Genomic DNA, 56767 nt, shown 5'->3' with positions numbered 1-56767 from the left:
AGCGAAATATAGGCCAGCAGCAGCGCCCAGATCGTGCCGTAGATCGGAATCGCGTGAGGCAGCAGAGCAAACCCCCAGAGAAACCCGACACCAAGGACGATGCCGGGCATCATCCACGGCAGCCAAGCCATCGAATCGATCAGCAACCGGCCTCGCCACTTCGTTCGGACCGAGACATAGGCGACGGTTGCGCCGAGCAACATCGTCAGCGTGGCGCCGACGAGGCCCAGGAACATCGTGTTGCTGAACCCGCGCCAGAACTCGCTGCTGCCGAACACCGCCTGATAGTGCTCGAGTGTCAGCATGTCCCACTGGTAGAACCCGAAGAACTTGAAGAACGAGCCGATGATGAGTTGCCCGACCGGGAGGACCACCGTCACCACAAAGAACAGAACGCAAAAGGCAAAGGTTGCCCATCGCCATGCACCGAGTTTCATCACCGAAGGTGAATAGCCCTTGCCGGTGATGGTCTGAAAACTCCGGCCGCGCAGCATCCGCCGCTGCAGAAGAACGATCAGGAACAATAGCGCCATGATGACGAAGCTGATCGCGGTTGCATACTGATATTGCGGCGGCGACCGCTGGTTGATCGAGTCGTAGATGTCCGTCGTGATGACCCGAATTCCCGCCGGTGAGCCGAAGAAGAGCGGCGACTCGAAATTCTCGATGCCGCGAATGAAGCTCAGGATGGCCGCACCGGTCAGCGCGGGCAGCATAAGCTGCAGCGTGACAGAGCGAAAAGTTCGCAGGCGTGATGCGCCGCACATGGTCGCCGCCTCCTCGAGACTCGGATCCATCGCTCGGAAGGCGTCCACGATAAGAAGAAACAGGAACGGCACGGAATACTGCATCATGTGCCAGACTACGCCGCCATATGAATAGACGTTGATCGGCGCTGTCTCTGATCCCGTGACCCACTGATAGAGCTGATTGAGCAATCCGACCTGCGGATTGCCGAGCATGCCCCACGCCATTGCGGTCAGGATCGGGGGAATGAAGAATGGCAGCGTGATCAGGACTTCCAGAGCCCCCCGGAATGGCGTGTCGGTTCGCGCCAGTATCCAGGCGAGCAAGACGGCCAGGATTACCGAAGGGATGGTCTTGGCCAGGGATATGCCGACGGTGTTGAGGAGTGTCACCGCGCTTTGCAGCGTGATGACGTCGCGATATCCGTCCAGATTGAAAGTGCCGGCCATTCCCGGCGGCGTCGAATGCAGGCTTCCATAGAGCAGCATCGACAGCGGATAGACGGAAAGGAAGGCGAGAACGACGACGAGCAGAGCGAGCGCCGCAAGGCGGCCTGCCGCAGTCGCCTGCAGCCACCGCCCGATCCCGCTCAGGCCGGTCGTACGCCTCTCGACGAGGTTGTTCACTCCCTCTCCGGCTGAAACGCTCATGGGTCTCTCAGGGGTAAAGCTTCTTGGCGAGATCCATCATCGAGGAGCGCTCAGCCAGCTTGGCGGGACCAATGATCTTGGCGTTCACGAACTGCTGCGCGTCCGGATTGGCGCGCTCGGCGGCCGCGGCGTTCACCGGAAGCATCCATGCGTTCGCGTAGAGCAATTGCGACTCGACGCTGAGGAAGTGGTCGATGAACAAACGCGCAGCGTTGGGATGCGGCGCGTTCTTGAGCACCGCGAGATCCATCTCCGCGAAAGGTGCACCCTCCTTCGGAATCACGACTTTCACCGGCAGCCCCTTCAGATCGGACGTAAAGGCAAAGATCTGCGGGATATAGATGGCGTACTCGCCGCGAGCGACGCGCCGCGCGTCGTTTCGCATATCGCGGCTGAACACGGGCTTTTGCTCGGCGAGCTTCTGGTTGAAGTCGGTGCCCATGGTCTTTTCCAGGATGGCGAACATGGTATTCCCGCTGCCGAGCGGCCGCATGTCGTCCGAGAGGATCTTGCCCTTCCATTTGGGATCGTTGAGATCGTTCCAGCTCGTCGGGATGTCCTGCTCCTTGACCAGCCGCGTGTTGATGAGGATGCCCATCGGCTGCATGAAGGCCGGCACGCTGTATTCATTGGCTTTGAACGGCGGTCGCAAATGGGCGGCATTCGGGATCGGCGGCAGTTTCTGCACGAAATCGCCGTTCTTGAGTTGCTCCTCGATCATGGTCGTCGTGACCATTTCCGCGTCGCCCAGAAAGCGGCCGGCCGCCTGCTCGGTGCGGATGCGCTCGGAGAGCTCACTGGCACGGAGGTCGAGACTCTCGACCGGAATTCCGTACTTCGCTTCGAACGACTTGAGGACAGCCGTGAAGTAGGGAGCGCCCAAGGCCATGTTGTAGACCACGACTTTGCCTTCCTTCTTGGCGGCCTCGACGACCTTGTCCCAAGAACCGTCCTCGGCTTGCGCGGAGCTCAACAGACCCACGAAACAGGCGACAGCCGCCGACATCCCTAGCTTGAACACCACTTACTCCTCCCAATGCGCTTTTATTTGCTTAATTGATTCACTGGTCTTCAGACTTCCAAGACAACATATTGCTTGTCGATCGTGACCTGAAACGTTTCGGCGCGCAGCTCGCCTTCGATCAGCGCGCCTCCGGGCTCGACTTTCAGCTCATAGCTTCGGACCTTGGTGCGATCCGGCTCGCACCATGACCGACCGGTTCGCAGATCGAATTCCCAGCCATGCCACGGGCAGCGCAACAACTCACCACGACGGCTGTATTGATAGTCACCGGGCCCCGTCGCCTCGACGAGCCCGACGATGCGTCCCTTGCACAGGGACGCCCCCTCATGCGGGCAACGATTGCCGACGGCGAAATACTCGCCCTCGACATTGAAGATGCCGATCTCGCGTCCATTGACCTGGACCAGCAGGCGCTGGCCCGGCGGGATCTGATCCACGGTCGCAACCACATGCCGCGCCATCAGTCCAGCCTGTAGAACTTGCGCGCATTCTCGTAGAGAAGCTGCTCGCGCTGGGCCTGTGTGAGGTTGGCACGAAACGCGTAGCGCGGATCGTCGAAATCCCAATGCGGGTAGTCGGTGGAGAACAGCAGCCGATCCCATCCGATCCTGTCGAACAGATCGATCAATTCGGCCGACGTCGCCGGCTCTTCCATCGGCTGCGTGCTGAACCACACCTGCTCGCGCACATATTCCGACGGCGGCTTCTTCACATGAGGAACCTCGCTCCGAAGGCGTGCCCAGTGCTTGTCCATGCGCGCATTGAGCGACGGTACCCAGCCCAAGCCGCCTTCCATGATCACGACGCGCAACTCGGGAAAGCGCGCCAGGACCCCTTCGAAGACAAGGCTCGCCACGACCGCCTGCATGGTCTGGGCGACCGAGTGATGTTCCTCCATGTAATAGGATGTCCATCCGCCGCCGGTCGATGGATGGCCATTGGTGCCACCGACATGAATCGTGATCGGCAGGTTGTTGCGCACGGCCGCCTCATAGATCGGCCAGTAGCGCCGGCGTCCGAGCGGCTCGTCCGTCTTGGGCAGGATCAAGATCTGGGTAAAGTTGGGATCCCCTCCCCTGGAATCGATCTCGGCGACGGAGGCAACCGTGTCTTCCTGGGCGATCAGCACCGAGGCCCTCAAACGCGGCTCCTGCTTCACCCAGCGTTCGACCTGCCAGGTGTTCATCGCGCGGGTCAATGCGACGCCAAGGTCGAGATTTCTCTGACTGCCCGGATTCCAGCGCAGGGGTATCAACATGCCCACCTCGATCCCGTTCGGATCGAGGTGCTGCTTCTTCATCAGGTCAAGGCTCGATCCCGGCGGCCCACCCTCCTCCGGATAGGCATCGATCCGCGCAGCGTCGGGCGACATGCGCGGATGCGACAGCGCCTCGGAGAAGGCGTGGCGCAGGTGGCTGCCATAGACCGTAAGATGCTCGATCCATTGCCTTTCCAGATAAGGATGCACCTCGGTCCAGGACGTCATCGCCGGATGGATGTCGCAATCGATGACTTTCAGCTTGTAGTTCGAGGCCCGTGGCCGTTCCAGTTCAACGGTGCTCATGGCACAACCTCCATGATCTGATCGGCCGTGGCCAATCGCGAGTAAGTGGCGAGCGCATTTTCACTGGCGATCTTGCGGAAAAGCGCATCAGGGAGCCGGCCGGAGAGAACCGCATCCCCGTCGAAATGCCAATGCGGATAGTCCGTCGAGAACAGGAACAGTTCGTCCGACTTGATGTGATCGGCGAGCCGCATGATGGCCTCGCCGTCGTCCGCCGCATCGACCGGCTGGACGGTGAAGCGCACATTGTTACGGATGATCTCCGACGGCGTGCGCGTGACCCACGGAACCTCGGCTCGCACGCCTTTCCATGTCTTGTCGGCGCGCCAGATGAACCCGCTCAGCCACGTCAACCCGGATTCGATTGCAACGACCTTGAGCCCGGGAAACTTCGCGAACACGCCCTCCGATATCAGGCTTTGAAGCTGGCTCTCGAATGCGGCGGATTGCGCCACATAGTCCTCGACATAGTATGACGGCCACCCGACGGCGGTAGGCGCATATCGATAGGCGCTTCCTGCGTGAATTCCGATCGTCAGGCCGAGGCGCTCGGCGCGTTCGTAGATGGGCCAGAGATGTCGCCGGCCCAGCGTAGTTTCACCGGACACCAGCATGAGGACCTGCACGAACCGGAAGTCGTCGGTGCGGCGGTCGATTTCCGCCACGGCGAGTTCCGCGTTGTGCGACGGGATCACGATCGAGGCGCGGAGGCGCGGATCCCGATTGAGCCAGTGATCCCTGATCCAGTCGTTGGTCGCCCGGCAGAACGCTGCCGCCATATCCTCACTGTGAAGGACCTGCGCGCCGTAGAGGCAGTTCAGAATTCCATAGCGTGGTCGAAACCGATCGAGCACATGGTCTTGCATCGCTTCGAGCGAGGAGCCCGCCTTCGCACCACCCGGGAGAAGCCAGTCCGGACGACAGGATAGTGGCGAGTTCTGCGGGTAGCTGGTCAGGCTCAGATTGAGACGGTCGAGCGCGCGGACGGAGACCATCTCGCGCCAATAATCGTCCAGATAGGGCAGGAGGACGCCCATCCCGGGCACAGCCGGATGAAGGTCGCAATCGATTGCGCCGGCATACGTCCTCGCCTGATCAAGACCGGCGACCAAGCCGTTTCCTTCCATGTCACTCTCGCCACTTTTTTCTTGGAATTGGGAGATTGGACGCTATGTTGATACATCAATAAATGTTTTGTCAAGAAATTTGATCTGGATCAATGCGCTGCAAAATGCGGGACTTGGAACGAAGTCCATTGGAGATCTTCGAAAATGCCGGCGACCAAGAAATTCGAGAGGGAGAAAGCTTCGGACGAACGTTCCCGGAATGCCGGAATGCTGGCCCGTGAACATGTGGCCGTGCTGGTGTCGACCCTCGGCATGCGCCTCAACAGAGGCGCGACTGCGTATTACCGCGCGGCCTGGAACATCGGCATCGTGGAATGGCGTCTTCTCATGACGCTCAAGAGCATCGAATCCCTCAATGTCAGTGAACTTTCCGACGCTGCCGACGTCGACAAGGCTGCAGCAAGTCGCAGTCTCGCCATCCTGGCGGATCGAGGGCTGATCTCGATCGAGCAGACTCGCTCCCGTGGCAGAGCCGCTATCGCCAAGCTTACCCGCGAAGGTAGAGATTTCGCCACTAGAATGGCCGAAGCCTCGCGTAAGCGCGAGGCTCGGCTATTCAAAGATTTCCCAATCGCCGACAAAAAACAATTGTCGCAACTTTTACTTCAGCTTTCTAATGCCTTGGATCATGCTGATTGGGAGCACTAACGGATCAGACAGCAGCGGAAGGATCAAGTGAGCTACGACGCTCAAGTCCACCCCGCAGAACGTTTCTCGATAGGATGTCCCCGTCTCACTCACGGCACGCGCGACGCTCTTGCCCTCCTTAGGGAGACGACCGGCGGTTTCGGATCGCCCCCAAGGTCCTGCTAGATGGCGCATTGTTCTGAAAGTTGTAGCCGTCTCTCGCTTTTCAACCCGGATCGGCCGCAACAATTCGTAGACGTGGCTAGGCTTGATCTCTGGGATCGTGAGTTTCCAATTGTCGGGCCAGCGTACCGTTTGAGCGACGACGGCCATTGACTGCGATGCTTCGTGCTCCAGATCGACCAGTGCTTGCGCATGTAGATTTCGGCGCACAGCTCGAAAGTAGGCAGGGTGACCTTGGTCTCTCCGGCTTTCGCTTCCTCAGGCGCCGCTCGCTTCTCCACACGATGTCGACGCCGGGTGCGCTGCGATCGCCTTTGACACGAAGACGCGCTGCGTCGCGGGCAAGCCGCGCGTCCTTTAGCGACACGTCTTTGAGCGATCCTAGACCGAGCCAGCGCGGCTTACCTTCTTTCCAGTATCGGTAGCACCAGTTCTGGCACTCGCGACGACGAGGTAGAGACCGTCGCCGTTGTTGTTGCTGGCTGAGAAGATGATGACGGCACTGCGAAAATGCGAATAACTTCCGTTGGTCACTTTTGAGGGGCTGTGTAATAGGCCAAGCGGTCTCCCATCCTCAAGCAAGTCGATCTGGTCGGACCACTGTCAAAGTCTTGGCACTGGCCTGTTTCCGGCGACAGTGGCCTAGTTTGAAATGACAACGTGGCCCGTTTTGTTCTGGGCCAACCATACGGTGTATTCACGGGCGGAACACGCCGTCATAGATTGCCGAACTTTCCCGATCTTGGCACGATCTGCAATAGACGCCGCATTCTGACGGGCAATATCATTTCCCGTTTCAGGACTATGGAGGGCGGGCGCGCTTCGCGGGCTAGCTCTTAGTCCGTATTCCTGACCGCCTCAGCTAGTATGGCGTAAAGCTGGCGCTTGCTGAGCTCTTTGGGCTGCCGCTTCTCCAGTGGTTTCGACACCTTCTTACCTACAGTGCGGGCACAAGCGGCGGACAATGCCGCTCTCTTCCGGTCTACCCCTGTGAACGGAAATCGTCAGACTGCACCGGCGTGTATCACGCGGGCCAAAACCGGACTCGTGCACCGCAGAAAATGATGCGCATGATCTACTTATCCTATCGGTTCTGGTATGATCCCTAAGGTGGTTGAAGATCTCGGGAAGCGGATGAGCCCGAATTTTTCGAGCAGGAAGGGCATCTGCGGAACCGAACGTAGCATCAGACGTTCTTTCGGCGTATGAGCAGCGCCGTCGCCCCGGCGCAGCCCGCGCAGAGGCGTCGCGCTGTGCTGGTCGGAGAGAATGCTCATGAGACTCACTCTTTCGGTCATCAAGGCTGACGTTGGCTCAGTCGGCGGGCATACGAAGCCATCTTCACGCATGATGGCAGCTGTCGAGGGCGAGGTCGCGAAGGCGATCTGCAATGGTCTGTTGATCGACGGTTTTGTCTGCCACACCGGCGACGACATTGCGATCATCATGACGCACACACGTGGCGAGGGGAGCTCAGAGATCCATCAACTCGCCTGGAAGGCGTTTCTTACGGCCACTTCGGTTGCAAGGACTTCCGGTCTCTACGGCGCCGGCCAGGATCTTCTCGCAGACGCACCTTCCGGAAACATTCGCGGTGCCGGCCCGGGCGTCGCCGAGCTCAGCTTCGACCACAGCCTCTCGGGGCCGAGACCCGCGGAATCATTCATGGTGTTCGCCGCCGACAAATGCGGCCCCGGCGCCTATAACCTGCCGCTCTACCTCGCCTTCGCTGATCCCATGTATTGCGCCGGGCTGATGCTACCCCCGATGATCAAGGGATTCCGTTTCCATGTCATCGACATGGACCACACGGCGGGCGACAGCGTGATCGAACTCGACGCGCCCGAGGACAACTACCACATTGCCGCGCTGCTCCGCGACAACGAGCGCTTTGGCATTGATCGCATCGTTTCTCAAACATATGGCGAGGTTGCCGCCGCCGTGTCGGCGCAACGTCTTCACGCAATCGCAGGCAAGTACACCGGCAAGGACGATCCGGTCGCAATCATCAGGAACCAGGGAATTTTCCCGGCGCCCGAGGAGATTATCTCGCCCTTCGCCAAGGCACACTTCGTGGGTGGCGATGCGCGCGGCTCGCATGTGATGCCGCTGATGCCCGTGCCGCTCAATACACCGGTCACTGGCATGTACTGCCTGCCGATCGTTTCTTGCGCTGGCTTTTCGGTCGACAAGGACGGCCGCTTTTCCGAGTCCTATACCGATTTCTTCGACAACCCGGCGTGGGACGAGGTGCGCCGGCGCGCGCAACGCAAGGCAATCGAGATGCCCAGCCAGGGCTGGTCCGGCGCTGCGATGCTGCCATATTCTGAGCTGGAATATGGCGGCTTCCGCGACACCGTATCCGCACTCGTGAAGCGATTTCGGCTGCGTGAGGAGCGCAAGCCGGAGGCGGCCGAGTAGCGAAGCTGCGCTGTGCATTATTACGACCTGCCAATGCTGGGAGGTTTGGCTTGGCGAAAAGACGCATCGGCATTCTCACGGGCGGCGGCGACGTCGCCGGCCTCAACGCAGTCATCAAGAGCGTGACTTATCGCGGCAGTGAGAACGACATCGAGGTCGTCGGTCTCCGCCGTGGTTGGGAGGCCCTCACGCACTTGAACCTCGAGGACCCGACCAGCAGGTCTCACTATGTCATCCCGCTCAACCGTGAAAACACTCGCACTATCGACCGGCGCGGCGGCACCGTGCTGCACTCGAGCCGCATCAATCCGTCCAGAATACAAAAGCTGCCCGATCATCTCGTCGGCAGGGACGTTCCAGTCTCCCTGAGTACCAAGGACGGCATCGTAACCAAGACCTGGGACCTCACCGGCCAGGTGCTGGCGAACCTTTCGGGGCTCGGAATCGAACACCTGATCGCCATCGGCGGCGACGACACGCTCAGTTATGCGGCCAAGCTCAACGAACTCGGCGTCAAGATCATCGCCATCCCGAAGACGATGGACAACGACGTCCGCAACACCGAGTACTGCATCGGCTTCTCGACCGCGATCACCCGCGCCAGCGATGCCATCCAGCGACAGCGCACCACTGTCGGCTCGCATGAGCGAATTGGCATTTTCCGCGTCTTTGGCCGCGATGCTGGATTCACAGCGCTCTACGCCGCGTATGCGACCTCGATACGATGCGTCATACCGGAGTACAAGGTCAACCTCGACAAACTGATCCAGCTGCTCCTCGAGGAGAAGCGAGCGAACCCAAGCAACTACGCGCTGATCGTGCTCAGCGAGGGTGCCGAGTGGGAGGGCTTCAACCTGCAGGAATACGGCGAGCCTGACGCCTACGGTCACCGCAAGAAGGCCAACGTGGCGGAATCGCTTGCCGACGAGATCAGGCGGCGCGCCGGCGAGGAGACGATCACCTCCGACCTCACCTACGACCTGCGATCGGGCGATCCGGACTTCATCGACAAGCTTGTGGCCCTGACTTTCGGCAACATGGCCTACGATGCCATCCTGGAAGGCAAGACCGGCCTCATGTCGGCGCTGGTAGAGGGCTGCTACGACCTCGTGCCCATCCCTGACGCCAAGCTCGGCCCGCGCAAATTGGACGTCGCCAGCAGCTACAACACGGAGCGCTATCGCCCCATCTACGGCAACAAGCAGGGGTTGCCGATCTTTCTCAACCGCGCGTCATAGATAGATGGTGACCCAAGCGCCGGCATGACTGGTTGCTGCGGGTGCGTCGCAACCGGCCTTGTCGCCGCAGCGCCACCGAGATCGGGGAGACGGCTCATGAGGACCTTGCTGCTGCTCGTGCTTTCTATGGTGACCGTCGTGCGCGAAGTGACCGCACAGGACGCGCAATGCGTCCTCGAACGCGCCGCCATGGTCGAAACCATCCGGTCTTACGCCCGGTCCCACGTCAGTGTTTTGGGACAGCAGGGGCTGTCGGGGAGAGTCCTTGAGGCCATGGGGCAAACACAACGCCATCTGTTCATCCCTGAGCGATCTTGCTCCATCGCATACGCAGACATGCCGCTTCCGATCGGCGCCGGCCAGACCATATCGCAGCCATTCATCGTGGCCTTGATGACTCAGCTGGCTTACGTCGCGCCCGATGATGTTGTGCTCGAAGTCGGTACGGGTTCGGGCTATCAGGCTGCCATCCTTGCGCACCTGGCGCGAAAGGTCTGCACCATCGAGATCATCCCGCAGTTGGCCGCAGCCGCAGCCAAAACGCTCAAAGACCTCGCGTATGACAATGTGAGCGTTCGGCTTGGCGACGGCTATGCTGGCTGGCCCGATTGCGGTCCTTTTGAAGCAATCATCGTCACCGCAGCGCTCGGGCACGTACCGGCGCCGCTGATTGAGCAGCTCAAATTGGGTGGCCGGCTGGTGATGCCGGTGGGACCTGCCTACACCACTCAGCAACTCACGGTGGTGGAAAAAACCGGCCCGGGCAAGACAACAACGCGCGCCGCCAGCCTCGTGCGGTTTGTACCCTTTACGCGCTCACCAGATTAAAAGCCAATCGACGTTTAATTCTTGAGCAGCACTTGCGCAGTCGCCTCGCTGGCTGGAGCCTTGCGGAAAGCGCCAGCTGTTCGAACCTGTCGGCTTCGGGTCAAAAGCTGCACTGACCGCCGCGAAGTCCAACTTCCGCTCTGCCCCTGTTAACGGACATCGTCAGACGGTCAGTCAGGTCCACCACCAGTTGTAACTCAAAAAGACCCGCGCGCGAAGGGGAACCGAATGCGCTAGGTCGCATTTCTAGACGTACAGGCACACTTGCTACGTCAAGCTGACCCTTTCACGACAACTTCCGAAAGGATGGCGACCATGCCACGGGTGAAGCAAGCTGCGAAGCACGCACGCGCAACCAAAGCCGCCGCCGTGACGGCACTCGGTACGGCCGGACTGGGTCTCTCGCTGGCGGGGAGCGCATCCGCGCACACGATACCCACTGCTCATATCCCGCATTCTGACAACATCTCGCCCAATCAGCGCTTCGTTCTTGGCGAAGAGGAAATGGCCGACGTCAGTCTCGCCACGTTCTATCTCTTCGATAAGGAAAATGCTGGAAGCGACGTGCAGCTAGCCGCTGTTGTTGTTCGCCGAGGTTGCGGTGGTTGCCGTGGCTGCCGTGGTTGCCGAGCTGTGCGTGGTTGCGGTGGCTGCGGGGGTTGCGGCGGCTGCTGCGCACGCTGGGGACGGTGCCGCTGGTGCTAAGTTCCGCGACCTAGCGGATGAACGATAAAACTTAACGAACAATCGTGCGGCATCTCCGCCGCAGGTCGGCGATGATATCCCCCCTGTAGCCTGCTTCTCAGTACATCCGTGAAACCGAAGCGTCGACCGATGTTATAGGGTCTTCAGATTTTCAGCGCTCGTCTTTCCGCGCCTCGGATCGGTCTTCTCCTCGAAGGAGACCTTCTGCCCTTCGGCTAGTCCATGAAGGCCCGCACGCTCGACGGCGCTAATGTGAACAAATACATCCGGCCCACCATTGTCCGGCTGAATAAAGCCAAAGCCCTTCTGGCCGTTGAACCACTTCACGACACCCGTTGCCATTATCCGTCTCCAACAATACCCACGAAAGAGTTCGCTACCCACAATCCGTGTGAGCAAATTCGATCCAGCGATGTCTTGGAAAGGCCCCCTCGGGGCGCGGCCATCAAGTCATTCAATAGGTCGAACCCCTTCACCATACCACCGGTGGCATGGGTTGCCACGGGAATGAGATGAGAGGGCGCCGCGGCTGGCCTCGGGTTCCGCGGCCTTCTCGAAGGGACTGTTCACGGCCCGCAAAACCTTGATTGCAATCAGCGGGCCGGCGGGCTTCTCTGTGCGGCGCACGCGCCCCAAATGCTGTAAGGAACACAATGCCCTACATCTTCTCGATCAACGACGACGTTCATCATCAAGCCCAGCGACCGCAGGGCCGCGCCGACAATGGCGGACGGACCGTCTACACAATTGTTGCATGCCTCCCGATTGAGGCGGACGGACGCATTCGATACCGCATCAAAAGCAAAACCGAGAATTTCGAGCGTGTTGTAACTGAAGATGAACTCAGTCAGTGGCCACAGCAGTAGGCGCGACAGTGGGCCTGTCGGTTGGTTCACAGGGGAGATCCGGCTCGACCTGCTTGCGGTCCACCTCGCTTCTCAGTGGCATTCGTACCGCGAGTGCAAACACCGCCTGTATCGCATCAAGCTCAAGGCCTCTCTTCGTTGCGTGTTCAGCCCGAACTATGCAGCCCCTGTGTTCTCCAATGAGCGCCAAAGGAGCCGCGACGCTAGTGGCCCGTGGCGTGCCGGTTCATTTCCTCCAGAAGCTCGCGCATTGCGTCGAACTGCGTGCCAAAGCCTTTCCAGTCGCCGGACTTCAATCGTTCAACGGCATGATTGTAACGGTCGAGCGCCTCCCGTGCCTGACTTGCCGACGGGCGTGCGACAGGAATTTCCTCCTTCGTGTTCGAGACCGGCCGCACCGCGCCAGGCTCGATAAACAGTGCTGACAAGGCCTCGTCGAGCGTCTCCTTCATCACCACATGTTCACCATAGGCTGCGATCACGCGTTTCAACTCCGGCAGGTGTCCGTGCTCCGCTCGCAAATAGAGCGGCGTTACATAGAGGATCGAGTTCTCGATTGGGATCACAAGCAGGTTCGCACCGCGTATCACCCGCGAGCCCATCTGATTCCACAGCGTGATCTGCTGCGATATATCGGTGCTCTGATTGATCCGCGCTTCGATCTGGAACGGCCCGTAGACGAGCTTCTCCTTGGGAAACTCGTAGACAATCAGCTTGCCGTAGTCGGGTGCGTCGCAACGCGCGGCGAGCCACGCGATCATATTGTCGCGGCGGCTTGGCACCATGGGAAGCATGAGGAAAAACTCGGCCTGCGGCTCGCCGGGCAGTCGCATGATGATGTAATATGGGGCCATCGTCGCAATGCCGCCGCCGCCCGGCTGGCGCGGGAACTGCCAGAGATCCTCGCGGTTATAGAAAACGTCAGCGGCCTCCATGTGATAGCTCTGATAGAGCTGCGCCTGAATCAGGAACAGGTCCTCCGGATAGCGAATGTGCCTCTGCATATCCGCCGGCATGGCCGAGAATGGCTTGAACATGCTCGGAAAGATACGCCTATAGGTCGCTGCAATCGGATCGCCGGTGTCCATCAGGTAAAAGTCGACGGTCCCGTTATAGGCATCGACGATGACCTTCACTGAATTGCGAATGTAGTTGATATCCTCGTCTTGCGCCGGCTGCGCGGAGGGGAAGTAGGAACTCACCGTGTAGGCGTCCTGCATCCAGAACATCCGCCCATTGCTGATGACCAGATAAGGATCGTGATCGAGCCTGAGGAACGGGGCGATCGTTCGTACTCTTTCCCCGATATTGCGCCGGATCATGATACGGCTGTCGGTCGTGATGTAGCTTGAGAGCAGTAGGTTCGGGTCGTTGAAGTAGTAAGCGAACAGGCCTCTCCACACCATCGCTCCTATCGGAACGCCGCCCGTACCGTCATAAGCCGCGTAGACATTGTCCTTTCCCTTCGGATAGTCGAACTCCGGCGTGCTCCCCTTGACGATGACGTAGTTGTCGCTCCGTTCGCCGTAGTAGAGGCGCGGCTCGTGGATTTTGGGGCCTCCATCCGCAACCGGAGGGATATCCCGCAAATAGAGCAGCGGTAGCCCCTCGGTGCTTTTGCGCGTGACCGGGCTCATCACCGCGCCATTGCCGTGAGTAAACAGCACGTGGCGGTTGACCCATGTCTGGGCATTGGGCGGCAGCAGGGAGGGCTGCAATTCGCGAGCCGAGAGCATCACGCTTTGGTAGGAGCCATCGAGCCAGTAGCGATCAACATCAAGATCATGGAATTTGTAGTAAGTGCGGATCTCTTGCAGCTGCGCGTAGGTGTCCGACAAGGGCAGCCAGTCCCACAGCCTGATATTGTCGATTGTCGCCTTGTTGGCGTCGAGCGTCTTGAAGCTAAGCTTCTGTTCCGCCGCAAACGGCTTGGCTGCGATCTGATCGAGATTGTAAGCCTGCCGGGTGAGCGCAATGTTGCGTTCGATATAGGGCCTTTCCAGCTCCAATTCGCTTGGTTTGACGAAGAACTCCCGGAACAGCACGGGAATCACGCTGGACAGCACGAAAGACCCGATCACGACAAGCAGGAACGCGGCGGCAAGAAGCCGGTAGGTGCGCACCCGCAAATTTGCCCACGTGGCGAACGCCGCGATGACCGAAAGTCCGATCATCAACCACAAGGCCGGGAGCCTCACGTGGACATCGGTGTAGCTTGCGCCGACGACCACACCGTTGTCGCCGTAGAGCAGCAGATAGCGATCAAGACCATAGGACCAGGCCTTCACCGCAAAGAAAAGACCGAGCAGCACTGAGCCGTGGGCAATCGCCATCGACGACATTGATCGACGATGAAGGTCGTATTCGATATCGCCGTGCACCCAGTAGATCGCCGCGGCGAAAAGCGCGCTGAGAACGAGCGCGAGCATGATCCAGTTTTTGATGAGGATATAGGCGGGCAGCGAGAAGAGATAGAAGCCGATGTCCTTGTTGTAGAGCGGATCGTCTGCGCCATATGGCACCTGATAGACAAACCGCAGGAAGACACCCCAGTTGCCGACTTCTGCGGCGGCGACGAGCAGAGCGATCAAAGCTGCCCCACCTACGATCAACCGGGACCACGGCAGTCGATCGCGTAAAAGCGCAAGCAAATCTGGCGGCGCGTTGACCGCGAAGTTCCACACCGAAGCGGTGACAAGCTGTGTCGACCGCCGTCGGGCAAAGCGCAGTGCGAACCATCCGTTCAGCCAAAGGATGATGGCGGTTCCGGTCCAGACCGCAAGAAAGATGACGGTTTTCGCACCGATTGTCGTCCAAAAAACCTGCGGATAATTGATCGAGGAAAACCACAGCCAGTCGACGAGGAGGTCGCTCGCGAGCCAGAGAAGGATCAGGCAAACCCCAATGACAGCGGCCGCAATAGTGAGCCCGACCACGGCACTCTGCCTTGGTACCTTCCGTTCGGGTCCGGTGATCCCGATCGTCATGGCTTGATCATAGCGGAAATGAGGGACGCCCGCCGCTCGATTTCGCGGTCGGAATAGCGCCTCAAGGCGGGGGCACGGGTGCTCGAACCTGGGTCGCCAGGATCGCGAAACAGCGCAAAGTGGCGAGGTCGGCCGCGAATTCCCATTCGGCCTCGGTCGGAAGTTCCTTGCCTGCCCACTTGGCAAAAGCCTCGGCGTCGTTGAACGCCACATGCACGACCGGGTGCTCGTCCAGCTCGCGGATCGAGCTGCCCGGTCCGTAAGGCCGCCGCCAGCAGAAAATTTGTCATAATTCAAAGGCGCGCGATGTACCGATCATCGGCGCGACCTAAATGATCTGCGGACAGTTTTCTTCCTGACGGCTCAGCGATTGCGCCAACGAGTCGCGATGATTGCCTATGTTGTTTCGTCAAACTACTGCTCGACAGCTGACTATGGTCGCTCCGTTCTTGTGGTAGATTCGGCGGCGCTATCGTGCCAACCGACCAACCAACGATCGGATTTTGACACGTGCTGATTCAGTTGTCCGCAGGTTGCTCGCTCATATAAACTACCCCCCGATCTCCTGCGGAGCCTTGCCATGAAAGCCTTCTTGCTCGCCTGCGCAGCCGCAATTGTGATCGCGGCGGCCGGTTTTGTCGTCCTTGACCAGATCCAGGAACCCGTCCAACAAGCGTTTGCGACGACGGGCGTGCGGCTCTGACCAAGCGCCTGGCACATTTATGGGCCGCGCGATCCCTACTCCGCCGCGGTGGCCGCCGGCCGGGGCCGTGCATTCGCTTCGGCGCGCGCATTCTGCTCTTCAAGCCAGAGCCCATGGTGCTCCTTGGCCCAGTTGACATCGACAGTGCCGCTGCCCATTGCCTCGAACGCGCCTTCCATACCGATCGTCCCGATATAGATGTGCGCCAGCATCGCCGCGATGAAGAGCATCGCCACGATGGAGTGAACGATCTGCGCGAACTGCATCCCTTCGATACCTGACAGATAGAACGGGAACATCAGCACATATCCGGTGGCCGCCACCAGGCCTCCGCCGATGACCACGATCCAATAGATCGCCTTCTGGCCGGCGTTGAAACGATAGGCCGGTGGATGATCGTGACCTACTATACCGCCACGGCGCTTGATCCAATCGACATCCGCCTTGTTCGGGACGTTGCCAGCGATCCACATCAGGAAGATCAGCACGACTCCGATGGTGAACGGAAAGCTGAGGTAGTTGTGCGCATACTTCGCCCACTGCGACCATTCGGAAAACGCCTCGTGGCCAATCAGCGGCAGGAGCAACGGACGGCCGAAGGTGATGTTCAATCCGGAAATCGCCAGAACGACAAAGCAGGTCGCAGTCATCCAATGCACGAAACGCTCGAATAAGGAAAAGCGCACGATTGTGCGGCCGGATCGTCCGCTTTCCAGACGGACCATGCCGCGCGTCAAATAGAAGATCACGAGAACCGCCAGCATGCCGAGGATGGCAACCCCGCCAATCCAGCGCAGCGCCACGTTGCGGAATTCACGCCACTCGCGGCCAGCCGGCTGCATGAGCACGCTGGAGCGCTGGTCGGGAATGCTGACGCGCCCCTGGATCCGGTCCATTTCCTGGAGCAGCTGCCGCTCGTTAACCGAGCTCGCTGTCGGATTGACCTGCTGGGCCAGTGACGGTGCCGGCGCCGCAATGATCAACAGAAGCAATGCCCACGCGCCGATGGTGACTGGAATGAACCTTCCGGATGACGACATGAACTCCTCCTCGGCATCTGCGCCGCGTGGCCGCGGCCTGCTTCAGGACTCGATCGTCTCGCGATAGGCGGTTTTCCAGCCCCATGCGCCCGAGCCGTAGCCGCGCTTCAGTACGCGCTCTCTGTAGATCTGGGCGATGATCTCGCCATCGCCGGCGAGCAGCGATTTTGTCGAGCACATCTCGGCGCAAAGCGGCAGCTTGCCTTCGGCAAGCCGGTTCGCGCCGTATTTCTCGTATTCCTCCTTGCTGCCGTCGGCTTCGGGACCGCCGGCGCAATAGGTGCATTTGTCCATCTTGCCGCGGGAGCCGAAATTGCCGACCTTCGGATATTGCGGCGCGCCGAACGGACAGGCGTAGAAGCAATAGCCGCAGCCGATGCAGAGGTCCTTGGAGTGCAGCACCACGCCGTCGGCGGTGGTGTAGAAGCAGTTCACCGGACACACCGCAGCGCAGGGCGCATCGGTGCAGTGCATGCAGGCCATCGAGACCGAGCGTTCGCCCGGCTTGCCGTCATTGATGGTGACGACACGACGCCGGTTGATGCCCCAGGGGACCTCGTGCTCGTTCTTGCAAGCCGTCACGCAGGCGTTGCACTCGATGCAACGGTCGGCGTCGCAGAGAAATTTCATACGTGCCATCGTCGTTGCTCCTTATGCCGCCGCGATCTGGCAGAGAGTGACTTTCGTCTCCTGCATGTTCGTCGCGGGATCATACCCGTAGGTGGTGATCGTGTTCGCGCTTTCGCCGAGCACGATCGGATCGGTGCCCTTGGGGTAGTTGCTGCGAAGATCCTTGCCTGCGAGCCAACCGCCGAAGTGGAAAGGCATCCAGGCAACGCCCTTGCCGACACGCTCGGTGACGAGCGCCTTCATCCTGGCCCTCGAATTGTTCTCTGCGCCCGTGACCCAGACCCAGCCACCGTCCGTGACGCCGCGCTCGGCGGCATCGGCTGGATTGATCTCGATGAACATGTCCTGCTGCAATTCGGCGAGCCAGGGGTTGGTGCGCGTCTCCTCGCCGCCGCCCTCATATTCGACCAGACGGCCGGACGACAGGATGAGCGGAAATTGCTTCGCGATCCCCTTCTCGACCGCCGCCTTTTGCACCGAGAAGCCGATATTGGGCACCCGGAACTGCTCGGCGTCGGGCAACGTCGGATATTTCGCGACCAGGTCGACGCGCGGCGTGTAGATCGGCTCCCGGTGTACCGGAATGGGGTCGGGCAAGCCGAACGCATTCATCCGCGCCTTGCCGTTGCCATAGGGCACGCAACCATGCATGAGCGCGACACGCTGGATTCCGCCCGACAGGTCGAGCGACCACGACACCACGTCTGGCTTGGCCGGGTTGATCTTGTTGATAACAGCCATTTCGGCTTCCGTGAGCTCCGTGTCCCAGCCGAGCTTCTTCAGGCTCGCCAGCGTGAATTCCGGATAGCCGTCCTCGATCGCCGAACCCTTCGAGTACGAGCCGTCCGCGAGCAGGCTGACCTTGCGCGTGGTGCCGTCGGGCAGCTTCTCTTCGCGCTCGACGCCAAAGCGCGGACGGAACGTGCCGCCACCGTCCATCACGTGCAGATTGGTGTTGTAGAGCAGCGGCGTGCCCGGATGCTTGACTTCAGGTGATCCCCAGCACGGCCAAGGCAGACCGTAATAGTCGCCGCCGACCTCGGGATCGTCCTTGGGCGCCCGCATCGTCAGCATGTCGAACTTCGCCTGGTTCTTCATATGCGCCTTGAGGCGCTCGGGCGATTGCCCGCAATATCCCGTCGACCAGCTGCCGCGGTTCATCTCACGCAGCACATCCTCCGCCTCGGGCAGATTGTTCTCGACCTTGATGTTCTTGAACATCTTGTCGGCGAAGCCGAACTTCTTCGCCAGGAGATAGATGATCTCGAGGTCGTCCTTCGATTCGAAGATCGGCTTCACGACCTGCTCGCCCCATTGCAACGAGCGGTTCGAGGCAACGCGCGAACCCTTGCACTCGAATTGCGTGGCAACCGGGAGAATGTAGACTCCATCCTTGCGTCCCGCCTCGACCGAGAGCGAGGCCCAGGTCGTCGGATGCGGGTCGGCGATGACGAGCAGCTCGAGCGCCTTCAGGCCATTAAGGGATTCAGGAATGCGGGTGATGCTGTTGCTGGCGTGCCCCTGCACGAACACGGCCCGCACATTGTCCCTCTGCGCGATCCGATCTTTCGGCAGCGTCACCGCTTCGAACCAGCGGGTCAGCGGGATGCCGGGCGTTTCCATGATCTGCTTGGAGTCGAAGCGCGACTTCAGGAACTCATGGTCGACTTCCCAAACCCGCGACCAGTGCTTCCACGCGCCTTCGGCGAGCCCGTAGTAGAACGGCAGCGTGACGATATCGAGCCCGACATCGGTCGCGCCTTGCACGTTGTCATGGCCACGGAAGATGTTGGCGCCCATGCCCGCTCCGCCGACATTGCCGGTCATCAGCAGTGCGATGCAACTGGCCCGCACGTTGGCGGTGCCAACGGTCTTCTGGGTCTGGCCCATGGCCCAGATCAGCGTTGCCGGCTTCTCGGTAGCAAACATCTTGGCGACGCGCTTGAGCTGCTCGCCGGGAATGCCGGTGACACGCTCGACTTCTGCCGGATTCCACTTCTCCACTTCTTTCCGGAGATCATCGAATCCATAGACCCGCTGTCGGATGAACTCCTTGTCTTCCCACCCGTTCTGGAGGATGTGCCACATCATGCCGTACAGCACCGGGATGTCGGTGCCCGGCCGCATCCGAACATATTCGGTCGCGTGTGCCGCGGTTCGCGTCAGGCGCGGGTCGATGACGACAAAGTTGGCCTTTTGAAGCTCCTTGCCCTCAAGCAGATGCTGCAACGATACAGGGTGCGCCTCGGCTGGATTGCCGCCCATGATGACCTGGGTCTTGGCATTGCGGATATCGTTGAAGCTGTTGGTCATCGCGCCGTAGCCCCAGGTGTTGGCCACACCGGTAACGGTCGTTGAATGGCAGATGCGCGCCTGATGATCCGTGTTGTTGGTTCCCCAGAACGCGCCGAGCTTGCGGAACAGATAGGCGCCTTCGTTCGTCATTTTGGCCGAGCCGAGCCAATAGATGGAATCGGGCCCAGATTTCTCGCGGACTTCCAGGAGCTTGTCGCCGATCTCGTTGATCGCCGTATCCCAGGAGACACGCGTCCACTGCCCGCCCACAAGCTTCATCGGATAGCGCAGCCGCCGCTCGCTGTGCACGAGCTCGCGCACAGAAGCGCCCTTGGCACAATGTGATCCGCGATTGATCGGGGACTCCCAGCTCGGCTCCTGGCCGATCCACACCCCATTCAGCACCTCCGCCGTCACGGTGCATCCAACCGAACAATGCGTGCAGACGCTCTTGCGAACGGTTGCTCCCGATGTGAGGGGACCTGCCACTGCTGCTTTCGCCTTGCGGACGCCGCCGACCGGCAGCGTGCTCACTGCAGCGAGAGCGCCGCCACCAAGGCCAGACCGGAGCAGGAAGGTGCGGCGGTCGAGACCATTGGTTTGCCCGGACAAACCTCCCGCGATTGATCCGCGTGAAGCGGATTCGGAACGCTGTTGTGTTCTCCTGATCAGCACGGCCGCCTCCTCTCAACCCGGATAGCGATTGACACGGTAGTACGCCTTCACATGATCGGTCTCCTTGTAGCGCGCCTTGCGTTTCTCATCGTCGGTCTCGCTGTCCGCCTGAGCAGGCGTGATCAAGGGCGTTGCCAGCGTCGCGCCCGCACCGACCGTGCCGATGCCGACCTTGCGAAGGAAATCGCGGCGTCCGACTGTCGTTCTCTGCTCGTCCCTCATCGCATCTCTCCTGGACCAGCGGCGCTGGTCAGTTGACGAACGTGAAAGCCTCGGATTCGATTTCCAGAAAATTTCGTCCAAGTGTTCCGACCGACCGGTAGAATTTGGCGTTTTCCGCCTTCTCCATGTCGGCAAACAAACGTCCCATCCAGCGGGACACATGCTTCTCGAAGAATGTGCGCTGTGCTTCCGTTGGCACTGGGAAGCGTGCCACCGCAAGGCCCGCCATGATCTCGCACAGCGTCGCCGCGTGATCCTCGGGCTCAAAATTGCTCTCGACCCGCTCAATGCCGAGCGCGGCGAGATCGTCGCGCAGGCGCGACAGCGGACGTTCGTGGAGAAACCCCGTCAAGTAATAGGATGCGTAAGGCAGCAACTCGCCGCGACCCAGACCGACGAAGAGGTCAAAATATTCGCGCTCGACCTCGGATACGGCCGCTACCGATGCAGCTTCTGCAATGGTTGCATGGGCGCGTCCAAGCGGCGTCGCATCGCCATGCAGTTGCGCGATCTGCTCGAGCAATGCGGCCGACGGCGCGGACGAGAGCAAGGTTGCAAGCAGCGCGTATTCCTGCGCGCGCGCGGCATCGGTCGGATCAACCGCGTCGTCCGGCGCGGCCGGCTCGCTATAGAGATCGGGACGAAGCACTTCGCGCGACACACCCGTTGCGCCTTCGACCGCAATCACACGTTGCGCGGGCACCCTGTTCCAGTTCGACACCGAGGGCTGGGCAATACCGATTTTTCGGGCAAGCTCGGCAACGCCGCCCGCCGCATCGATGGCTCGTTCAAGGCCCGCATCGCGCATGCCGACCTCCCATCCAGGGGGCCAAGCGCTTGATTGCGTTTGCGTAACAAAGACTAGCCGCGTGTCCGGGAGCGGTCAATTGATAGCCATAGCCTGAGGCTATCGCATTTAGTCGCAGTCTACCGGGGCAACGCCCCGCCATGTGTGCGGTGCCGAAGGGGAGTCTCTTCACTCGCAGCTACGGGTTGCGATGCAGTAGAATTCGACGGCAATTCCGCGGCTGCGAACTCGCCGAGCGGTCGAGGTTCCGTGATCGCCTTCACCGGATTTGATGATTGCTCGAAACCGGCCTCCGCGGGAGCCGATCGCGCGGCGTCTTCGGCAGCCTCGCGCGGATTGGGGCGGCCCTCGGCGGCCTCTACCACGCCCCCGACGACGCGGCGGACGAGAGCGTCAATTTGCTCGGCCGAATAGTCCAGCGGACCGAAGCCAGCCATGGCGTTCGGGTCGTTGAAGTCCCAGGCGTTTTCCGCCAACCCCACGAAATCGCGGATGGTGGGATCGGCGCTCCAGGCGCGACGGAGCGCCGCCCGGCTCAACTCCTGCGGAATGCCTTTGCGCAGGAAAGCCGTGATGTCGGTGGCAGCATCGATCGATTCAATCGGGGGCAATTTCGACAGCTCCGTCTCCGGGGGAGCCGGCTCTGCCGCGGCCCGGTTGGACAGCGCCGGCCCATGCGCCTCAGCGGCTTCTTCAGGGGCTGGTTCAGCGTGACCGGCCTTCGCCTCTTGCTTGCGGCGCGCCCAGCGCGCCAGGAATTGCTCGTCGCTCATTCGTGCTCACCGTCGTGGTGACGCCGCGCAAGCGCCTCAGGATCGGCGCGGCGTCGCTCGCGCTTGACGAATTCCCTCTCGACGTGGTGCTCGGCGATGAAATTTTCAATCGCCTTATGCAGTATCTCAGGCATTGGCACCGCTTCGACCAGATTGGCACCTGCTTCCGTGAATGCCTCGCCTTCCGCTGGATCTGCGGTGACGGCCGAAACGGCATAGGGCCAGGCGCCCTCGGAGGGAGTCAATACGATCCAGATGCGGGGAGCGCCCGTGGCAAGATTGTCGCGGTAGCGCTCGGTTTCCGAGCGATAGAGATCGACCATGGCGTTCCCGGCATAAAAGAGCGTCAATCCCTCCTGCGCCCGTAGGACAGTCCACGGCATCATCTCCGACTCATCCGGCAAGACGCCGATGCCGCGCCAGACAAAATCAATCCATGGGGAATCCGCCTTGCGGCGCTCGACGACAACGCCGACCGGAATGCGCAACAATGGCAGCGCGCCGGGGCTCACGTTGCAGCCTCCAGGTGCTTGATCGGCAACCCCGTCAACAGATTCTGCGGCTTCATCTGCACCAGCTGATCGGAGGTCGTTGCAAGGATCAGGTAGACCGGCTCGCCCCCGACCGCATCAACGACCAGGCTGGAATCTGGAAAAGTGAGCCGGAACAGCGCTAGCACACGACTTGCGGTGCGGTCGTCCAGCGCCTCTCCATGCCAAAGCTGGTCGCCCATCCGGGTGGCTTCAGCATCGAGCCCAACATACCAGGTGAGCTTCGCATCGCGCAGGGCGGTGAGCGGCTCAATTCCGACGGCAAATCCAAGCAAATGAGTAATCCAGCGCCCCATGGCCTCTGCCAGCGCAGCGGGGCCCCGCGTTCCGCCGGTGAAATCGAGCGCAAGATCGAACTGATCGCTGCGCTGCCAGTAGCTGTCGGCATTCCCCTCGCTGAGGACGTCGATCTCCGCGCCGGTTGTTGCCCCCAACATGGACATCAGCGACAACACGGGCGTTTGGCTTGGCCCGCCAATGATTTCCTCGTCGCCCAACAGCAGCAAGTGTTCGTGCGGCACGATACGCTGCGGCCGGAAGAACAGTTCGGCCGCGCGCAGCACGAACGGGTCCTCGCAGCCGTCAAGCGCATTTCGCAGGATCACGTGAACAAGGTGGTTCACAAACAGCGGCGGCAGGTTGACGTGACGTGAGCGAACCAATGCAAGATAGGCCGCTTCCAACGTGGGTTCGCGCAGCAGAAGCTTCCGAAATGCCAGTACGAATTGCCAGTTCTCCCGCGCATCCGCATCGGCGATCGCAGCTACCTCCTCCGCAGCGACTGCCCGGCCCGGGTCAGCGAGCAGCTCCTGGTGCAACCTGCGTTCGACCGCGCAAGCGTCGTTCGGCGGCATCAGTTCGGGACGCACGAAGTAGGCCTTCAGGAACTCATCCGTGACCACGAGCCCGCCGCTCGCATTGTGATCGAGCAGGTGGTGGCCGCAGGCGATCCAGAAATCCCTCATCGGCGCGACGGCTCCTCGCTCATATTCGCAAGATTGAGATCCTTGTCGGGCTCGGTGTCATCCTCCACTTCCATGAACGAGAACGCCTTGCCGTGACGCTGGCCCTCGCGCAGTTGCAATCTGCGGAATGACTCGCGGACCTCGCCATTGCTCGCCGAGCGGTGGACCGCGATCAGCGCGCTGATGGGATGTGTGCAGAGTGATTGCGCAAAGGCGACTTCCTCTTCAGCGGCAAGGCGCGCGGTTGCAAGGTCCGGCGCCCCGAACCGTTCGACCAGTTGTTTCGCAAGGAGCTCCACCAACGTCCGGCGATCGCCTTCAGTCGCGGGGACGATTTGCACCAGTGTCGACCAGCCCCAGGATTGCACGCCGAGGAAACCGCTTCGAAACGCCGAACGGTCCTTGCCGCTCAGCTTCGCTGCATCCCGATTACAAAAGCGGAAGGCGCCCGACACCGCCCAATCGCCGGGCTGCGCCGGCACGTCGAACACGAACGTGTCGGATGGATCGAGCGCGATGGTGCGCAAGAGCTTCACAGACGCGGTCCTCCGAGTATTGAATCGAACCATGACGGCGATAGCAAGCCCTTCTTCAGGTCGTGCCGATCGGTCCTGTTTGTCCCAATCCGGCGGGCAATAAGATCACCGTTGTCAGCGATCACATATGTGGTTTGCCGCGCACGCGGCAACCGACTTAGAAACTCGCGTGCGATGCCGTCGAATCCATCGGCTTGCCAGGCGTCGAGAGCGCGCATCAGATGCCGCACAAAGCTCTCCGTCACCTGAATCGCGCCGGCCTCACCAAAACCCTCCTGATCCAGGGCGGAAGCGAGCGGATAAACGCCGGCTTCCCTGTCGCTCATCGCAACCGTTCGGATCATGGCACCGAACACCAGCCAGCGCGGCGGCTCGTCCTCCTTTGCGGACGAAGGCCAGCCGAGCCGCCCGCCACCAACGAGGCCGCCGTCAACACGGATCGCGTCCGGCCAGTCGATCGCGATCTCCTTGTTCGGCGGCGCATACGCGCGCAAGGCGTCGGTCAGCGCCACCATCCCCGCATAGAAAGCGCGGCGCGCGGTACGCAACGGCTCGCCAGGTTCAAGGACGACTGCGAACTCGGCAAGATCGAACCGCCCCACGTAGGTCAGCGTACCTGCCCCACTCTCTTCGGCGATATGCATGGCATGGGCGAAAGAGTCACGACTTTCGCGCAGCCTCACCAGCGTGAATGGCGGAGGCAGATTGATTGGCTCCGTGACCGATGAGTGCCCAGGGGCTGTCGGTGTCAGGCGGACCTCCAGCTTTCTTTTCTTCTCTTGTGAGAATAACTTAATCGACCAGGAGGGGCGACGCGAGTCCGCTCGCCGTCGTTCCCGGACCTCTTCAGGAGGTGAAGGGCTGCGCATGCCTGATCCGCCGAACACGATCCTGATCTGCTCGTGCGAAGACACGATGCGCCTCGATACGGCCGCCGTGAAGCGAGGATGCCGCAAAAGCGAAATCGCCGAGTTCCGCCAGCTCTGCAGGGCCGAGCTCGATCATTTTCGCAACGCGGCGAAGGCGGAAGGACCGCTCATCGTCGGCTGCACCCAGGAGGCCCCACTGTTTGGCGACGAGGCGAAGGGGCGTTCGGGGAAACTGGATTTCATCAACCTTCGCGAGACGGCCGGCTGGTCGGTGGAGGGAACCAAGGCAGGCCCAAAAATGGCAGCACTGCTCGCCGCTGTGTCCGAGGCTGCGCCTGCTTTTCCGTTGGTCACCCTATCGAGCGAAGGGGTGATCCTGATCTATGGCCGCGACGAACTTGCGGTCGAAGCTGGTCGATTGCTTGCCGATCATCTCGACGTGACGATCATGATCACAAAGCCGTCACAGATTATGCCGCCGGCGACGACATCCTTTCCGATCGTCCAAGGAACGATCCGTAACGCCAAGGGCCATTTGGGGGCCTTCGAGTTGACGGTCGACGACTATGCGGCCCCCCGCCCCTCCTCGCGCGATACGCTCGTCTTCGAGGCTCCGTGCGACGGCCTGACTTCGCGCTGCGACATCGTCCTTGATCTCTCCGGCGGGAAACCGCTTTTTCCCGCGCATGACTTGCGCGACGGCTATCTCCGCGCGGATCCGCGGGACCCGGCCGCGATGCTGCGTGCGGTGCTCAGGGCACGCGACCTCGTCGGCAACTTCGACAAGCCGAAATACGTCAATTTCACCGCAGAGATCTGCGTCCATTCGCGCTCGAGGCTGACGGGTTGCCATCGCTGTCTCGATCTCTGCCCGACCGGAGCGATCACGCCACATGGCGATCACGTCAAGATCAACGCCGAGGTCTGCGCCGGATGCGGCCAGTGCGCCACGGCCTGTCCGACGGGTGCAGCAACCTATGCCCTTCCGCCGCCCGATGCGCTGCTGCACAAATTGCGCGCAATGCTTTTGACCTACCGCGAAGCCGGCGGCTCCGGTGCGGTCGTGCTGCTGCACGACACCCAACATGGCAGCACGCTGATCGATGCGCTCGCCCGCCACGGCGACGGGCTTCCCGCCAATGTGCTGCCGTTCGCCGTCAACGAGGTGACACAGGTTGGATTGGAAGCGGTCGTGGCATCCTTCGCCTATGGCGCAGCGGGGATACGCTTTCTCCTCCGCGCAAGACCTTTGCACGACATCTCCGGGCTTTCTCAAACCATAACGATGGCTGATGCCATTGTTTCCGGATTAGGTTTTTCGGGGCGCCGGGTTGCGACTATCGAAACGGACGACCCGGACGTGCTGGGCGAAGTGCTGCGGTCGATTGAACCCGCGCCGGCCGTGGAGCGTCCCGCAACCTTCAAGACGGTAGGCAAGCGGCGCGACCTGCTTCGCTTCGCTCTTCACGAACTGCACCGCGTTGCGCCTGTGCCGACCGACGTCATTGCGCTGTCCCAGGGCGCGCCGCTTGGTACGGTTACCGTCAATACGGACGGATGCACTTTGTGCCTGGCCTGCGTGTCGGCCTGTCCCACCGGGGCTCTCCGCGACGATCCCGAACGTCCCGTGCTTAAATTCGTCGAAGATGCCTGCGTGCAGTGCGGATTATGCCAGAGCACCTGCCCGGAAAAGGTGATCACTCTGAAGCCGCAGATCGATTTCCGGGCCGCAAGGGCTCCGGCACGGATCATCAAGGAGGAGGAGCCGGCGCTTTGCATCCGCTGCAATAAGCCCTTTGGGGTAAAGAGCACGATCGAGAAGATCGCTGCGAAACTCGAGGGCCGACACTGGATGTATCCCGCGGGCGACAAGCGGCTGGACGTGGTCAGAATGTGCGCGGACTGCCGCGTCACCGCCATGAGTGAACAACAGTTCGACCCGTTCGCCGGCGTGCCCGAACGCGCTTCGCCTCGCACGACCGATGATTATCTCCGTGAGCGTGAGACCAAGCGTTAGCTACTTGGCGGTGGCGCGCGCCAGGAAATCCGTAAGCGCCTTGCGATCCTTCGCGGATCCAATCCGCTGCTCCGGCATTTTTGTGCCAGGCGTATAGGCGTTCGGACCGAGTTCGAACAATTTTGACACGGTCTCGGGCGTCCACACGATGTCCATCGCTTTGAGCGCGTCGGAGAAGCGATAACCAGGCAGCGACGCGATCCTGCGGCCGTATAAGCCCGCAAGCGTGGGGCCGGCGCGCTGCGCGTCCTGCTCGGACAGGGTATGACAGGCAACGCACGCCCTGAACACCTCGGCCCCGTGATCTCCCGTATAGGCTGCAAGCGGATCGTGCGGCGTAGCTTGCAACGATGAGCCGATGGGGGCGCCGGTCAGCGCATTCCAGCGCCGGATCCTGCCGTCGACGCCGCCCGTCAGCAATGTTGCGTTGTCCGGCAGGAAAGCGACCGACCACACGGGCGAACCTGTATCGACCAGGCTTCGCGCGATGCCTCGCGCCTTTCGGTCGATGACCGTCACGACACCGCCAATTCCTGCAGCAGCGACCGACGTGCCGTCTGGAGAGATCGACAACGCGACAATCGGCGTCTGGCCAGCTTGCACCTCGCCGCTTTCCCGGCCCTCCGACATCAGAAAGCGTAGCTTGCCATCAGCACCACCCGTTACGATCTCGCCGTCAGGCGCGACTGCCACGGCATTAAGGGGTGAGCCCAGCGTGATGACATTAGGGGTGCCACCCGCCAATGGCCAGATCCTCAGTTCACGATCGTAACCCACGCTCACCAGCGATCGTCCATCCGGCGTGAATGCGACGCCGTTGACGTTCTGCGCATGCCCTTCCAGCACCTGCTGCGCGCCATCGCCGAGCGACCAGATACGAACTGTATGGTCCCAGGAGGCAGAAGCCACTCTTGCGCCATCCGGCGAGACTGCAAGTGAAGCGATCGGCGCGCCATGGCCCTCGAAAACCTGATCCGGCTGCTGCCGGCCAGGCGTCCAGATCGCTACCTTCGCATCCGCTCCGGCAGTCACCATCCGCCCATCCTTCAGGAAGGCCACCGCGTTCACCGCATCGGAGTGAAAGCGAAGGACCTGCTCGGCGGATTCGGTCTTGAGCGACCATCGGATGGCGGCGGTGTCGAAGCTGCCCGACAGAACATTTTTGCCATCACTGGAAATCGCAATCGCCCGCACGGGCCCACCGTGACCTGTCAATTGCGCTGGCGCCGGCGCTGAATGCATCGCCAACAGAGCGGCAACGATGCAGAGACTGGTGCTGAGACGTGGGACCCAATTCATCTGCGGCTTACAGGTCGTTCGGGCATGTCGTCGGTGTTGACACGGCGTACGTGCACTCGCTCGGTCTCGTCAATGATTGAAGCCGTTATCCGGTTTCCATGCTGCACCGCAGGACGGGCATGGCTCCGCTACTCAATGCCGCAACGGCTGTTGTCGGCTTGAACCGGGCATAGCCTGAACCTATGCTTGATCTGACACGTCGAGGACGACGTCATGCAAATACGACCTAAAACGTATCTGCATTTCATTTCGTTGTGGCGATCACTTCGCGATGCGATACCGCCACACCGTGACGATGTGCCCGCTGAAACGTCACCGTTCCTCATCTATACCGCGGCCGTGCTGATGCTTCTCTTGGCCATTCTGGAACTGGACGCTCATCGAGGCGAGCTGGAATTGCTCGGCCTTTTGGGGAACGACTACCCGATTCCGCCCGCTTTCCTGGGCCCGTAGCCCCGCCTCTCGACCACGATTTCGTTCGACCTCGCAGGCTCAAGCGCATCGATTTGCGAGCCCTGGCTGAACGGTCTGCTGCGCGGCCTTCTGCCTAAAGCGCGATGAGATTGGGATGAATCGTCATCGCGCTTTAGGTTGTTGTTTGAGCATGATCTTTTCGGAAAACCGCTGCGCACTTTTTCGGATCATGCCTTAGCGCTTGGAATCCCGCGGAAAGACCAATGACCGATCGTCAAAATCGTCGACCGGCAGCTTGTCTGCGCTTCGACCGCTTTGCATGCCCTGCAATGTCGACGTGCTTGATGTTCCGGCGCGCCCGACCGTTGCGTTCGAGTGTGATCGCGGGATGCCGGTCACAGCAGCAAGCAGACCAACAGCGGCGATGGAACAAATGATCAAAGGCTTCATGCGAAATCTCCTGTCCGCCAGAAATCCCCGCAGCGATCTGATTAGCGCGAAGCCTGACGTGGGGGTGTGAGCCGCCTCACACCTCCCGGGATTCTTGCGCTCAGCGCCTGTCAGGTTCCTAGTTTGGAACCGTCAGAGCCGGCTTCATCCCGGAGCGAGGTTCGTCGACCGCGCGGGGCGGCAAGGCTTGTTGGGCGCGATTTGTTTGGCGCGCTGGTCACGAACAATCTTCGGGAGGCGTTGCGAAACAGCACGTCAGGCACGAAAATCTCAGACCATCTACCGCACCAGTTTCGCACCAGAAACGATCTCACCGGAACACAACGAACACGACCGAACGCAGACCAAAACGCGTCCAGATCAACGAAGCCGACTTCGAAGCGGCCGCATTGGCACGGGGGCGGCTCAGTTTTCGGACAATCACATCTTGATCGCATTCGCGAAGAGCCCGTCACCCCACTCGTACAACGGCCGCATGAAGTCCGATTGGGTGTGGATTGCTCGACCTTTGCGTTCACGCCATTTTCGTCCGTAGGTATCGAACGGAAAGTGTCGCATGTAGTAGTCGCAGGTCTCTTCCCAATGGTCGACCGACAACGATTTGCCGTAGTGCTGGCAATAGAGGCCAGTCGCCACGCGTTCAACGCCACCCGGCTCGCGCGCATGGTGCTCTGCGAAGGTGACCTGCAACCGGTTTCGCCACAACATCAGAATGTCTCGCCTTTCCGGACCAAAGAAACGACGAAAGTCCAACAGTTCGCGATCGGCCTGATAGGGTGCGTGGTCCCCAGGAGTCATATAGGCATCGAACAGTTGAACCCGCACGCCGTCGCATTCGCTAGAATGCGTTCCTTCTATGAATCCGCGTAAATCCCCGGTAACGCGCTCATCCGCATCGAAGCAAAACATCCAGTCGAACTGCAAATGCTCGCGCGCCGTCTGCAACAAGAGGCCGCGATGCCGACCCTCAGCAATCCGGCGCGCCTCGATGTCAGCTTCCCATGAACGATTTGTCACAATCAGAGCGACTTTCGGGTGTTCGCATAGAATCTCCAGCGTACGATCCGTGCTCGCGTCATCATAAGCGACAATCGCATCGACCTGCTTGCCCACGTAATCCAGTGTGTCTCTGAGAATAAGCGCTTCGTTACGAACGCGGGTAGCGCCGATTAGAAGGTGCTTGTCACCCAATAGACCTGTGTTGCAAGCAATAATTCGTTCGCCCTCGCGAAGTAGCCAACCAATGGTGCCCGGCATGATCGACGCCTCCCGACTATAAAAAATTGACACCAACGATGGCGGACGGGCGCGTATCAGCAAGATTAAGAACTCTCGTTGTCGCCGCATCGAGCCGGCGAGCCGCCCCTCTTGACCATCCCTCCCCATACGCGATTTCGTGATATCTTCTCAAAGAGGTTGTTAGATCAGCGAATGCAAGGCCCTGACCGCGGCTTCGCGGGTCTCCACAGGAACGAACAAATTTATCGAATGTGGTGATAGAACGTACTTTTCAACGACAATCCCGTGGGATTGCAGAATTTGCATCGCCTGAAATGGCAAGTCTGAAGAAACGCCGCCGAAGCAAGTGAGGCTCACCGAACTCAAAGTCTCACGCCCTTTGCGCAAGTCCTTGCTCCTTTCCAGCGTGCGCAGCAGAGTGTCGAGCGTTTCCGACTCGCAAGTCATCATGATGCGCGTTTTTCCGGCGGTGAAAGCCGAGACGAGGACTTGCGGCCAAGATAGGCCGTTTTGCTTGAGATGCTGCGCAAATTTCTCAAAACCATGACTGAGATTCGTCGAAGCGATCTCCACATGCTCAATACGAGCCATCGAATTGACGGCCAGAATTTTTCCGGTTTCCATTCCGATAACCTCTTTCATCACTCGCGTGCTGTGTTCGTAATTGCCCCATTTTCGTAAGAACAAAGGGATATTTTGGCTTTGTGCCAGCTCCACGCTGCGAAAATGCAAAACCTTGGCGCCCCAAAAACACATTTCGGATAACGATGCAAAATCCAGCCGGCGCAATGGCTTTGCGCTCGCCACGACGCGCGGATCGGCCGAGCAAATTCCGTCGACCTCTTTGATAATTTCACAGCGCTCGGCCTTTAGCGCCGCAGCCATGGCGACGGCAGTGGTGTCGCTGCCGCCCCTGCCTAGTGTGGTGATCTCTTTGGTTCGCGGATTCACGCCTTGAAAGCCCGCTAAAACCACGATGCGTCCGCGATCGAGTTCTTCGAGCACGCGCGCAGGCCGCACATCTAAAATTCGCGCGGAAGAATGAGATTCGTCTGTCATTACACCGGCCTGACTCCCGGTAAAACTAATGGCTGGCGCACCGAGATCAGACAGGGCCATGCTCATCAACGACATGCTGATGCGCTCACCGGTCGTTAGCAACATATCCAGTTCGCGGCGGTTGGGATGCGGGCTTACTTGATAAGCCGCCTTAATTAATTCGTCGGTCGTCTTACCCATCGCTGAAACGATCGCCACGACGCGATGACCACGGCTGTGCAAATCGGCGAGGCTCCTCGCAACCGCGCGGATTTTTTCCGGGGTTTCTAGACAGACGCCGCCGTATTTTTGCACGATGGTCGGATTGTTGCGCATTTACGTGCGACGGCAGCTGTATGAGCGGTGGCCTGATGTTCGCTTCGCTCCGCCGGATAGTTTCATGCATCTAGCTCCAGAACTGCTTGCGGTCCGCGCAAAGATTGGATCACCCCTATCGAATTTCGCGACGTTTTTTCCGCGCGCCAGCGCGTCTCTGAGGTTCAGAGATTAGGCCAGTGCACGCGGTTGCCCACGTACCTCTCCGCTCATCGCCTTTCACAGCTCTCCAAGTATTCGATACAAGAATCGTTTTTCTTGGCGGAAGATTGGCGGTCACGACAAGATCGGCTGGGTAACGCTAAAGGTTCTGCCGACCCGAAAAATAATCCCTGAATGAAAGTGTCGTACCGGTTTCGCCGGGAAATGGCCACACGCACGTCCTCGGACCAGCGGTGCCGCCGACCCGTCTCCACCGCTTCAAGCCGTTCGACTTGGGCACTGAGCCCATCACCGTCCATCAGGACAGTTCTCAATACCGCGCCTCTTTCGGCAAGGCGGCCCCGCCGGATGTGTCCTAACAGAGTGGCCCGACGTCGTGTTTTCTAGGACGTACCAAGACTTGTCAGCCTTGCACTCCCCAAAGGCCTTGCCCAAGGCAGCTAACGAAAATTTGGGTCCAGATGCTGGACATAATCGATGTGGATCAAATATCATCCACCATTGCGCGCGATTGTTCCAAGCTCCGAGAGCTTGGCGGCCGGACCCTGTCGGCTGAGACAACAACTGACGCCCCCCGAGCCCGTGCCTACTTTCGCTTGGTTGCCCTGAGTTAGTGCGTCGCTACCAGCAGGTTGCGCTATGCTGAAACACTTGCTCATTGAAGTCATTGGTCACGTTTCCGGTCTCAGCGACGCGCAGCTTGAACAAATTGAGCGGTCGTTGCCCGCGACCAAGGCGCTGATCGATCTTCTCAGTAAGGCACATCCGATCATCGAACAGGCGGAAACGCTCTATAATGAGGCGCAGCCGCTAATCGATCAAGCTAGGAGAGAGTGGCAAACGGTCGGCCCTGCAGCGCACATTTTGATTGATGTGATCTCACATCATCTCAACAAAGGCAGTTCGCCGGCGGAGGCCACTGAGGCAGTGCGCGCGGCGCTCGGCGGGTCAATACAGAACGTTGCGCAGGATCGTGGGATGGACCGGGGAATGAACCGCGTGACCGTGTTTGGGGGGACCGGCTTCGTTGGTTGTCGCGTTGTACGCCATTTGAGCGTCTCCAGCGTTACGGTGCGTATAGCCTCACGGCATCCTGCGCGGGCCGAGGGCGACAACGCGGAACAGGTCATCGCTGATGCCCATGACGAGCGCTCTGTAGAGGCCGCCGTTATGGGTGCCGACGGCGTCGTCAACGCGATCAGCCTTTACACCGAGCATGGAGGCGACACATTTCATTCGGTGCACGTCGAAGCGGCCGCCAGGATCGCTGGAGTGGCACGGCGGGCCGGGGTCAAACGGTTTGTGCACCTATCAGGCATAGGCGCTGACCCCACATCGCCGTCGCCCTATATTCGCAATCGCGGCGAGGGCGAGGTGGCTGTGCAAGCGGCGTTCCCTGGCGCAGTCGTTATCCGCCCGGCGGTAATGTTCGCGCCGGACGACGCCTTTCTCACGACAATTCTTGGGCTGCTTCGGACCCTGCCGGCTTATCCGCTATTCGGCGACGGCAGGACGAGGCTTCAGCCGGTGTACGTGGACGACGTCGCCGCGGCGATCGCACAGGTCCTGCGGCAAACACAAAGACCGTTTCCAATCTACGAACTGGCCGGCCCGCGCGTTTACTCATACGGCGAGCTGTTGCGGACCATTGCGCGCACCGCCGGATTGCGGCCAATGCTGGTGCGAATACCCTTTGCTTTCTGGAATGCCGCCGCCGGCCTCGCTGAGATCCTGCCGCACCCGCCGCTCACGCGCAATCAGGTTGAGCTTATGCAGATCGACACGATGGTCTCGGGCAGCCGGCCGGGATTCGGTTCACTCGGAATTTCGCCGCGATCGCTCGAAGAAGAACTCAAAGCGATGCTCAAGCATACAAACGAGGAAACTCAAAACACAAATGAGGGTCGAGCCAGGTAGGGTTGAGACTTCGTTACCGTGTCACGATGTGACTACTGATGTCGGGAAGCGGCTTACCTCCGAGGTCGAGCACTAGGCCCGATAGATCGATGGTCGCAGCTCAGGGGTCAGTTCATCCGCCAAAGTTTTTACAAGAGCCGAAGGGGAATGACCCTCCCGAGTGAACCCTTAGCGTGCGGCCAGCCGCCTGGAGCTGTCCGAATTAGGACAATCGATCTGTCACATTAGGATACCCAACGGAGTGCTCCTTTTGCGCAGTCACCTCTTCACTTTGACCGGGAATAAATTGAGTTGGCCGGCTCGACTCATCCAGCCCAAGTCCGGACGGCAGGCGGCCCTACCACGCGACTCGCGAGGCGGGGTCGTTGCGTGTAGGGCTATCAGATGTGCTACCAGTTGGGCCGCAAGATGGTAGCGGGAAAAGCAGATCATGACTGACGATCAGGTCAATCTCGTGGTTCGGCACCTTTGCGAGCAGTTGCACTTGACGCTCCGATTGAAGGGCAGCGAGGCACATCCACCAAACGCCAAGGATATTGGTTTCGATCCTGCCTCTGTAAGAACTGTGTTGCTGACGTTCGGCGGGCTTCACAATCCACCACGAGGCAATCGGGGCGAGCGAAGAGCCGCCGTGGTCCTAATGAAAAGCCCAGGACAGAGGTCCCGTGCCAAGGTCCGGGTCGTACGCACCGGTCCACCTTTGAGCCGGTGACTTCCGGTCTACTCGCGTGAACGGAATTTGGCAGACCAACGCGACTGGTCGGGCTCGTGCCAATAGACGTCTTTTGCGTCTACTCAATTATTTGAGTCAGCTTGTGCGAGTAGTGTCGTCGGAACTACGAGCTTGAGCGCTTTTGCAGTTCTAACGTTGATCCATAACTCGACCCGCGTCGGCTGTTCGACGGGCAAGTCGCTGGCTCGTGCACCCTCAAGGATTCCTTTGACGTGGTAAGCTGATCGAATAAAATGACGCCGTCTCGACGCACCGTAAGCGAGTAGACCACCTTCCCCGACGAAATCCGGCGATGTTGCGAAGCTCGGAATGCGGTGCATCAACGCCAACGCGGCGATGCGGCTTCGATACGCGAAACGAGGACGACTTCGCGACTCCATCGACCATCGGCCCCGGACCCGGACCCGGCGAGCGCAAGAGCGCACCCGCGTTAGCATTACTTGGGCCGCTTAACGATACCAGATCGCTTCGCAGATGGCCTCCGGGTGACGATCGTTTCAATACCTTGCAGCGTCCGCGCGAATTCGGACCGCAGGTGCTGCGCGTGTGCTGCATCCTTCGGCTCAGATAAAAATGCAATCTTCACGAAGAAGCGGTTCAATCGCGATGTGACGAGAAGATTGTCAGAGTGTTGCGAGCGTAAGTTCGTGATCTGTCGTCGCATCTCAACGAGATCGAACCGGTCATCGTCGGGCTTATTCGCCAAATGAAGCTCATACCGTTGCGGTAGATAAACGAAGCCGCCGCGCCGAGTATCTTGGCGCGACGACCTCGCCATGGTGAACCCGGACGGGGCAATGTCCGGTGCAGAGAGGTTAGCGCTCCGCAGCTCGGGTGCAATCGAAGACGCGGATTAAGCTTGATGTCGTCGCGGAAGGTTAAATCTGGAACAAGCGCTACTGTGGTCTGCAGCACGCCCGCGCGTCCAGTTAAGCGCTCCTTCTCCAGCGACGTCCCGGCCACGCGATCAAGGTCGGAGCCTAGCGCTTTGGCGCGGGTTACGTCGCGCTCAATCGATCGCTCGGACTTGCCAGATTTTGCCGCCGTGTCCTTAGCGAAACTGTCCATAAGGCCGTCAAGCCGCCTTTCGCTTGGAGATCAGCTTCGCCCGTTGCGCCGACGTCAGGTCGCGGCGGATCAGGTTTTCGTCGATTTCCATATCCAACCAAATTCAACTTCACGAAGCACTCGCCCGGCGAGCGTGGCGACCCCGCGAATTGCGGCTATCGAATGCCGCTAGCGCCGCTATTTGTTGATGTAAGTGACTGAAAAACACTTGCTGGCGCTCCCTAGGGGAATCGATCCCCTGTTTCAGCCTTGAGAGGGCTGAGCAGCAAGAGTGAGTTCGCCGCCGGAGTTGTGGCTAGGATCAAGAGCCGAGCCCCTGGTTCAGGCGGAGTTCCATCCATCAAGGACTAGGTGGTTGGCTCGAGCTTTTGTCAGAATTCGCGGCCTAGTTCACGAGTCGCGACCCGCTAGGCTGCCTTTGACGAGACTTCGACCTACGACATTTAGCGGGCAACGCGAACTCAGAACTCAATATCGAGCGCGCTTCCCCTATCGACTCACGAGTTTTGGCTTTTGGTGAAAATCGACTCATGATTCTTGGGTTTCTCGACTCGCGAATTTTTGGCAGGCCACGATAAATCAATGGGTTAAGCGACTCGCTTTTGATTGGTCCCGACACGCTTCGCGAGCTTCGGCTAGGCAAACCGGTGCCGCAAATGGCAAGCGAAGCGGCGAAGGCTGCCGCGCCGAAGCCCGACGGGCGAAGGCGGGCTGCGAAATCAATGATTTGGGCCTTGACCGAATTTTCCGGTGGACCGGCTGATTTTGTTGGAGCCAGACATGATCAAGATCGCGACACTCCCCGTTGCGACACGCGATGCCCGCGAGCGCATCCAGCGGCGGATGTGTGGCGCCGTTCCTGCCTCTCTCATTCCTGCCTCTCTCATTCCGGGACTGAACATGCGCAAGCTTCTGGCGATTTTGGTGATCTCGTGCTGGGCCACTTCGGCTTACGCACAAACGGCCGACCTCATTGTCACGAACGCAAAGATCGTGACGCTGGATCCTGCATCGACGATCGCGCAGGCGCTCGCCGTCCGCGACGGCAAGATCGTTGCAGTTGGCGGCAACGATGCCATGGAAGGCCTGATCGGGCCCGCGACGCGCCGCGTCGACGCCGGCGGACGCACGATCATTCCGGGATTGATCGATTCCCATATTCACGCCGTGCGCGCCGGCCTCACCTACGCCACCGAGGTCAACTGGATCGGCGCAAAGACCATTGGCGAAGCCATGGAACGCTTGCGCCAGGCGGCCAAAGCGCGCCCGGCGTCCTGGATCATCGTGGCCGGTGGCTGGAGCGACTTGCAATTTGCGGAGAAGCGGCGGCCGACGCTCGCCGAGGTGATGTCGGCCGTTCCCGACAATCCGGCCTACATCCAGCTGTTCTATTCGGCGCTGCTGATGACGCCGAAGGCGCAGCAAGCCCTCGGGATCTCCGCGGATCAGTTGCCGGCCGGGATCACGGCCGAGCGTGCCACATCGGGCGAAACCACGGGCTGGTTCAACGGCTCCATCGTCAGTATCTCCGCGCTGTTCGATCGCCTGCCGAGGCCCAATTTCGAGGACAATGTCGCCGGGACCCGGCAGTTCTTCACGGAGCTCAATCGTCTCGGAATTACCGGGATCGTGGATCCCGGCGGTTTCAGCATTTATCCCAGCCACTACGCCGCCTTGCAAAAGCTCTGGCGTGAAAAATCACTTTCGGTGCGTGTCTCCTACAGCCTGTTCGCCCAGAATGTCGGCGCCGAATTCGAGGAGTACAAGAACCTCACGCCGTTCCTGCCGATGGGATTCGGCGACGACATGCTGCGATTCAACGGAATCGGCGAGCGGATCACCGGCGCCATGTACAACAACAACGCGCCCGACGCGGCGGCGAAGGACAAGTTCCTCGAGATCATTCGCTGGGCGGCAAAACAAGGGCTGACGGTCACCATCCATTGGCAGGAAGACAAATCCGTCCATCACCTCCTCGACCTCTATGAAGAGGTCAACAAGGAGACGCCGATCGCGCCGCTGCGCTGGTCCATCGCCCATCTCGACAACACCTCGCCCGAAACGCTGGCGCGGATGAAGGCCCTTGGTGTGGGCTGGACCATGCAGGACGCCATGTACCTCGGAGGCGACCGTATCGTGGCGCAGGCGGGCGAAGCCGCGCGCAGCATGCCGCCCATCGTCACGGCGTTGCGGACGGGCGTCCATGTCGGGGCCGGCACGGATGCGCATCGGGTCGCATCCTACAATCCGTTCGTGGCGCTGCAATGGATGCTCGACGGCAAGACCGTCGGCGGACTATCGACGCGCGGCCCGGACGAAACACCCAGCCGCGAAGAGGCCTTGCGCCTCTACACCGTGGGAAGCGCCTGGTTCTGCTTCGACGAGACGCGGCGCGGCACGCTCGAAAACGGCAAGCTCGCCGACTTCGCGGTTCTCGATCGGGACTTCATGTCCGTCCCCGTCGAGCAAATTGGCGCCACGGCGTCTCTGCTGACGGTCGTGGGTGGCAAGGTCGTCTACGCAGCGGATGTATTCGCAAACGCAAAATAAGAGCTGGAGGCCCGCCGTGCCGCTCTCGCGAAATCTCGGCCTGTTGTCCAATGCAGCGATATTTGCTCTCGTCTCACACCATGCAGCTCGGGCCGACATACGTTCCAGCCAGTTCCTGGGCGGCGGTCCCTTGGTGGCTGCCCGGCAGCCGCGCTCATTCAACCACCTCGTCGGCGCGTAACAGGAATGACTCCGGTACTTTCAGACCGAGTGCCCTGGCGGTCTTCAGATTGATGACGAGGTCGAACTTGGTCGGCTGTTGGACTGGCAAGTCGGCGGGCTTCGCCCCACGCAAAATCCTGTCGACAAAGGTCGCAGCAAGCCGCCATAGGTGGGTTGCGTCCACGCCGTAGGACATCAGCCCGCCCGCATCGACGAACTCTCGGTATTCAAACATCGTTGGAATTCGCGCGGTCAGCGCTCGGGTCGCAATGGCGAAGGTGAGTGGGACGCCGACGGCATAGAGTGCGTCCGCACGGTCCCTGAGGGCCTCGAAAGCCGATGCAACGTCCTCTGCGCGCCGGATTTCCAATATCGTCGCCTCGAGGCCGAGCGCGGATGCCGCCGCCTGCACCTCATCCATCCTGTTTTTGAAACCGGGGCTATTGGCATTGACCATAACGGACAAGCGGCGGAAACCTGGGACAACCTCGCGCAACAGCTCGAGGCGCTTGCCGGCAAGACTGATGGGGTTGAGCGCCAGGCCGGTCGCATTGCCGTCCGGTCGGGCCAAACTTGCGACGAGGTCGCTGCCAACAGGGTCGCCAGAAATGGAGACAATTGGGATGAGCGATGTCGCGCGTTTTACCGCGAGAGTCGGAGATCCCCCCACCGTGACGATGACATTCACCTTGAGCCGGACGAACTCGGTCGCAATTTCCTTGGAGCGTTCGGTATGTCCCTCCGCAGAGCGATACTCGATCGCAACGGTCCGCCCCGCGATCCAACCGAGTTCGCGCAACTGATCCTCGAAATCTTGGGCCGACCAGGCCGGGCCCAAGAATCCGATGATGGGTAGCTTTTTCGTCTGCTCCGCCCGCGCCGGGCTCGGGCCCATAACCGCGGCAACGCCGACGAGCGTGATGAACTCGCGCCGCCTCATTGAATTACTCGTTTGAAGCGCCCGACTGAGGCATACAGCCTAGCATTTTTCAACCGGGAGCCGAGCGAGAAAAGGGCTGGCAGCCCGCCCTAACCGTGCGACGCAATGTCCGCAACGGGTCAAAAACGGCGCTTGGGAAGTCGGCCGGTCACTTCCGGTCCGCCCCGATAAGCGGACCACTTCGCAGTTCGCTTGCAGTTCGCATTGGGGCCATCAGGAGAAGTAAGCCGTCCTCACTCGATCACTTCGTCGGTGCGGGCGAGGAGCCCTGGCGGTACAGCCACGTCGAGAGCCTTTGCCGTTTTGAGGTTGACTGCCAACCCCGTCCCGATGCACCCAACGACTTCTTTATCCAGCCCGCCGCCATCCCAATGAGGCGTGGCACGTCGCCCAACAGTCGAAGAGCGCCTGCCCTTCGGCGAGACTTGGTAGAACGAAATACGCTGGCGATACGCGAACGCAACACGACCGTCCGCGAGCTTGTTGTCACCGTCCATCGTAAACGGGTGGACGCTTTTGTGCCTCGGCATCACGGCCTTCCTGGAAATCCCTGGTCGTGAGCAGCGCACTATATTGGTCGCCGAGCTTAGCGAGCGCCGTCTGAGAGTCTTCGAGCGCCATATGGGAGGAGGCCAGGGACGTCTTAATCCCGAGAGGGCCGCATGCGGCGATCTTGTTGGCGATCTCGACAGCCTTCGCGAGAGCCGCATCTCGGTTTGGGGCCACTTCCTGAACCGTTCCCATCCGGAGGGCTTCCTTCGCACCCCAATGATCGCCTGTTAGAATGAACCGCATGGCATTTCCCCATCCGGCTTCTCTGGGGAAACGAACCGTTGCACCGCCTCCGGGAAAACGGCCGTGCGTATTCTCATCCTGACCGAACTCCGTGTCTTCCGACGCTACGCGTATGTCCGCTACAAGGAAAAGCTCGTGCGCCATATTCCAGGTGTCGCCATGCACCGCGACAACCAGAGGCTTCGTGAGCGCTGGCCCGGTCCGCCCCAGAGGGTCGATGAAGCCGGGCCCATCCATCATCTTTTCTCCCGACTGAGCGAATGCCTTGTAGGCATCGACATCGACACCTCTGGAGAAGCGGTCGCCATAGCCGAACAGAACCGCCGCACGGAGCGAGGGGTCCCGATCATACTCGTAGTATGCTCTCGCCACGCTTTCTGTCGCATCCGGATCCAGCCGGTTGTCGATGTAAGGCCGATTGATGCCAATCAGTACAATTTGGCCTCTGCGCTCGATGGTGATCTTCGTCTGCTGATCGTACGGGATGTCCGCCATAAGCCTGGACTGCGCGGCCTCGTCGGTTTGTGATGTCATCGACTTGTCTCCCGATTTCTGGGCCTGCAACGCAACCGTCCCGAAAAGAACGGCCACTACTCACCGCTATCGGTGCTGAAAGCTGTGGTGTTGAGCAACGCCAGGCATTGCCCCATAAGCCCTGTTGGCCCCATACCAGGGAGCCGCGCCGCCAGGGAGTTCGAGGCCCATTCTGCCTGCTGGCGTTAACTCGCAGTCGTTCAATATATCCCTATTGGGATATTGCGCCTGAAACGAAGCTGGATTTTGAGTCGCCCACGTCGGGCACTGGGCACTTGCAGAGGTTATCGCGCCAATCGACATCATCGCTGCAATAATGGAAGTCCTGAATCCAATCATAATCGTACTCCGAACGGTTGTTGTTTTCGTGCGGAGCGTTCGCGCTGGCTAGAATCGGCTGCTCTGTTGAAAGCGTTTCCTGCGAATTTTTTTGACAAGGATTAGCTAGGTATGCGCTTGGGAAAAGACACGCAGTGGAAAATCACAGCTGCGCGAACGGCAAATCGGCACGCTCACCATTGCGTGAGCCGCCCCCACATCCACGGATGTCTGACGTCGGGATTGCGGTCCTAGATCATGCGCCGAGGCTGTTGAAAGGAGCCGCCAAAAACCTCCTCCTTTCGCGTTCGGTAGATGGTGACGACCTCCCGGCACGCTTTGACATTCAACCGGTGGAAATCGATCTTCAATTGATCCAGCTCGCCAACGGTTATCCGGTAGTTGGCCGCGCCCAGGAACAGCAGCGCCATTGTGGTGGGCCATGAGAAATCGAGAGACTTGGCCAGGATCAACACCGGCTCGCGATCCTTCTCGATCAATGCCCGTTCCGCGACGTCTATTGGAAGCCCACAGAGCAACGACAGGGCAACGGTGGTCTCGTTGAACTTGAGAGAGTGAGCAAGCTCGAAGACCTTGTCTTCCGTCAATTCGCCTCTCTCGTGCAGTTTTGCCACCGTGCGTTTCGCCGTGAAGTAATCCTTCGACGCCGGGCCAAACCTGGCGTGAATGGCGCCGGTGACATCGACGACGACGCGATGGACCTGATTTTCGATATCCGGACGCTCCCTCTTCAGCTTTTGCCGCACCTCTTCAGAGGCTTTGGCGATCAACTGGTGGAAGAGATGTCGAGGAATATCCTTTCGAAGTCCTACCGATTCAGCGAGGATCGAATCCCCTTCCGACCGCCGCACCAGGTGCAGAAATCCGGATTTGGAGAGGTTCGCCCCGGCATTTGAAGCGACCGAGGTTACGACCTCGGGAGATCCGCGCACCACCAGGACATCGGTGACCGTTTCCGGGACCGTTTGCCGCTTGGAGATTGCAAGCAAATGTTGCTGGCTCTTGTTCTTGGCACACGCAATCAATGTCTCGGTGTCGAGGCGCTCCGACTGACTGAGAACCGGCCATGCGACATCGATGCAGTCGTCGCTTGCCATCTGCCGGGTCAACGCATAGGGCGCGTTTGAGCTGCATGCGAGCTTTCCCGCGAGCTTCGCCCGCGCGCTCGTTTCAATCTCTTGCGCGAGACGACCGATGACCTCACCGAACGTCCAGATCTGCTCCTCGGAATAAGTGCCGGCGATCAGGATGTCCGCCGCATGCCAGAGCGCCCGCAGACAACTCTCGGGATTTCCTCTCGCAACTGCTTCGTCCAACTCGGCCAAGAATGACGTGATAGCAGCCATTGATGCGCTCGCGGTTTGAAAATAATCGAACGACAAAAGCGGATTTCAAACGAATGGGCGATGACACCACTCCAGACCTGAACACGCCGTAAAATCATTCCCGCCGCCTCGGATCGGGCATAAGATTCGCCTAATCAGATCGATCGAATTTTAGGTAGTGCCTGACTTGGAGGAAGCGGACGCCGTCAACACCCGCCCAACGTAGCTGCACCCGCGAGGTCACGCGTTTTGACCAGCAGCAGCCTCCGGCAAGCGAAGGATACCTCGGCTGGGGCAGCAGCACCGCCCACCGAATGGTTCGGCTCACGCTTAAGGGATTACGGCGACAGTGCTACTGCGCGCCGTACTCGAATGGCTGAAATTGTAACTGGAGGCGCGACCGACGTAACTACAATACCAGCAACAGTCCCGAAACCAGCAAGATGCTGAGGATAATTCGCCGGAACAGCGCGTCATCGACGCAGCGAAAGACAAAAATCCCGAGCGCCGTTCCTGCAACGAGCGCCGGGATGCCGACGGCGAAGTCAACCAGGACCTTTGTCGACAGATCTCCTCGGATCAGCATGAGAACAAGTGCGAATATCTGCATGGCGGCGATGAAGGGTTGAACCATTCCGCGCTGTTCGGTTTTCGGCACGCCGTGGATGTCACACCATATGGTCGGTATTGCACCCGGCATTGCCGTCAACCCGCCGACAAAGCCTCCGCCGAAGCCGATCAATGCATTACGTCCCGCATTCATCTGCAGGCGATGAGAAAGCGCCGGCCGGAACAACGTGTAGGCCGCGTAGCAGGCGACGGCGAGACCAAAGCTCTCCCTGAAGATCCGGGCGTCTGCAGCTTGCAGCAACCACACGGCGATCGGAACGCCAAGCAATCCGCCGACGACCAGTCCCGAGCTCTGCTTCCAGCGGATGCTTTTTCTCAAGGCCCAAAGACCCGCGGCTTGCACGGTGATGCTGCAGGCCATCATCAGCGGGACCGCCTCCCGTGGCGGGAGAACGTGAAGGAGAATCGCGCCGGCCACCGCCGAAAAGGCAAAGCCCGCGAGGCCCGAGACGAAAGCGCCGCAAAACACGGCGATGCTGAGCAGGCAAAACGACGCCATGTCGCCCATGAGCTAACCCTTCGTGTCTGTCAAATCCTGGAATAGCGAGCTGGCGATCAGTCCCCGGACGACAGTCCGGGCGGCTCGGGCGGTGCCCCAGCATCGCTCTGGCGGGTCGACGTCAACATCGTGGCTGCAAGAATGTGAAAAATGACAACGCCGATGGCGATCGTTGCGAGCAGCGTATTCTCGCCCGGCGCCGAAATCCGAAGCTTGCGTTCGGACGGCTTTTCACTGACCGGCATTGTCTCGCCCTCCAACATCTGACCGAGAGGCAAACTGGGGCCACGCATTGTCGATCAGGTGGTAGTTCTGCCGAAGGGTGCGCTCTGCCTGCAGCCGTCGCGCATGGTGGAGCGCTTGAAGGAGGCGCCCAAACCAGCCTTCCTTTCGGGAAGACCCCGTGGAGGCGACAAACGAACTCGCTGAAATTGACGCATCGCCTCTGGGTGAAGCTCTGCCGTTAAACAATGGTACGGAGGATGCCACGAGCGACTGAAACATCTTGTGAAGCAACAACCCATAGAACACGCGGGTGAGACGCCGTGCCTTATCTTCCAAGCGCATGACACGAACACCTTGTGTGAGTGACCGGATACGGCTGGAAGTATCGAGCGGGACGCGGGGCCACGCTTTAAGGCGAGCTTAATTTGTTCTTATCGTTTCCTTGATTCTGAAGGGTGTGCTTGCTTTCGGGCCCGCGTACCGGTTGAATATCCGCCTTGCGCACACCTCCGAAGGCATTGTTTTGCTGTACCTATTTGACGAGTTTGTCCTCGACACCGACCGGCGGGAATTGCGCCGTGACGGACGTACGATCCCGTTGCAGCCCCAGGTTTTTGACGTCCTCGAATATCTGATCCGCCACCGCGCCCGGGTGGTGACCAAGGACGATCTGATCAGTGCAATCTGGGGCGGGCGCATCGTCTCGGAGTCGGCGCTCACCACCCGCATCAACGCAGCCCGTACCGGAATAGGCGATTCCGGCGAGGCGCAGCGGCTGATCAAGACTTTGCCGCGCAAAGGCGTCCGCTTTATCGGCACGGTGCGGGAAGCGGCCAGGGAGGTCGAGAACGCGGTCCTACCTCTGAAAACCGAAATCTCCACCCCGGTGGTCGGCCGGACCCCCTCCTTCGAGACGATCGACCAGATGACGCGGCACGTCCTGTCCGGCAAACGGCAGATGGCTTTTGTCACCGGAGAAGCCGGGATCGGCAAGACGGCCTTCATCGCCAAGGCGCTCGAGCAGCTGACGGAACAGGGCTTCGATCAGCTCTATGGGCGCTGCACCGAACGGTTCGGAACCGACGAAGTCTTTCTTCCACTCATCGATGCGCTGGTGAGCCGCTATCGCGCAAACGGCCCGGAACTGATTTCGGCAGTTCGCGCCCACGCACCCACCTGGATCCTGCAATTGCCAGGCGTCATCGACGCATCGGAACGCGCGGCTTTCCAGGACGAAGTGTTCGGCGCGACGCGCGAACGGATGCTGCGCGAATTCTGCGATCTTCTGGAAGCGCTGAGCCTCGACCGCCCCTGGGTTCTTGTTCTCGAAGATCTGCACTGGAGCGACTTCGCGACACTCGACGTCCTGTCTCGGTTCGCACGCGGGAACGGCAACGCGCGCGTGCTGGTCCTCTGCTCCTATCGTCCGGCCGACAGTTCCGTCGGCGGGCATCCCATCCCTCGCCTGCACCGGGACCTCGAGATTCACGGATACTGCAGCGAATTGCGCCTCGATCGGTTGTCGCGTCCGGAGGTCGAGCGTTACCTGGCATTGCGCTTCGGCGACGAGCAGCTTGCCTCCAGCCTGTCAAAGCCGGTATTCGAGCGAACGCTGGGACATCCGTTGTTTGTTGCCACGCTGCTCAAGCACTTGATCGACCAGGAGTCGATCATCGAAATTGACGACGGATGGCGCCTGTCCTCACAGGCGGCATTTGCGCAAGACCGCATTCCGGACAGCCTCGTGAACATGATCGGCCACGAGCTCGATCGCCTCACCGACAACGAGCGGCGTCTGCTCGACGTCGCCAGCGTTGCCGGCGAGGAATTTTCTGCGGCCCTCGTTGCGGCCGGTCTGTCCGACGATGCGATCGACGTCGAAAGGGACATCGAAGCGTCGATCCGGAAGGATCAAATCCTCGCTCGGTCAGGGGTTTCCGAGTGGCCCGATGGCACATATTCGGGCTGCTACGCTTTCCGTCACATTCTCTATCAGAACATCATCTACCAGAATCTGCCGCCGGGGCGCCGCGCACAAACGCACAAGCGCCTGGGCAAGAGGCTGGAGGAGGCCTATGCCGGCCGCACCCCTGAAATAGCGCCTGCGCTCGCACTTCACTTTGAGCAGGGTCGCGACTTTCCGAGCGCGTTGCGTTACCTCCGGGAAGCGGCAAAGAACTCGACGAAACGCCTCGGCCACGCGGAGGCCGCAAGCTATCTCACCCGCGCGCTTGGCATACTCGATCGTTTCGATGCTGCCGACAAATTCTCGACCCGCGTCGCTCTTCTGCGGGAGCGAAGCTGGGCTCTTCGCTCGTGCGGCGACCTCGCCGGCTCCATCCGTGATCTGCGAGACATGATTGCCTGCGCCGAACAAGCGGGCGAGATCAAGCAACAGCTCAACGGCCTTACGGCTGTGAGCAGCCTCTGCTTGCGCGTGGATCGCCACGCCTGCCTTGAGGCCGCTGAAGATGTGCTGTCGCGAAGCCAGGCGCTGGCGGACGACACATTCAAGGCTCTGGTCCAGGGCAGCAGCGCGAGCGTCAACCTGTTCCTCAACGGCTGGCGCAAACAGGACGCCACGCTCTGCGACAGGGCGATCGAGCTGAGCGCGAATGCCACGCATTATGGCATCCTGATCAGGCGCAATGGAATATCCGGTATCGTCGATTGCTGGAGGTCGCGGTACCAGGAGTGCCGCCGCGCCGGCACGGAAGGCAAGCGGTTGGCCCGTCTGGCCGGCGACGTCTACACTTTTGTTCTGTTCAACGTTCTTGAGTCGATCGCGCTTATTCATCTGGGCGAGTGGCGCGAGTTGCGACTTGAAATCACGGCCGGCCTCGAACTGGCCGTCAGGAACGCGAACGGCCCCAGCAGCGCATTGTGCCGGCTGACGCTTGCGTGGTTGCACGTCGAAGCGATGGACTTTGATGGAGCCCGTGAGCTCTGCGAAAGCGTCGACGATAGTCTGCTGGTCGGAGATCAGTCGACCTACTTCCACAAGCGGGCCGTCCTTGCCAAGGCCTATGTCGGGCTGAACGACCCGTCGGGAGCTCGCAGGCAATTTGATGACATCGAGCGCCGCAGGCATGAAGAAGGCATCGATATCGAGTTTACCGCCGCGACGCAGGTGTATCATTGTCTCGGCGAATATTACCTGCAGGTTGACGACTTTACGCAGGCTGAGAGCTGTGCGCGCCAGCTCCACGACTATGTGGCCACGGCTCCGGATCTCAATCACCTGGCCCAGGCCCACGGACTGCTCGCCCGTACTGCGCTTGCCATGGGCAATTCAGCGGAGGCTCAGTTGCAGCTGTCCCGCGCGCTGGAGATCGTCGACAGCGCCGACTTCCCGATTGCTTCCTGGCGGGTGTACCGCACGGCCGCCGAGATCTTCGCGAAGTACGGCGACGTCGACAGAGCGGCGACGTATCGCATGCGATTTGTCGAGACCGTCCGAAGGCTCGCGCAAAATTTCGAACCCGGGGATCGGCTGCACAAGAGCCTGCTCGCCATGTTGGCGACGCGAACAGCGCAACTGGAAGCAATGACCTCTCTGCCTTCGCGGCCCGACAGTGCACGCCATTGACCCGATCCGCCTCGACACGCATGGCGGCCAGGTCTGCAATCTACCGATCGGTCGGCCGAAATGGCGATAAACTGTGCGGCAAGTTGCGATGAAAATGGCCAAGCTACTTTGAGCTTCGCGCCGCGCGCCAATCCTTGCGAACGCCGGCGAGGTCCGCTGCTCAGCATATCATGGGGTTATCCCCGTGGTCGCAAACTCCACCCGGTTGATCCGAGGGCACTGGCGCAAATGCGTGGTAGGCCGGCGCAGCGATCGATCGCTCGAAGCGGGAGCTCGCCCCCACGCCCTGTTCGGTGTGCCGATCGCCAGTGCGGTGCTCACGCGCCTGGAGCGGCGTGCTGAAGATTGCGGTGACGACCAGTCCGGTCAACAACGCCTTGGACAGGACTGATCCGACGAGATTTTTGAATGGTGTCATCGTGGTGGTTCCTTTCGTTTGGGGGATCCCCCGCGAGGCAAGAGATCCGATCCACCACCCTTAGACGTGCGTTGTCGCGCGCTTATTCCCAAGTCACAAAGTAGTTTCCGAGGCGCGTACAATCTTCTCGGACACGAGACAGAGCTCTACGCCAGATTCGGTTGCCTGCATCGAACGTGAATAAAAGTTTAGTTAGCCGAGAGCCGGGCGCGTCCACGCGGTGCGAGGCGAACCTTGTTGAGGCTGTGACGGCGAGACCGAAAACGCGGATGGACCCACGGCGCGTATGAGATCATATTACCCAGGCATCACTTTGTTCGAAGAGCAAAGGATTAATCGAATGTACGCCAACATTCTCTTGAGCACGGACGGATCGGACGTCGCGCGAAAAGGCGTTGAGCATGGCATTGCCCTGGCGAAGGCGTTGAACGCCAGGCTGACGATCATCACTGTGACGGAAGCGCTGCCGGTCGACTATGGGAGCGGACACGCCTCGGGATGGATTCCGACCCAGGAGGAGGTTGACAGCTATGACGCAGCCTGCAAAGCCCGTGCAGGCAAAGTGCTCGATGAAGCGCGCGCCATGTCGGAGCAGATCGGCACGCCTGCGGAACTCCTGCACGTTCCGAATGCGCACCCGGCGACTGCGATCATTGAAACAGCAGAGTCGAGAGGCTGCGACTTGATCGTCATGGCCTCTCATGGGCGTCGCGGCCTCAGGAAGCTGTTTCTGGGCAGCCAGACATCCGAGGTCCTGGTGTACGGAAGCGTGCCGGTGCTGGTCGTGCCAAAACCGGCATAGTGCAGGGCTTACCCGACGCCACTCGGCTGTTCTGCCGGGCGAGCCCAACCGAAACAAGGCGCCAATCGACCGCTCTCACGCGGCAGGAGAATTTTATGGTCAGTGAAAAAGGCCCGAACATCAAAAAGAAGCAGAAATGCAAAAATTGCGAGGGCAAAGGCTTGCTCAAGAAGGGCGAGAAGGTGGTGAAGTGCCAGCGCTGCAAGGGCACGGGGGTGCGGTGATGTTGAGTTGATGACCGCTCTATTCCCGGGGGATTGAGATGACAGTGCACTTCCAAGCAATCGATTTTATTTTTGATCAGCCCGGCTGGATCGGACCGAAGTCACGGCGTCACCGATTCGCCTTAGCGTATTCGTGTTGCGCAACGTGCCGACGCCCTTCAGGCGCCCCGCGCCTAACGCCGAAAGCAAACGCGATCGCGCTGGATCGCCCGTAAAATGGATCCAGAGATCGCCGCCGGCGACGGCTATTCGTTCATCGCTGACATAGCGTGCGAGGGCGTTTTCGCCACCTTTCGGGATTGGACTGCGCATCACGCGAACGGCGACCCTTTGCGGATCAGCGGTCGCTTCGGCACGAAACGGGTTTGCGCGTAGCAGGCGTCGCCACGCGTCAGCGTTGCGAACGATGATTGCGACATGCTTGCCGAACCGCACGTTGAAGGCCGCTTCGAGATTTTCTTCCAACTCGGAAATCGACGCCTTGTCGCTGTCAAACGTCAGATTTCCCGTCGCGCCGATGGTTCTGGGGTCGTGGAGGCCGAGGCCTTGCGCCATGGCACGCAGCTCGGCCATCGCCAATCGCCGGCCGAGCGGGAGAACCACACTGTAAAGCAGGGCCACGTAGGTCGTCATCGTTGGATGGCTCTCGTTCTCGGTCGGCTATCCTGACCAGCTTTATCGTTCACAACGTCAAATATCTTACGGGGTGCAGTCAAGCACTGTCACCGTAGTAGCCCGCACCATGAAGCCACTGGTATTCCGGCCGGCAACATCAAGCTTCGTGCGGTATTCTGGGCGATCCATCACAGAAAGGTCGTGAGCTCATAAGCCAGCACGGCTCCGCCAAGACAGCGCCGCCATGGGTTCACCCCGCGGAAAATCTCGTCGAGGGCCCAAACGATGAGGCCGCCTTTGAACACGATGTCCAGGGCAATAGCGGCATTGCCCGGCGGCTGCCAGATCCAGCGCAGGGCACCGGCCACGATGACGACCCAGAGAACGAGGTTGGGGGCCTGGGCGATCGTGATGTCACCGGTTTCGCGATTCCGAAAGAACCATTGCAGGAACCTGGACATGATCGCGCTCGCCTCTCCGATCGCGAAGATTATCGAGTACTCCGGTCGCCGCGATTCCCGATGTTTGCGATCGAGGGCCGCATCGGGTCTTTCGCGGTTTCGGGAGATGACGACGACAGCGCTGGATTGCTCGCCATCGACGGGCAGCCTATGCGTCCCGACGCATTGCGGCTGCTTCGGTGGAGCAGCCACATCGAACAAGGGCGCCGTCGCCGGCGCCCTTCATCGCTTGCCGCTCAATCCCGGCTGCGATGCAGCACGTGCCGTTGCTGCTGCGGCGCGTAGGCCCGCATCGGGTTGATACCGCAGCTCTCGTTGGTGCCGCTCGCGGTGGCGCGGCACTGCTCATAGGTGGAAAACTCGCAATTGCCGGGGTAGCCCGATTGGCGGCCCTGCAGGCAATAATTGTCTTGCACCTCGGTTGCGGACGCGGCGGTAGAGGATGCCGCGACGGTCAAGGTGGAAACGGCCGCAAGGACGGCGATGGCAAGATGACGATGCATGAGGGAACTCCTGTGTAGCGCTCGCCGGATGCGAGGACTCTCGTAAGCTAACGTTTGAGATCTCGAATACTTCGCAGCCGGAGAGATTAAATCGCTGTTATGTGCCACAGGGGCGGCACGCCCGTGCTCCGCTCTTGCGCCGCGGCGCGCGACCTTACAGTTCAGCTGGCCAGCCCGATCGCTCGGCTCGACGCAAGGACGACTTTACGATCAGGCGATGGAAGGGCGCGATTCCCGCGATATAGGCCCGCCCTCCCAAATGATTGAAGGTCACGACCGTTGTGGCGACAAGTCGGCGGCACAAGGCGGACTCTTCAACCAAAACGGACAAACGGAAGTCGAGATGGCGATCGTCCTCGCCAAGGATAATCTCATGACGACGCCGATCGTAGACCCGAAAGAAATCGATCCTGTCGGTCGCAACGTCATCGCGCAAGTCAGACGATGTCTTAAGACCGAACCCCGCAACCAAAGTGTCCCTTAGAGCCACCAGCCAGCCAACCCACCGCGCCTGACCCATAAGCATATGGGTGGCGAGGCGCTCGGCGTCGCCCGTCGCATGGCTCGGCAGATCGATCGCGAATGCGTCAGCGAAGCCCGCCTTGGCGTAGAGCGGCTTGAGCACCGAACGCTGCGGCAAATCCACTCGAGCAACGCGCGCCATAGATGTTCTGCCCGGACTGAATGGAAGCGAAGAGGCGGTGGAGACCAATAGCACCGGCGGGGCTCTCCAACAAGCGGCGAGGCCCCCGGGCAAGTCGATGCCCCCTCCCCACTCAGCGGTCATTGAAACTGAAGCGCGGACCACGCTGCCGGCCACGCCCACTCACCCTCCATCCACTACGCACTCCGCACCATCGATAACGTAGGCTGCGTGACGAAAATCCCTGATGATGGCGAGCTTGTCGGCGGACCAGTTCAACAGCATGAAATATTTCGCCCGCCCGCTCGGCTCATTCGGATCGAACACCAGGATCGCGGGACGTCCGTCGACCTGCCCCGTCACCAGGTGCCAGTCGCTGATCTTCGAATAATTGCCGAAATAGCGCGACACCTCGGCCTTGCCGTTCAGCCTGGTGCGGTTGATGAGCTCGAGCCTGACGTCATCGGCGATCATGGCGCGGATCGCGTCGAAGTCGCGCGCATTGAAATGGCCGACATAGGCGTTGAGCCGCGTGCGATCGGCCTCCGACAGGCCTGGCTGCGGCACATCGTCAGGCTCCTCGGCGAACTCACGCAGCTGCGTGCGCCCGCGATGCAGCGCGGCCTTCACCGCCGGCAGGCTGAAATCCATGATGTCGCAGACCTCGGCAAGCGAGCAGCCGAGCACGTCCATCAGGATCACGCTGGACCGCTGCGCCACCGGCAGCCGCATGAAGGTGCGCAGGCTGGTCGCAGCGATCTGGCGGCTTTCCACATCATCGAGCTGGTCGGCAATCATCTCCACCTCCTCAGCCGAATGAAGCGCCTCCTGTCGGTTGCGGCGGCGCAGGAAATCCAGCGCGGTGTTGTGCGCGATGCGGAACAGCCAGCCCTCCGTATTGACGACGGGCGTGACCGATTGCAGCGCTCCCATCGCCTTGATCAGCGCATCCTGCAGCACATCCTCACCGTCGATGACCGAGCCGACCATGCGCGCGCAGTAGCGATGCAGCTTCGGCCGCATCTGCGCCAGCAGCGCCTCGATATCGATGGTGGCCAGTGGCTCTGGCGCCATTGTTCCTCCGCCTCGCCTGGTCAGGACTCGTTCAGCATACGGTAGTTGCCGACGATCCTCACATCACGAACCAGCGGCGGCTCGGCGCAGCGGTCGCGGATGCCGTCCTGGAACGCCTGAAACGCCCTGAGTTTCGGGATCGGGCTCGAGCCGTCCTCGGCCGCGGCCTCGACCAGATGGATGAAGGTGTCGTCCTCCAGCCGCAGCGTCAGATAGCGCACGCCGTCCGGCCCGGCCGCCTTCAATTCGGCAAATACCGCCGAAACCAGCTCGGCGTTCCTGTCGGCCAGCTCGGGCTTGGCCTTGTACCTGATCAACGTCCTTTTCATCGCGCTCTCCTTGCTCATCTCGCGACCTGGCTCGCCCATCGCGCGCCATCTTTCCATTTCGGCATGACCCTCCCGGAAAACCGGTGCCCCGCTTTCCGGATCAAGCTCGCGTCAATGGCCGCGTCATCCCCAAGGACGTTTGGCGGCCGGCGAAGGATGCAGCCGGGGAAAAATTATTTCCGGGCGCATCCTTTGCCCCTCCGACCTCGTCTAGCCCACAGAACGCGCCGCGACAGGGTGGCTCGACACACGGAGAGAGGGCGATGCAGACCCCGACCAATCGCGCCGAGAAGAACTGGGTGCTTGGCGTCACCGCGCTGGCATCCTTCATGATGGCGCTGGACGCCATGATCATCACGACGGCATTCGCGACCATCCGCGCCGAATTCGGCAGCCCGGTCGAGACGCTGCAATGGACCGTCAACGCCTTCAACCTGACCTTTGCCGTGCTGCTCCTGACCGGCGCCGCGCTCGGCGACCGCTTCGGTCGCCGCCGCATGTTCGCGGCCGGGATCGCCCTGTTCGTCGTTGCATCGGCGGCCTGTGCGCTCGCCGGCAATGCCACCGCGCTGATCGCCGCCCGCGCGCTGCAGGGCGCCGGCGCCGCTTTGGTGATGCCGCTGGCGATGGCGATCCTGAGCGGCACGTTCGGCCGCGAGGAGCGCGCCCGCGCGCTTGGCATTTTCGCCAGCATCACCGGCTGCGCGCTGATCATCGGCCCCGCCATCGGCGGCTTCATCACCGAACATTTCGGCTGGCGCTGGGTGTTCTGGATCAACCTGCCGATCGGCCTGATCGCGATCGCCCTGGTGCTGGCACGCTTGCGCGAAAGCTTCGGACCGGCTTCCGCATTGGACATCGCCGGACTGGCGCTCGTCGCCCTCGCGGCGCTGGCGCTGGTCTGGAGCCTGTTGCGCGGCAACGCCGTGGGGTGGGCGAGCGCCGAGGTCATGGGCACGCTGATGTCAGGCCTGGTATTCACAGCCGGCTTCGTGCTCTGGGAATTGCGCGCGGCCGCGCCGATGGTGCCGATGCGACTGTTTGCATCGCGCGCCCTCGCCTCCGGCATGTCCGCAAGCGTCCTGTTCTACGCCGCGATGTATGGCGTCTTGTTCCTGCTGCCGCAGTTCCTGCAGACCACGCTGGGCTTCGACGCCTTCGGCGCCGGACTTCGCCTGCTGCCCTGGACCGCGACGCTGTTCGTCACCGCCCCGATCGCCGGCGCGGTCGTCAACAGGTTCGGCGAGCGGCCGCTGGTGGTGACGGGATTGCTGATGCAGGCGATCGGCCTTGGCTGGATCGCGGAGATCGTGAGCCCCACGGTCGCCTACTCCGCCTTGGTCGCGCCGCTGGTGCTGGCCGGCGTCGGCGTCTCGATGGCGATGCCGGCAGCGCAGAACGCGATCCTGAGCTCGGTCGCGGTGGCTGAAATGGGCAAGGCGTCCGGCGTCTTCAACATGGGCCGCTTCCTCGGGGGCATGTTCGGCATCGCTGCGCTGGTGGCGAGCTTCTCGGCCAACGGCGGGGCCTACTCGGCCGCACATTTCGAGAGCGGATTTGCTGCGGCGATGCGCCTCGCCGCAATGCTGTCGTTGGCCGGCGCGATTGCGGGGCTTTTCCTGCCGGCACGGCGACGGACCGCCAGTGCAGCCGCGCCACAGGATGCGTGACGCTGACACAGGCACGGGGCTGCGGTGACGTTGAGGTGGTGACCTCCCTCATGCCAAGGTAAGGGCCGCCAAGCCGTCAGCGGCGGATACCGCACCATTCACTGTTCGCCCCACCCGAACAGTGAAGCCAATTCCAGCGGGATTATCCAGCCAACCTCCCTGCCTATTATCTCCCCATCAAACAGGGAGACCCCACCATGACCACCCAGCACCCACGCACAGCCATCGTCACCGGCAGCTCGAAGGGCATTGGCGCGGCGGTCGCCGAGCGGCTGGCGCGGGACGGCCTCGCCGTCGTCGTCAACTATGCGAGCGGCGCTGCGCCAGCCGAGGCGCTGGTGGCGAAGATCAAGGCCGCCGGTGGAGCGGCGATTGCGGTCAAAGCCGACATCAGCAAGCTGGCTGACGTGCGCGCGCTGTTCGACGCGGCCGAGACGGCGTTCGGCGGCGTCGACGTGCTCGTCAACAATGCCGGGATCATGAAGGTCGCCCCATTGGCCCAGACCACCGACGAGGTGTGGGACCAGACCATCGCGATCAACCTCACGGGCACCTTCTATGCGCTGCGTGAAGCGGCGAAGCGGCTGCGCGAGGGCGGCCGGATCGTGAATTTCTCAACGAGCGTGGTCGGGCTTTATCAGCCGACCTATGCGGCTTACGCCGCGACCAAGGCCGGCATCGAGGCGATCACCCACATCCTCTCGAAGGAGCTGGGCGTGAGGCGGATCACGGTCAACGCGATCGCGCCGGGCCCTGTCAACACCGAGCTATTCCACAACGCCAATCAGCACGACATCTCGCCGATCATCGATCGGACGCCTCTGCATCGTCTCGGCGAACCCGACGACATCGCGCGCGCGATCTCGTTCCTGGTCGGGCCCGACGGCGGCTGGATCAACGGCCAGATCCTGCGCGCCAATGGCGGCATCATCTGAAGCCGCATCGTCTGGAGATCATGACCATGAGCGATGCGATCACGGGCGGGGCCCCACGGCACAGCCCCGCGTCCCTGCTGTTGCCTGGCTTGCGAAATTTCTACGAGATCGCCAATCCCGTTTCCTATGCGTTTCTGCGCGTTGCCTTCGGATTGATCCTGTTCACGCACGGCTTGCCGAAATTGCTCGGCGAGTCCCACGGCGCCATGGCCAATCCGTTCGCGAGCTCCATCAATTTCATCACCAATTCATTGCATTTTCCGGCCCCGGTGGCGTTCGGCTATTTCGTGATGCTGCTGGAAACCATCGGGGCCATCATGCTCGCCGCGGGGCTGTTCACCCGCCTCGTCGCGCCGATGGTCGCCGTGCAGATGGCGATGATCTGCCTTATCCATTACCCCAAATGGGCCTGGATCGATCGCGGCATGGAGTACCCGTTCCTGATGGGCCTCGTTGCCCTGCACATGTCGTTTCGAGGCGGCGGGCGATTCTCGGCGGACCGCTTGATCGGACGGGAGCTTTGAAGGCGCGCCGGAGGGCCCTGCCCGCTCCGGCCGCGCGAGGTCTTCACACCGCCGCCGTTCGATCCCCCCGCACACAACGCCACAGCAGATCGGCGATCTCGGCGCGGCGCTGCGCCCTCGCCTTTGGCGAGGACATGTCGAAGGCGAATTGCGCCTCGAACGTGTGACGGTTGGCGACCGCGAAGAAGCTCAGCGCATTCAGCGTCATATGCAGTTCGACCGGATCGATGCCGGGCCGGATCGCGCCGCAGGCCGCGCCGCGCTCCAGCACCTTGGCAATCTGGCTGATGCTCGGCTGCGTCATCTCCTTGAGCCTGCGGCTGATGGCCATGTGCCGTCCGCGATGGATGTTCTCGATGCTGACGAGGCGGACGAATTGCGGATGGGCCTGGTGGAAATCGAAGGTGAATTCGGCAAGCCGGCGGATCGCGGCCTCCGGCTCCAGCGCCTCGAGATGCAGATCCTCCTCGGCGGCGCGCATCTCCGCATAGGCCATCTCCAGCACCGCGGTGAACAGCTCTTCCTTCGAGTTGAAATAGTAGAAGATCAGCCGCTTGGTGATGTTGGCGCGGGCGGCGATGGCGTCGGTGTTGCCGCCGGACAAGCCGTTCTCGGCGAACTCCTCGAAGGCGATGTCGAGGATCTCCTGCCGCGTCCGCTCGCGGTCGCGCCGCTTGATCGGCACCGGCTTCGCCGCCCGGACGGGCTGCTTCTTCACACCTGGCATCTGGCCCTTCGGTCCTTCACGGCGGCCGGTCGCGGCATCGCCCTCCCTCCATAGCGCAATCGCGGGCCCTTGACATCAATTATCCCATTGGGTAATTATCAATTAACCTATGGATTAATTAAGAGGGAGGAGACACATGCGCCTGACCGGCGACCGCCGCGCCAGCTCCCGACTGCCGCGATTGCCTGTGCGGGCGAGCAGGCCATGACCGCGCTCGGCCTTGCCCATCTCACCGCGTTGGAGCTTGCGCCCACGGCGCTGGTTGCCGAGGCGGCGCGAGCCGGGTTTGCAGCCGTCGCGCTACGCTTCATCCCGGCAACCAGCGACGGGCCGGCCTATCCGACGCAGGTCGGCACCGAGGCCCACCGAGCGCTGAAGCGCGTGCTTGACGGCGAGGGCGTGCGGGTCAGCGACATCGAGCTGGTCCAGCTCAAGCCCGCCATCGACATCTCCTCGCTCGCAGGCTGTATCGAAGCCGGCGCCGATCTCGGCGCCACAGCGATCATCGCTTCGGGCGACGATCCGGATCGGTCCCGGCTCACCGCGC

The 56767-nt window shown here is 60.9% G+C and carries 54 protein-coding genes, 1 tRNA gene and 1 pseudogene (2 of these 56 only partly in view); 17 read left to right on the top strand and 39 right to left on the bottom strand.

Annotated features, from left to right (window positions below; all coding sequences use genetic code 11):
- The 5 genes from AB7245_RS09100 to AB7245_RS09080 form a co-directional block, all read right to left on the bottom strand.
- Positions 1-1196: the 5' portion of an ABC transporter permease gene (locus AB7245_RS09100; RefSeq protein ID WP_439034205.1), read on the bottom strand. 367 nt of this gene lie to the left of the window's left edge; 1196 of the gene's 1563 nt are visible here — the first part of the coding sequence; the start codon lies at positions 1194-1196; its stop codon lies off the left edge, out of view.
- Positions 1197-1404: 208 nt separating this feature from the next.
- Complete coding sequence (locus AB7245_RS09095) at positions 1405-2421, bottom strand: ABC transporter substrate-binding protein (RefSeq protein ID WP_245344197.1); 1017 nt, start codon at positions 2419-2421, stop codon at positions 1405-1407.
- A gap of 47 nt (positions 2422-2468) precedes the next feature.
- Entirely contained in the window at positions 2469-2882 is a 414-nt protein-coding gene (locus AB7245_RS09090; RefSeq protein WP_063985295.1) for a Rieske (2Fe-2S) protein, read from the bottom strand.
- Positions 2882-3985 carry an amidohydrolase family protein gene (locus AB7245_RS09085; RefSeq protein ID WP_135217089.1) on the bottom strand — a complete coding sequence of 368 codons (1104 nt, stop codon included), beginning with the start codon at positions 3983-3985 and terminating at the stop codon, positions 2882-2884. The genes AB7245_RS09090 and AB7245_RS09085 overlap by 1 nt, the downstream gene beginning before the upstream one ends.
- The gene (locus AB7245_RS09080; RefSeq protein ID WP_439034204.1) at positions 3982-5112 is read right to left on the bottom strand and encodes an amidohydrolase family protein; all 1131 of its coding nucleotides are present in this window, start codon (positions 5110-5112) and stop codon (positions 3982-3984) included. Before AB7245_RS09080 ends, AB7245_RS09085 begins: the two co-directional genes overlap by 4 nt.
- Before the next feature lie 144 nt (positions 5113-5256).
- Here AB7245_RS09080 and AB7245_RS09075 point away from each other — a divergent pair, with 144 nt between their 5' ends.
- Complete coding sequence (locus AB7245_RS09075) at positions 5257-5760, top strand: MarR family transcriptional regulator (protein ID WP_085403308.1); 504 nt, start codon at positions 5257-5259, stop codon at positions 5758-5760.
- Between the two features lie 241 nt (positions 5761-6001).
- On the opposite strand, the gene AB7245_RS09070 is transcribed toward AB7245_RS09075, so the two are convergent.
- Complete coding sequence (locus AB7245_RS09070) at positions 6002-6475, bottom strand: Arm DNA-binding domain-containing protein (protein WP_343287581.1); 474 nt, start codon at positions 6473-6475, stop codon at positions 6002-6004.
- 526 nt (positions 6476-7001) lie between these two features.
- The gene (locus AB7245_RS09065) at positions 7002-7199 is read right to left on the bottom strand and encodes a hypothetical protein (RefSeq protein WP_439034203.1); all 198 of its coding nucleotides are present in this window, start codon (positions 7197-7199) and stop codon (positions 7002-7004) included.
- Here AB7245_RS09065 and AB7245_RS09060 point away from each other — a divergent pair.
- The 3 genes from AB7245_RS09060 (at position 7192) to AB7245_RS09050 (ending at position 10409) form a co-directional block, all read left to right on the top strand.
- Complete coding sequence (locus AB7245_RS09060; protein ID WP_349642911.1) at positions 7192-8343, top strand: fructose-1,6-bisphosphatase; 1152 nt, start codon at positions 7192-7194, stop codon at positions 8341-8343. The genes AB7245_RS09065 and AB7245_RS09060 overlap by 8 nt on opposite strands.
- A 50-nt stretch (positions 8344-8393) precedes the next feature.
- Positions 8394-9581: a 6-phosphofructokinase gene (locus tag AB7245_RS09055; protein ID WP_085403306.1), complete on the top strand. Its 1188-nt coding sequence runs from the start codon at positions 8394-8396 to the stop codon at positions 9579-9581.
- A 96-nt stretch (positions 9582-9677) separates the two neighbouring features.
- Entirely contained in the window at positions 9678-10409 is a 732-nt protein-coding gene (locus AB7245_RS09050) for a protein-L-isoaspartate(D-aspartate) O-methyltransferase (RefSeq protein WP_084795290.1), read from the top strand.
- Between the two features lie 837 nt (positions 10410-11246).
- On the opposite strand, the gene AB7245_RS09045 is transcribed toward AB7245_RS09050, so the two are convergent.
- Entirely contained in the window at positions 11247-11456 is a 210-nt protein-coding gene (locus AB7245_RS09045) for a cold-shock protein (RefSeq protein WP_038945713.1), read from the bottom strand.
- Between the two features lie 311 nt (positions 11457-11767).
- On the opposite strand from AB7245_RS09045, the gene AB7245_RS09040 reads away from it, so the two are divergent.
- Positions 11768-11980, top strand: coding sequence for a hypothetical protein (locus AB7245_RS09040; RefSeq protein WP_085403304.1), 213 nt, complete (start codon positions 11768-11770; stop codon positions 11978-11980).
- 203 nt (positions 11981-12183) lie between these two features.
- Here the strand turns inward: AB7245_RS09040 and AB7245_RS09035 are convergent, their stop codons facing one another.
- Both AB7245_RS09035 and AB7245_RS09030 read right to left on the bottom strand, forming a co-directional pair.
- On the bottom strand, positions 12184-14967 hold the full coding sequence (locus AB7245_RS09035; protein ID WP_085403303.1) for a UPF0182 family membrane protein: 2784 nt from the start codon (positions 14965-14967) through the stop codon (positions 12184-12186).
- A 130-nt stretch (positions 14968-15097) separates the two neighbouring features.
- Positions 15098-15241, bottom strand: a pseudogene (locus AB7245_RS09030) (SUMF1/EgtB/PvdO family nonheme iron enzyme); the annotation flags it as partial.
- A gap of 306 nt (positions 15242-15547) precedes the next feature.
- Here AB7245_RS09030 and AB7245_RS09025 point away from each other — a divergent pair.
- The gene (locus AB7245_RS09025; RefSeq protein ID WP_256376430.1) at positions 15548-15670 is read left to right on the top strand and encodes a hypothetical protein; all 123 of its coding nucleotides are present in this window, start codon (positions 15548-15550) and stop codon (positions 15668-15670) included.
- A 35-nt stretch (positions 15671-15705) separates the two neighbouring features.
- On the opposite strand, the gene AB7245_RS09020 is transcribed toward AB7245_RS09025, so the two are convergent.
- From AB7245_RS09020 to AB7245_RS08975, 10 genes are all read right to left on the bottom strand, one after another.
- Entirely contained in the window at positions 15706-16710 is a 1005-nt protein-coding gene (locus AB7245_RS09020) for a formate dehydrogenase subunit gamma (RefSeq protein WP_063985304.1), read from the bottom strand.
- Between the two features lie 42 nt (positions 16711-16752).
- Complete coding sequence (fdh3B, locus tag AB7245_RS09015; RefSeq protein ID WP_063985305.1) at positions 16753-17349, bottom strand: formate dehydrogenase FDH3 subunit beta; 597 nt, start codon at positions 17347-17349, stop codon at positions 16753-16755.
- Positions 17350-17361: 12 nt separating this feature from the next.
- Positions 17362-20310 carry a formate dehydrogenase subunit alpha gene (locus tag AB7245_RS09010; protein WP_063985306.1) on the bottom strand — a complete coding sequence of 983 codons (2949 nt, stop codon included), beginning with the start codon at positions 20308-20310 and terminating at the stop codon, positions 17362-17364.
- Between the two features lie 12 nt (positions 20311-20322).
- Positions 20323-20532, bottom strand: a complete 210-nt coding sequence (locus AB7245_RS09005) for a twin-arginine translocation signal domain-containing protein (RefSeq protein ID WP_063985307.1) — start codon at positions 20530-20532, stop codon at positions 20323-20325.
- 28 nt (positions 20533-20560) lie between these two features.
- Positions 20561-21340, bottom strand: coding sequence for a molecular chaperone TorD family protein (locus tag AB7245_RS09000; RefSeq protein WP_085403302.1), 780 nt, complete (start codon positions 21338-21340; stop codon positions 20561-20563).
- A 119-nt stretch (positions 21341-21459) separates the two neighbouring features.
- The gene (locus AB7245_RS08995) at positions 21460-22113 is read right to left on the bottom strand and encodes a DUF3306 domain-containing protein (RefSeq protein WP_085403301.1); all 654 of its coding nucleotides are present in this window, start codon (positions 22111-22113) and stop codon (positions 21460-21462) included.
- Complete coding sequence (locus tag AB7245_RS08990; protein ID WP_071916335.1) at positions 22110-22625, bottom strand: DUF3305 domain-containing protein; 516 nt, start codon at positions 22623-22625, stop codon at positions 22110-22112. Before AB7245_RS08990 ends, AB7245_RS08995 begins: the two co-directional genes overlap by 4 nt.
- Positions 22622-23629 carry a DUF6352 family protein gene (locus AB7245_RS08985; RefSeq protein ID WP_085403300.1) on the bottom strand — a complete coding sequence of 336 codons (1008 nt, stop codon included), beginning with the start codon at positions 23627-23629 and terminating at the stop codon, positions 22622-22624. The genes AB7245_RS08990 and AB7245_RS08985 overlap by 4 nt, the downstream gene beginning before the upstream one ends.
- Positions 23626-24165, bottom strand: coding sequence for a DUF6505 family protein (locus AB7245_RS08980; protein ID WP_063985312.1), 540 nt, complete (start codon positions 24163-24165; stop codon positions 23626-23628). Before AB7245_RS08980 ends, AB7245_RS08985 begins: the two co-directional genes overlap by 4 nt.
- The gene (locus AB7245_RS08975; protein ID WP_085403337.1) at positions 24162-24869 is read right to left on the bottom strand and encodes a biotin/lipoate--protein ligase family protein; all 708 of its coding nucleotides are present in this window, start codon (positions 24867-24869) and stop codon (positions 24162-24164) included. Before AB7245_RS08975 ends, AB7245_RS08980 begins: the two co-directional genes overlap by 4 nt.
- A gap of 211 nt (positions 24870-25080) precedes the next feature.
- Between AB7245_RS08975 and AB7245_RS08970 the strand changes: the two genes are divergently transcribed.
- A complete protein-coding gene (locus AB7245_RS08970; protein WP_085403336.1) occupies positions 25081-27051 on the top strand; it encodes a 4Fe-4S binding protein in 1971 nt (656 codons plus the stop codon).
- Here AB7245_RS08970 and AB7245_RS08965 read toward each other — a convergent pair whose 3' ends face one another.
- The gene (locus AB7245_RS08965) at positions 27052-28350 is read right to left on the bottom strand and encodes a c-type cytochrome (RefSeq protein ID WP_085403299.1); all 1299 of its coding nucleotides are present in this window, start codon (positions 28348-28350) and stop codon (positions 27052-27054) included.
- Between the two features lie 213 nt (positions 28351-28563).
- On the opposite strand from AB7245_RS08965, the gene AB7245_RS08960 reads away from it, so the two are divergent.
- Complete coding sequence (locus AB7245_RS08960; protein WP_085403298.1) at positions 28564-28803, top strand: hypothetical protein; 240 nt, start codon at positions 28564-28566, stop codon at positions 28801-28803.
- 195 nt (positions 28804-28998) lie between these two features.
- Here the strand turns inward: AB7245_RS08960 and AB7245_RS08955 are convergent, their stop codons facing one another.
- From AB7245_RS08955 to AB7245_RS08945, 3 genes are all read right to left on the bottom strand, one after another.
- Entirely contained in the window at positions 28999-29214 is a 216-nt protein-coding gene (locus tag AB7245_RS08955) for a hypothetical protein (RefSeq protein WP_085403297.1), read from the bottom strand.
- A gap of 420 nt (positions 29215-29634) precedes the next feature.
- Positions 29635-30471, bottom strand: a complete 837-nt coding sequence (locus AB7245_RS08950; protein ID WP_085403335.1) for a glycosyltransferase family 2 protein — start codon at positions 30469-30471, stop codon at positions 29635-29637.
- A 162-nt stretch (positions 30472-30633) separates the two neighbouring features.
- Complete coding sequence (locus AB7245_RS08945; RefSeq protein ID WP_135216935.1) at positions 30634-31827, bottom strand: aspartate kinase; 1194 nt, start codon at positions 31825-31827, stop codon at positions 30634-30636.
- An 801-nt stretch (positions 31828-32628) separates the two neighbouring features.
- On the opposite strand from AB7245_RS08945, the gene AB7245_RS08940 reads away from it, so the two are divergent.
- Positions 32629-33906, top strand: coding sequence for a complex I NDUFA9 subunit family protein (locus tag AB7245_RS08940; RefSeq protein WP_244623454.1), 1278 nt, complete (start codon positions 32629-32631; stop codon positions 33904-33906).
- Positions 33907-34701: 795 nt separating this feature from the next.
- Here the strand turns inward: AB7245_RS08940 and AB7245_RS08935 are convergent.
- The 3 genes from AB7245_RS08935 to AB7245_RS08925 form a co-directional block, all read right to left on the bottom strand.
- Positions 34702-35019: an ABC transporter substrate binding protein gene (locus tag AB7245_RS08935; RefSeq protein WP_161495882.1), complete on the bottom strand. Its 318-nt coding sequence runs from the start codon at positions 35017-35019 to the stop codon at positions 34702-34704.
- A gap of 217 nt (positions 35020-35236) precedes the next feature.
- The gene (locus tag AB7245_RS08930; protein WP_167768314.1) at positions 35237-35707 is read right to left on the bottom strand and encodes a hypothetical protein; all 471 of its coding nucleotides are present in this window, start codon (positions 35705-35707) and stop codon (positions 35237-35239) included.
- A gap of 212 nt (positions 35708-35919) precedes the next feature.
- Positions 35920-36004, bottom strand: a tRNA-Glu gene (locus tag AB7245_RS08925).
- A 483-nt stretch (positions 36005-36487) separates the two neighbouring features.
- Between AB7245_RS08925 and AB7245_RS08920 the strand changes: the two genes are divergently transcribed.
- Positions 36488-38257: an amidohydrolase gene (locus AB7245_RS08920; RefSeq protein ID WP_245344195.1), complete on the top strand. Its 1770-nt coding sequence runs from the start codon at positions 36488-36490 to the stop codon at positions 38255-38257.
- Between the two features lie 154 nt (positions 38258-38411).
- Here the strand turns inward: AB7245_RS08920 and AB7245_RS08915 are convergent, their stop codons facing one another.
- From AB7245_RS08915 to AB7245_RS08895, 5 genes are all read right to left on the bottom strand, one after another.
- Entirely contained in the window at positions 38412-39359 is a 948-nt protein-coding gene (locus AB7245_RS08915) for an ABC transporter substrate-binding protein (RefSeq protein ID WP_085403293.1), read from the bottom strand.
- Between the two features lie 233 nt (positions 39360-39592).
- Complete coding sequence (locus AB7245_RS08910) at positions 39593-39856, bottom strand: hypothetical protein (protein WP_085403292.1); 264 nt, start codon at positions 39854-39856, stop codon at positions 39593-39595.
- Positions 39846-40688, bottom strand: coding sequence for an enoyl-CoA hydratase-related protein (locus tag AB7245_RS08905; RefSeq protein WP_439034202.1), 843 nt, complete (start codon positions 40686-40688; stop codon positions 39846-39848). The genes AB7245_RS08910 and AB7245_RS08905 overlap by 11 nt, the downstream gene beginning before the upstream one ends.
- A gap of 569 nt (positions 40689-41257) precedes the next feature.
- Positions 41258-42373, bottom strand: coding sequence for a DUF2336 domain-containing protein (locus AB7245_RS08900; protein ID WP_085403290.1), 1116 nt, complete (start codon positions 42371-42373; stop codon positions 41258-41260).
- Between the two features lie 388 nt (positions 42374-42761).
- On the bottom strand, positions 42762-43490 hold the full coding sequence (locus AB7245_RS08895; protein ID WP_085403289.1) for a sulfite exporter TauE/SafE family protein: 729 nt from the start codon (positions 43488-43490) through the stop codon (positions 42762-42764).
- Between the two features lie 700 nt (positions 43491-44190).
- Between AB7245_RS08895 and AB7245_RS08890 the strand changes: the two genes are divergently transcribed.
- The 3 genes from AB7245_RS08890 to AB7245_RS08880 all read left to right on the top strand — a co-directional run bounded on the left by AB7245_RS08890 (position 44191) and on the right by AB7245_RS08880 (position 48739).
- Positions 44191-47295, top strand: coding sequence for an ATP-binding protein (locus AB7245_RS08890; protein ID WP_439034201.1), 3105 nt, complete (start codon positions 44191-44193; stop codon positions 47293-47295).
- A gap of 758 nt (positions 47296-48053) precedes the next feature.
- Positions 48054-48515, top strand: a complete 462-nt coding sequence (locus tag AB7245_RS08885; RefSeq protein ID WP_085403286.1) for a universal stress protein — start codon at positions 48054-48056, stop codon at positions 48513-48515.
- A 95-nt stretch (positions 48516-48610) separates the two neighbouring features.
- A complete protein-coding gene (locus AB7245_RS08880; RefSeq protein ID WP_256376431.1) occupies positions 48611-48739 on the top strand; it encodes a hypothetical protein in 129 nt (42 codons plus the stop codon).
- 66 nt (positions 48740-48805) lie between these two features.
- On the opposite strand, the gene AB7245_RS08875 is transcribed toward AB7245_RS08880, so the two are convergent.
- The 6 genes from AB7245_RS08875 to AB7245_RS08850 form a co-directional block, all read right to left on the bottom strand.
- Complete coding sequence (locus tag AB7245_RS08875; RefSeq protein WP_085403285.1) at positions 48806-49372, bottom strand: DUF1697 domain-containing protein; 567 nt, start codon at positions 49370-49372, stop codon at positions 48806-48808.
- A gap of 170 nt (positions 49373-49542) precedes the next feature.
- Positions 49543-49815, bottom strand: a complete 273-nt coding sequence (locus tag AB7245_RS08870) for a hypothetical protein (protein ID WP_085403331.1) — start codon at positions 49813-49815, stop codon at positions 49543-49545.
- A gap of 236 nt (positions 49816-50051) precedes the next feature.
- On the bottom strand, positions 50052-50318 hold the full coding sequence (locus AB7245_RS08865) for a DUF3551 domain-containing protein (RefSeq protein ID WP_085403284.1): 267 nt from the start codon (positions 50316-50318) through the stop codon (positions 50052-50054).
- A 154-nt stretch (positions 50319-50472) separates the two neighbouring features.
- The gene (locus tag AB7245_RS08860) at positions 50473-50982 is read right to left on the bottom strand and encodes a DUF2867 domain-containing protein (protein ID WP_063985328.1); all 510 of its coding nucleotides are present in this window, start codon (positions 50980-50982) and stop codon (positions 50473-50475) included.
- A 162-nt stretch (positions 50983-51144) separates the two neighbouring features.
- A complete protein-coding gene (locus AB7245_RS08855; RefSeq protein WP_085403283.1) occupies positions 51145-52035 on the bottom strand; it encodes a sigma-70 family RNA polymerase sigma factor in 891 nt (296 codons plus the stop codon).
- A 20-nt stretch (positions 52036-52055) separates the two neighbouring features.
- Positions 52056-52364: a hypothetical protein gene (locus AB7245_RS08850; protein ID WP_071917696.1), complete on the bottom strand. Its 309-nt coding sequence runs from the start codon at positions 52362-52364 to the stop codon at positions 52056-52058.
- A gap of 263 nt (positions 52365-52627) precedes the next feature.
- On the opposite strand from AB7245_RS08850, the gene AB7245_RS08845 reads away from it, so the two are divergent.
- The 3 genes from AB7245_RS08845 (at position 52628) to AB7245_RS08835 (ending at position 55493) form a co-directional block, all read left to right on the top strand.
- On the top strand, positions 52628-54034 hold the full coding sequence (locus tag AB7245_RS08845) for a DHA2 family efflux MFS transporter permease subunit (protein WP_085403282.1): 1407 nt from the start codon (positions 52628-52630) through the stop codon (positions 54032-54034).
- Between the two features lie 197 nt (positions 54035-54231).
- On the top strand, positions 54232-54969 hold the full coding sequence (locus tag AB7245_RS08840; RefSeq protein WP_028158991.1) for an SDR family oxidoreductase: 738 nt from the start codon (positions 54232-54234) through the stop codon (positions 54967-54969).
- Between the two features lie 26 nt (positions 54970-54995).
- Complete coding sequence (locus tag AB7245_RS08835) at positions 54996-55493, top strand: DoxX family protein (RefSeq protein WP_167768142.1); 498 nt, start codon at positions 54996-54998, stop codon at positions 55491-55493.
- 43 nt (positions 55494-55536) lie between these two features.
- On the opposite strand, the gene AB7245_RS08830 is transcribed toward AB7245_RS08835, so the two are convergent.
- The gene (locus tag AB7245_RS08830; RefSeq protein WP_085403281.1) at positions 55537-56220 is read right to left on the bottom strand and encodes a TetR/AcrR family transcriptional regulator; all 684 of its coding nucleotides are present in this window, start codon (positions 56218-56220) and stop codon (positions 55537-55539) included.
- Between the two features lie 204 nt (positions 56221-56424).
- On the opposite strand from AB7245_RS08830, the gene AB7245_RS08825 reads away from it, so the two are divergent.
- A protein-coding gene (locus AB7245_RS08825; protein WP_085403280.1) for a sugar phosphate isomerase/epimerase family protein crosses the window boundary here: on the top strand, positions 56425-56767 show its 5' end (the start). The gene runs 491 nt beyond the window's last position; only the first 343 of its 834 coding nucleotides appear in the window; the start codon lies at positions 56425-56427; the stop codon falls past the right edge of the window.

Origin of the sequence: Bradyrhizobium sp. 604_D8_N2_3 (assembly GCF_051810765.1) — a bacterium.
Lineage (GTDB): Bacteria > Pseudomonadota > Alphaproteobacteria > Rhizobiales > Xanthobacteraceae > Bradyrhizobium > Bradyrhizobium barranii.
This window is presented reverse-complemented; position numbering and strand designations above follow the sequence as displayed.

Coding starts and splice junctions, on each gene's coding strand:
- AB7245_RS09090 (WP_063985295.1), bottom strand. CDS start 2,882: ATGGCGCGGCATGTGGTTGCGACCGTGGATCAGATCCCGCCGGGCCAG.
- AB7245_RS09085 (WP_135217089.1), bottom strand. CDS start 3,985: ATGAGCACCGTTGAACTGGAACGGCCACGGGCCTCGAACTACAAGCTG.
- AB7245_RS09080 (WP_439034204.1), bottom strand. CDS start 5,112: ATGGAAGGAAACGGCTTGGTCGCCGGTCTTGATCAGGCGAGGACGTAT.
- AB7245_RS09075 (WP_085403308.1), top strand. CDS start 5,257: ATGCCGGCGACCAAGAAATTCGAGAGGGAGAAAGCTTCGGACGAACGT.
- AB7245_RS09060 (WP_349642911.1), top strand. CDS start 7,192: ATGCTCATGAGACTCACTCTTTCGGTCATCAAGGCTGACGTTGGCTCA.
- AB7245_RS09065 (WP_439034203.1), bottom strand. CDS start 7,199: ATGAGCATTCTCTCCGACCAGCACAGCGCGACGCCTCTGCGCGGGCTG.
- AB7245_RS09050 (WP_084795290.1), top strand. CDS start 9,678: ATGAGGACCTTGCTGCTGCTCGTGCTTTCTATGGTGACCGTCGTGCGC.
- AB7245_RS09045 (WP_038945713.1), bottom strand. CDS start 11,456: ATGGCAACGGGTGTCGTGAAGTGGTTCAACGGCCAGAAGGGCTTTGGC.
- AB7245_RS09040 (WP_085403304.1), top strand. CDS start 11,768: ATGCCCTACATCTTCTCGATCAACGACGACGTTCATCATCAAGCCCAG.
- AB7245_RS09035 (WP_085403303.1), bottom strand. CDS start 14,967: ATGACGATCGGGATCACCGGACCCGAACGGAAGGTACCAAGGCAGAGT.
- AB7245_RS09025 (WP_256376430.1), top strand. CDS start 15,548: ATGAAAGCCTTCTTGCTCGCCTGCGCAGCCGCAATTGTGATCGCGGCG.
- AB7245_RS09020 (WP_063985304.1), bottom strand. CDS start 16,710: ATGTCGTCATCCGGAAGGTTCATTCCAGTCACCATCGGCGCGTGGGCA.
- fdh3B (WP_063985305.1), bottom strand. CDS start 17,349: ATGGCACGTATGAAATTTCTCTGCGACGCCGACCGTTGCATCGAGTGC.
- AB7245_RS09005 (WP_063985307.1), bottom strand. CDS start 20,532: ATGAGGGACGAGCAGAGAACGACAGTCGGACGCCGCGATTTCCTTCGC.
- AB7245_RS09000 (WP_085403302.1), bottom strand. CDS start 21,340: ATGCGCGATGCGGGCCTTGAACGAGCCATCGATGCGGCGGGCGGCGTT.
- AB7245_RS08995 (WP_085403301.1), bottom strand. CDS start 22,113: ATGAGCGACGAGCAATTCCTGGCGCGCTGGGCGCGCCGCAAGCAAGAG.
- AB7245_RS08985 (WP_085403300.1), bottom strand. CDS start 23,629: ATGAGGGATTTCTGGATCGCCTGCGGCCACCACCTGCTCGATCACAAT.
- AB7245_RS08970 (WP_085403336.1), top strand. CDS start 25,081: ATGCGCCTCGATACGGCCGCCGTGAAGCGAGGATGCCGCAAAAGCGAA.
- AB7245_RS08965 (WP_085403299.1), bottom strand. CDS start 28,350: ATGAATTGGGTCCCACGTCTCAGCACCAGTCTCTGCATCGTTGCCGCT.
- AB7245_RS08960 (WP_085403298.1), top strand. CDS start 28,564: ATGCAAATACGACCTAAAACGTATCTGCATTTCATTTCGTTGTGGCGA.
- AB7245_RS08955 (WP_085403297.1), bottom strand. CDS start 29,214: ATGAAGCCTTTGATCATTTGTTCCATCGCCGCTGTTGGTCTGCTTGCT.
- AB7245_RS08950 (WP_085403335.1), bottom strand. CDS start 30,471: ATGCCGGGCACCATTGGTTGGCTACTTCGCGAGGGCGAACGAATTATT.
- AB7245_RS08945 (WP_135216935.1), bottom strand. CDS start 31,827: ATGCGCAACAATCCGACCATCGTGCAAAAATACGGCGGCGTCTGTCTA.
- AB7245_RS08940 (WP_244623454.1), top strand. CDS start 32,629: ATGCTGAAACACTTGCTCATTGAAGTCATTGGTCACGTTTCCGGTCTC.
- AB7245_RS08935 (WP_161495882.1), bottom strand. CDS start 35,019: ATGGAGTCGCGAAGTCGTCCTCGTTTCGCGTATCGAAGCCGCATCGCC.
- AB7245_RS08930 (WP_167768314.1), bottom strand. CDS start 35,707: ATGGACAGTTTCGCTAAGGACACGGCGGCAAAATCTGGCAAGTCCGAG.
- AB7245_RS08920 (WP_245344195.1), top strand. CDS start 36,488: ATGATCAAGATCGCGACACTCCCCGTTGCGACACGCGATGCCCGCGAG.
- AB7245_RS08915 (WP_085403293.1), bottom strand. CDS start 39,359: ATGAGGCGGCGCGAGTTCATCACGCTCGTCGGCGTTGCCGCGGTTATG.
- AB7245_RS08910 (WP_085403292.1), bottom strand. CDS start 39,856: ATGGACGGTGACAACAAGCTCGCGGACGGTCGTGTTGCGTTCGCGTAT.
- AB7245_RS08905 (WP_439034202.1), bottom strand. CDS start 40,688: ATGACATCACAAACCGACGAGGCCGCGCAGTCCAGGCTTATGGCGGAC.
- AB7245_RS08900 (WP_085403290.1), bottom strand. CDS start 42,373: ATGGCTGCTATCACGTCATTCTTGGCCGAGTTGGACGAAGCAGTTGCG.
- AB7245_RS08895 (WP_085403289.1), bottom strand. CDS start 43,490: ATGGGCGACATGGCGTCGTTTTGCCTGCTCAGCATCGCCGTGTTTTGC.
- AB7245_RS08885 (WP_085403286.1), top strand. CDS start 48,054: ATGTACGCCAACATTCTCTTGAGCACGGACGGATCGGACGTCGCGCGA.
- AB7245_RS08880 (WP_256376431.1), top strand. CDS start 48,611: ATGGTCAGTGAAAAAGGCCCGAACATCAAAAAGAAGCAGAAATGCAAA.
- AB7245_RS08875 (WP_085403285.1), bottom strand. CDS start 49,372: ATGACGACCTACGTGGCCCTGCTTTACAGTGTGGTTCTCCCGCTCGGC.
- AB7245_RS08870 (WP_085403331.1), bottom strand. CDS start 49,815: ATGTCCAGGTTCCTGCAATGGTTCTTTCGGAATCGCGAAACCGGTGAC.
- AB7245_RS08865 (WP_085403284.1), bottom strand. CDS start 50,318: ATGCATCGTCATCTTGCCATCGCCGTCCTTGCGGCCGTTTCCACCTTG.
- AB7245_RS08860 (WP_063985328.1), bottom strand. CDS start 50,982: ATGGCGCGCGTTGCTCGAGTGGATTTGCCGCAGCGTTCGGTGCTCAAG.
- AB7245_RS08855 (WP_085403283.1), bottom strand. CDS start 52,035: ATGGCGCCAGAGCCACTGGCCACCATCGATATCGAGGCGCTGCTGGCG.
- AB7245_RS08850 (WP_071917696.1), bottom strand. CDS start 52,364: ATGAAAAGGACGTTGATCAGGTACAAGGCCAAGCCCGAGCTGGCCGAC.
- AB7245_RS08845 (WP_085403282.1), top strand. CDS start 52,628: ATGCAGACCCCGACCAATCGCGCCGAGAAGAACTGGGTGCTTGGCGTC.
- AB7245_RS08840 (WP_028158991.1), top strand. CDS start 54,232: ATGACCACCCAGCACCCACGCACAGCCATCGTCACCGGCAGCTCGAAG.
- AB7245_RS08835 (WP_167768142.1), top strand. CDS start 54,996: ATGAGCGATGCGATCACGGGCGGGGCCCCACGGCACAGCCCCGCGTCC.
- AB7245_RS08830 (WP_085403281.1), bottom strand. CDS start 56,220: ATGCCAGGTGTGAAGAAGCAGCCCGTCCGGGCGGCGAAGCCGGTGCCG.